Below are 54,349 nucleotides of genomic sequence, written 5' to 3' on the forward strand. Positions count from 1 at the left end.
CGCCGGCGGGACGATCCCGCTCCCTCCGGGCGCCCCTCCGGCGCTCGTCGAGGTCCGCTGGCTCCTGGAGGAGTATCGGGTCAGCGTCTTCGCCCAGCGCCTCGGCACCGCCCAGCCGGTGTCTCCGCAGCGGATCGCCAAGGCGCTGACCGAGCTCCGCCGCTGAGGCACCACCTGCCCGTGCGGAGCACTGCCCGCCCCTTGACGTGGCCCGATCCAGGCTTGGCCAGGTCCAGCCCGGTCCGATCCGGCCCGGTTTGTCGGACCGATGCACTCCTGTCGGCCCAACTCCCGGATCCGAGCCGACAGAGTCGCATCCGTCCGATGTCGGCCGCGTCTCCTCGGTCGCCCGCTGTCGCCGTTTGTCGGGCCCGATGCAGGTCTGTCGGCCAAGATTCGAGATCTGGTCCGACAGACCTGCATCGGGCCGACAGAATTCCTCCTCCCCTCCCTCCCCTGGCCGAGCTTCCCCGCTGACCGGATCCACGACCGCGGCGGAGGCGTAGCCTGGCGGTATGGCTCACGCGATCGTGTACACCTCCATCGGCGCCCCTGAGGTCCTCACGCTCACCGAGATCCCCGAGCCCGAGCCCGCGGCCGGCGAGGCCGTGGTGCGCATCGAGGCGGCCGGGGTCAACCCGATCGACGCGAAGCAGCGCAGCGGCTTCCGGCCGCTGCCCCCGATCACCGCGCCCCGCCGTGTCGGGTACGACGGCGCGGGAGTCGTCACCGCCGTCGGCGCCGGTGTGACCGCTGTCTCCGTCGGCGACCGTGTGGCGATCCGCGACACTCCCGGCACCTACGCCACCGCGCTCTCGGTCCCGGTGGCACACCTCGCGCCGCTGCCCGACGCGGTGGCCTCCGCCGAGGGGGCCGCGCTCGGCATCCCCGCGGGCACCGCCTATCAGTCTCTCCGCTCCCTCGGCGTCACCGACGGAGACGTGCTCCTCGTCCATGCCGGCTCAGGCGCCGTCGGCCAGGCCGTCGTGCAGTTCGCCGTGGCCTGGGGAGCGACCGTCATCGCCACCGGGAGCCCCGCCTCTCATGAGCGGCTGCGGGAGCTCGGCGCCATCCCCGTCGCGTACGGCGACGGCCTGGAGGATCGGGTCCGCGCCGCCGCTCCCCGCCCCGTCACCGTCGCGCTGGACAACGCCGGCACGGACGAGGCGATCGCGACCTCCCTCGCGCTCGTGGCGGACCGTTCGCGAATCGCGACGATCGTGCGCGGCCCGGACGCGGCATCGTTCGGCATCCAGGCCTTCAGCGGCGGAAGCCCGACGCCGCTCAGCGCGCAGGAGCTGGAGTGGCGCGCCGAGGCGCTGCCCGCCACGATCGCCCTCATCGCCTCCGACCGCTTCTCCGTGGAGTTCGGCCCCGAGCTGCCGCTCGCTGAGGCCGCGGAGGCCCACCGTCTCGTCGAGGCGCACGCCGCTCGCGGGAAGATCCTCCTCGTCCCCTGAGTCGCCGCCCACGCCGGACCGGCGTGCGGCTCCCGAGGCCCGTGCGCGTGAACCGTGCGTATCGCGACGGCCGCGTGCAACAGTTCGACACACGCCACGGCGTCTCGCATCGGCGCGCGAGAATCGACCGCATGACCACCGATCCCGCTCGTCCGGCGTCCGAGAGCGCAGCGTCCCCGAGGGACGGGACCGGGTTCGCCACGCGCCAGGTGCAGGCGGCCTACGTGCCGGGTCAAGGGCAGAACACGGCCGTGCCCCCGCTCTACCAGTCCGCCGCCTACGAGTTCGGCTCGCTCGCCGAGGCGCGGGACCTCTTCGCCCTGCGCACGGTCGGCAACATCTACAGCCGCAACGCCAACCCCACTCAGCAGCTCCTGGAGGAACGGGTGGCCGCGCTGGAGGGTGGCGTCTCCGCGGTCGCCGTCGCCTCGGGGCAGGCCGCCGTCGCCGTCACCCTGCTGGCACTGGCCGGTCGCGGCGGGCACGTGGTCGCCGCGACGCAGCTCTACGGCGGTTCCGTCGACCTGCTGCAGGAGACCTTCGCCGACTTCGGGATCGGCGTGACCTTCGTCGACCAGGACGACCCCGACGCGTGGCAGGCCGCGGTGACGCCGAGGACCCGCGCCCTCTTCGCCGAGTCCGTCGCCAACCCCGTGGCGCAGGTGCTCGACATCCGCGGCGTCGCCGAGATCGCGCACGCCGCGGGCGTCCCCCTGGTGATCGACAACACTGTCGGCACGCCCTATCTCCTCCGCCCCGGCGAGCACGGCGCGGACTTCGTCGTGCACTCGGCGACGAAGTTCCTGAGCGGACACGGCACGTCCCTCGGCGGCGTCGTGGTGGACGTCGGCTCCTTCGACTTCGGCGCGGCCCCCGAACGGTGGCCGCAGTTCACCGGCCCCTATGCACGCTTCGGCGATCTCGTGCTGTGGGAGCGCTTCGGTCACGGCCTCGCCTTCGGCGCGCTCGTGAAGTCCAAGTACGTGCACGATCTCGGGCCGTCGATCTCGCCGTTCAACGCGCAGCAGATCCTGCTCGGGATCGAGACGCTCGACCTGCGCGTGGCTCGACAGAGCGCCTCGGCGCAGCGGATCGCAGAGCATCTCGCCGTCCACCCCTTCGTCGCCGCGGTCCATCATCCCGGGCTCGCCGGCAACCGCTGGCACGAGCTCGCCGCGCGCTACCTCCCCCGCGGGGTTCCCTCGGTGTTCTCCTTCGACCTCGTCTCCACCGGCGACGAGCTCCTCGACCTCGACCGCGTCGAAAGAGTCGTCGACGCCCTGCGGGTGGTGCGCCTCGTCGCGAACATCGGGGACGCACGCAGCCTCGTCGCCCACCCGGCTTCGATGACGCACTCGCATCTGAACGCCGCCCAGCGCGCCACCGCCGGGATCGGCGACACGACCATCCGCCTGTCGATCGGCATCGAGGACCCCGCCGACATCCTCGCCGATCTCGACCAGGCGCTCGCGCGGGCCTGAGGCCGCCGCGCTGTCCGCCCGTCGAGCCGAGTCCGGGGAGTCCACGAAGCTAGAATCGGAAGGTCATGCCCTCCGCCTCGAACTACGCCACGCCGCGCCTCGACTCCCGTCCGGTCGAGACCTTCTCCTCGACCCTCGGCGACCTCGCCGCACACGTCGGGGCGCCGGCTCCGGAACAGACGGAGATCGCCTACACCGGCATCGCGATGTCGACCGCGACCGTCCGCCCCGGCGACCTGTTCGTCGCTGCGCGAGGGGCCAACGCGCATGGCGCCCGGTTCGCGGCGAAGGCCAGGGAGGCCGGTGCGGCCGCGGTCCTCACCGACCCCGACGGCGCAGCTCACCTGCCCGACGACCTCCCGACGCTCGTCGTCGACGACCCGCGGCGTGCCGTCGGCCCCGCGTCGGTGCAGCTCTACCGCGACCCCGCGTCCTCCCTCACCACCATCGGCATCACGGGCACCCAGGGCAAGACGACCACCGCCTTCTACGTCGCCGCCGCCGCGGGCATGGACTCCTCCGGCACGATCGGCTCGATCGGCACCACGGTCGGCGACGTCCTCTTCCCGCCCGAGCTCACCACTCCCGAGGCGCCGGAGCTGCACGCCTTCTTCGCCGTCATGCGGGAGCAGGGGATCCGGACGGTCGCCGTCGAGGCCTCCAGCCACGCCCTCGTCCAGGGGCGGGTCGACGGGTTCGCGTTCGACGCCGGGATCTTCCTGAACCTCGGCCACGACCACCGCGACTACCACCCGACCCAGGCCGAGTACTTCGCGGCGAAGGCCCTGCTGCTCACCCCCGGTCATTCCCGGGTCGGCATCGTCGACGTCGACACGCACTGGGGCAGGACGCTCGCGGCGCAGGCGACGATCCCGGTCCGCACGACCTCCGCCTCCGGCGGCGACGCCGACTGGCGCGCCGAGGACGTGGAGCTGCGCGCCGACGGGTCCTCCTTCCTCGTCCGCTCGCCGCAGGGCGAGGCCGTCCGGTTCACCACCCGGCTGACCGGGGCCTTCAACGTCAACAACATCCTCGCCGCCGTCGCTGGTCTCGCCGAGCAGGGACGCTCCCTCGAGGAGATGGCCGTCGGCGTCGCCGCCCTCCCGAGCGTCGAGGGCCGCCTCCAGCGCTTCGACTTCGGACAGCCCTTCACCGCGATCGTGGACTCGGCTCACAAGCCCGAGGCGATCAACGCCGCCCTTCGCGCCATCCGGACCACGGCGCCGGACGGTCGCCTCATCGCGGTCCTCGGCGCGAATGGCAAGAGGGACACCTCCAAGCGCCGCATGATGGGACGCTTCGCCGCGATGTTCGCCGACGTGCTGATCGTTACCGACGACAACCCCTACGACGACGACCCGGCGGAGATCCGCGCAGCGCTCATCGACGGCGCCCGCTCCTCCGCAGCAGAGATCGTCGAGATCGGCGACCGCCGCGAGGCCATGTCCGCCGCGGTCCGGATGGCCGGCCCCGGCGACACGGTCGTGATCCTGGGCAAGGGCCACGAGCGGTACCACGCCCTGGCCGGAGGCGACATCCCCTGGTACGACCCGGACGTCCTCCGCGAGGTCATCGAGGCGCTCTGAGCTGAGGCACGCGTCGAGCGAGAGCGCGTCGGCGGGGCGACCGCGCGGACGGCGGGTCAGCCCAGACCGTCGTCCGTGGACGCAGGTCCTGTCGCGATCGGAAGGCCCGGCGTGTTCGACCACGCGCTCCACGACCCGGGGTAGAGGATCACCTCGCGCCCGACGAGCGTCCCGGCGAGCGCGAGCTGAGCCGCCGTCACCCCTGATCCGCAGTACGCCACGGCGGGGACGTTCTGCCCTGCGCCGGCGGCCTCGAAGGCCGCCGCGATCTCGGTCGGCGGGAGAAACCGCCCGTCCGCGGTGAGCACCTCGGCGATCGGCAGGTTCCGCGCGCCGGGGATGTGTCCTGCGACCGGATCGATCGGCTCGCTCTCTCCCCGAAACCGCTCGGCGGCACGCGCGTCGAGAAGAACGCCCGTCCACTCCGCCACCTGCGCGGTGTCGAGCACGTCCGCGGTCCCTGGCACCCTGAGCCGGACGTCGCCCGGCTCAGGGATGACCTCGCCGATCTCGATCGCGCCGCCGGACGACCGCCAGGCCGACAGGCCGCCGTCGAGCACGCGCACCTCCGACAGCCCAGCGCGGCGCAGAGCCCACCAGACACGCGAGGCGGGCAACGAGCGCGAGTCGTCGTACACCACGACCTGCTGCCCCTCCGAGATCCCCCAGCGGCGGACGGCGGCGGCGAGATCGTCGTCCGAGGGCAGCGGGTGGCGCCCCTCGCTCGGATCCCCCGGACGGGAGAGCTCGCGCTCGAGGTCCACGAAGACCGCGCCGGGAAGGTGTCCCGCCAGATAGTTCTCGTGCCCGTCGTCGAAGCCGAGCCGGTAGCGGGCGTCGAGGAGACGGACGGGCACGCCCTCGGCGAGCGCGTCGGCCAGCTCGGTGGCGGAGATCAGCGGGGAGACGGTCATGCCCCATTATCTCAACGAGGCGATCGTTCGACGAGGCGACCACAGCATCTACGCTGGGGACATGACCGGTCTTCGCTGGGGCATCCTCGCCACGGGCGGCATCGCCGCCGCTTTCGCCGCCGACCTGCGCACCGCAGGCCTCGACCTCGTCGCCGTCGGATCGCGATCCCAGGAGTCCGCGGACGCGTTCGCCGCGCGCTTCGGGATCCCCCGTGCCCACGGCTCCTACGAGGCGCTCGCCGCCGACCCCGAGGTCGACATCGTCTACGTCGCGACGCCTCATCCGATGCACGCCGCCGACGCCCGTCTCGCGCTCTCGCACGGGAAGCACGCGCTCGTGGAGAAGGCGTTCACGCTGAACGCCGCCGAGGCCGAGGGCCTGCGCACGCTCGCGGCGGAGAAGGGCCTCCTCGTCATGGAGGCGATGTGGACGCGGTACCTGCCGCACATGGCGCGCATCCGCGAGATCATCGCCGACGGAGCGCTGGGCGAGATCCGCGCGGTGTCGGCGGACCACACGCAGCTGCTTCCCACGGACCCGGCTCACCGCCTGAACGCGCTCGCGCTCGGCGGCGGAGCGCTCCTGGACCTCGGGATCTACCCGATCTCGTTCGTCTGGGACGTGCTCGGGGCGCCGACCGAGGTCCGCGCGCTCGGGCGGCTCGGCGAGACCGGCGCCGACACCGAGGTCGCCACCGTGATGACCCACGCCGGCGGCGCGGTGTCGACGACCCTCTCCTCCTCGCGGGGCGCGGGGGCGGACACGGCGACGATTGTCGGGACGAAGGCCCGGATCGAGATCGACCGGGTCTGGTACACGCCCACCTCGTTCCGCCTGATCGCCTCGGACGGCACGGTCCTGGAGGAGTACGTCTCCCGGGTCGAGGGTCGCGGCATGGAGTACCAGGCCAGGGCCGCCGAGCGCTTCGTCGCGGAGGGCACGCTCGACAGCGACCTGCTGCCCGTCGCCGAGAGCGTCGCCATCATGGCCTGCCTCGACGAGATCCGCTCTCAGATCGGCGTCCGCTACCCGGGAGAGAACGATGCCTGAGCCGCAGGACACGCGCGTCGCGGTCTATCTCGACTTCGACAACATCGTCATCTCCTGGTACGACCGAGTGCACGGCCGCAGCGCCTACAGCAAGGACCGGCAGCGGATCCTCGACGACCCGCATGACCCCGAGGTCGCCGAACGCCTCTCCCGGGCGATGGTCGACGTGCCGGCGATCATCGACTACGCCTCGTCGTTCGGCACCCTCGTGCTCACCCGGGCCTACGCCGACTGGTCGTCCCCGGTCAACGCCGAATACCGGTCGCAGCTCGTGGGCCGGGCGGTCGACCTGGTCCAGCTCTTCCCCGCGGCGGCGTATGCGAAGAACGGCGCCGACATCCGCCTCGCCGTCGACACGGTCGAGGACATGTTCCGGCTGCCCGACCTCACCCACGTGGTGATCGTCGCGGGCGACTCGGACTACGTGCCCCTCGCCCAACGCTGCAAGCGTCTCGGACGGTACGTGATCGGCGTGGGGGTCGCGGGCTCCACCGCCAAGTCGCTCGCCGCCGCCTGCGACGAGTTCGAGTCCTACGACTCGCTCCCCGGGGTCGAGCGCCCTGCCGCCGAGCCGCCGCGCAAGGCCAAGGCGAAGGGCGCCGCGAAGGAGCCGGCCAAGGAGCCGGCGAAGGGCGGCGCCCGTGCCAGGCAGGCACCGGCCGCCGACCAGGGCGCAGATGCCACCACCGCGTCCGCCGCCTCGCGCAGCGGGACGATCGAGCCTGACCCGGTGGTCGACGATCAGGACCAGGCGACCAAGACCCTCGTCCGCGCGCTGCGTCTCGGCCACGACAAGGCAGAGGCCGACGAGTGGCTGCACAGCTCGGCCGTGAAGACGCAGATGCGTCGCATCGACCCGTCCTTCCGCGAGAAGGCGCTGGGCTATCGCTCCTTCTCCGACTTCCTGAAGTCCCGAGACGACGTCGCCGAGCTCTCGGAAGAGGGCCACGAGCGCCTCGTCCGCCTGAAGGAGTCCTGACCAGGGGCACCGAATGGATCCCTCCGCATCGTCCCCGTACCTCCGCGCGCTCGGTGAGCGCGCGGAGGCGCTCCATCCGGAGCTTCGCGCCTATTTCGGCGCTCTCCCGCCCGACGCCGTCGGCGTCGGCGAGGGCGTGTTCTCCCACGCCGGGACGCCGCGGCGTGCCCTCCGCCCTCTCCTGCGCCTGTTCGAGCGTCGCGGGGTCGCCTTCGGCGGGTGGGCGCAGGACGTGCCGTTCACCGTCCGCAATCGCGGGGTCGCCGGACGGGTGGTCGCCGAACGAGACTTCCGCCTTCCCACCGGAACCTGGACGATGCGCGACGCCGTCTCCTTGCGGGCTCCCGGACGGGTGGTCGACCGGTTGGGGGCCCCTGAGACCGTGGCGGCCCTGTTCGACGTGGACGTGGTCCACGGGGCGCTGACCCTGCGCAGCGTCGCGGTCGGGATCCGCTGGGGACGCCTGCGGCTGCGCCTGCCGCGGCCGCTCGCGCCCCGCATCCGGCTCACCGAGAGCTACGACGCCGCCGCGGTCAGGCAGCGCGTGGAGCTCACGATCGACGTCCCGGTGCTCGGCCGGATCTACGAGTACTCCGGGACCTTCACCTACCGGATCGAGGAGGCGGCATGACCGCAGACGCGGGCGTCGGCGGAAGGGTCGTCATCGGCGGCTCGACCGGGTTCATCGGGCGCCGCCTGCAGGAGGAGCATCGGCGGGCAGGGCGCGAGGTCATCACGATCTCGCGGACCGGGGCCGACCTTCGCTGGGACGACCAGGACGGGATCGACGCCGCGGTCGACGGCGCGGCCCTGGTCGTAGGCCTGGCCGGGAAGAGCGTCAACTGCCGGTACACGCCGGAGAACCGAGCCGAGATCTTCCGCTCCCGGCTCACGACGACGGCGGCGCTGAGCGGAGCGATCGCGCGTGCCGACGCACCGCCGCCGCTCTGGGTGAACTCGTCCACCGCGACCATCTACCGGCATGCCGAGGACCGACCGCAGACCGAGTCCGCCGGAGAGCTCGGCACGGGCTTCTCGGTCGAGGTCGCGAAGGCCTGGGAACGAGCGCTCTTCGCCGACCCCCTCCCCGGCACCCGCCGGGTCGCCCTGCGGACAGCGATCGTGCTCGGCGACGGCGGAGTGATGGGGCCGCTGCGCACGCTCGCCCGCGTCGGGCTGGGCGGCACGCAGCTCGACGGCCGTTGGCCGGTCTCCCCACGGCGACGCGAGGCGGGGACGGGGCATGTCCTCGGAGCCCGCGGCGGGCGGCAACGGTTCAGCTGGATACACCTCGACGACGTCGTCGGGATCATCGATTTCCTCGAGCGCGCTCCCGAGCTCCAGGGTCCGGTGAACGCCACCGCGCCCCGCCCGAGCGACAACGCCGGGTTCATGGCGACGATCCGGCGGGCGCTGGGCGCACGGATCGGCGTCCCCCTGCCGCGGTGGATGCTGGAGCTCGGCGCGATCGGGATCAGGACCGAGACCGAGCTGATCCTCAAGAGCCGCTGGGTGCTGCCGGAGAGGCTGATCGCCGCCGGCTACGTCTTCCGGCATCCCGAGCTCGACGAGGCCGTCCGCGATGCGCTCCGGGCGCCAGAGACCCGGTCGCGAGTGCGCTGATCCTTCCGCGCCGACCGCGCGGGGAGGCTGGCGCTCTCGGACGAGCCCGCGCGAAGAGACTACGGCGCGGTGTCGCCTTCCTCCTGCTCGCGCTTGCGCTTCTCGATCTCGGCACGCAGCCGCCACTCCTCGATCTCCCTGTCGAGGTCGGCGATCTGCTGCTCGGTCGTCCTGGTGTCGACCGGCGGCGCAGGCGGCGCGGGAGCCGCCGAGGCCGCCGCACCGCGCTGCATTCGCGGGATCCGCACCCCCCGGTCGCCATAGTCGCGACCGACGAGGAACCAGATGATGCTCCCGGCGAGCGGGACGAGGATCACCAGGATGATCCAGAACACCTTGGGAAGGTGCTTCACCTGGTCGTCGGGACGCGTGATGATGTCGATCAGCGCGCCGATCGTCAACGCCAGGAGCAGCACCGAGAACAGGATGGGCATGCAGACAGCCTAGATGAGCCCTCCCGCACACGGTTAGGTCGCGGAATCTGCCGCCGAACGGCACCGGGCGGGGCCCGTTTCGCGACCGGCGGACGCGCACGGCGGAGAAGCGAGGCGACGGGCGCTGCGGCTAGGGAAGGTGATGTCCGGCCGCGCGGAACAGCGTGTACCACTCGTCGCGGCTGAGCGCGACGTCGGCCCCCGCGGCGGCGTCGCGCACGCGCTGCGGCGTGGTCGAGCCGAGGACGGTCTGGATGCCGGCGGGATGCCGGGCGATCCATGCCGTGGCGATCCCGGTCGGCGTGACGCCGTGCGCGTCGGCGATCCGGTCGATCGCCGCGTTGAGCTCGGCGAACGCCGGGTTGCCCAGGAACGGCCCCGCCGCCGTGCCGGACTGATACGGCGACCATGCCTGGACGGCGATCCCCTCGATGCGGCAGTACTCGATCAGCCCTCCGCCGTCGACCACGGTGCTCTGGGCGAGACCAGCCATGTTCGCCGCCACCGGCTGAGCGATGACCGGGGCGTGGACGAGCGAGAGCTGCACCTGGTTGGCGACGATCGGCTGCCGCACCGCGGTGCGCAACAGGTCGATCTGCCGGGGCGTGTGGTTGGAGACCCCGAAGGAGCGCACCTTGCCCGCCGCCTCGAGGGCGTCGAAGGCCTGCGCCACCTCCCCGGGCTCCACCAGCGCGTCGGGGCGGTGCAGGAGCAGGACGTCGATCCGATCCGTGCCCAACGCCTTGAGCGATCCCTCGACCTGACGCTGGATATGTGCGGCGGAGAAGTCGAAGACGCCCCGGTCAGGGACGATGCCGCACTTGGTCTGCAGCGTGATCTCGTCGCGCTCGGCGGGCGAGAGCCGGAGCGCCGACGCGAACCGCTCCTCGCAGCCGTGCATCCGGCCGCCATAGATGTCGGCGTGGTCGAAGAAGTCGATCCCCGACTTGCGCGCCGTCGCGTAGAGGTCCCTGATCTCGGCGTCGGACCGATCGACGATCCGCATCATGCCCGCGACCACCGCCGGCGCCGTGCCCTTCCCGAAGGCGATCCTCTTCATGCCCGGCTCCTCTCGTGTCGCGCTGCGCGTCACGGTCCCATTCTGCCGTGCTCCAGCCCCGAGGGGCGGGGAGGACCGTGCCCGGCGAAGGGAGAAAACGTGCCCGTCCTCGCCACACGCCGACGCAGAAACACCGATGCGGTCGCCGAGGCCTCATGATCGATCCACACGGAGGACGTGTCAACGGGCGACGCGGGGGGCCTTCGGAGCAACGGCGTCGCCCTTTTCTCGAAAGGCCATGCCATGAACGATCCCCATATCCGCGTCGGCGGAGACCCGGCAGACGCGCTGGAGAACCAGCGTGAGCTCACCGGCGACCGTCTCATGGCGGCGGAGGACTTCTCCAACGAGGAGGCGGGGTATCACAAGACGCTCCGCCCGCGACAGATCCAGATGATCGCGATCGGCGGGGCGATCGGGACGGGGCTGTTCATGGGAGCGGGCGGGCGCCTCGCCTCCAGCGGCCCCGCGCTCATCCTCATCTACGCCCTGTGCGGCTTCTTCGCCTTCCTGATCCTGCGCGCTCTCGGCGAGCTGGTGCTGCACCGGCCCTCCTCGGGCTCGTTCGTGTCCTACGCCAGGGAGTTCTACGGCGAGAAGCTCGCCTTCACCAGCGGGTGGCTGTACTTCCTCAACTGGGCCATGACCTCGATCGTCGACGTCACCGCCGCCGCGCTCTACGTCAAGTTCTGGGCCCAGTACTGGGAGCCGCTCCAGGCGGTGCCGCAGTGGGTGATCGCCCTCGTCGCCCTCGTGGTCGTGCTCTCCCTCAATCTCGTCAGCGTCAAGCTCTTCGGCGAGATGGAGTTCTGGTTCGCGATGATCAAGGTGGCCGCTCTCGTGGCCTTCCTCATCATCGGCACCTGCTTCCTCATCTTCGGAGGAGCCACCGAGGCCGGCGCCACCGGCTTCTCGGTGATCTCGGACAACGGCGGGCTCTTCCCCACGGGCATGGTCGCACCGCTGCTCGCCATCTCGGGCGTGGTCTTCGCCTACGCGTCGATCGAGCTCGTCGGAACCGCGGCAGGCGAGACCGCGAACCCCGAGAAGGTCATGCCGCGCGCGATCAACACCGTCGTCATCCGGATCGCGATCTTCTACGTCGGCTCCATCCTGCTGCTCTCCCTCCTGCTCCCCTTCAGCACCTACAAGGCGGGCGAGTCCCCCTTCGTCACGTTCTTCTCGCACATCGGCTCTCCCGAGACCGGGGTGATCGCCGGCTCGGTGATGAACTTCGTCGTGCTGACCGCGGCGCTGTCCAGCCTCAACGCCGGCCTCTACTCGACCGGCCGAATCCTGCGCTCCATGTCCGTCAACGGCTCGGCCCCCCGCTTCACCGCCGCCATGAGCCGCAACGGCGTCCCCTACGGCGGGATCCTGCTCACCGCCGTCATCACGCTCGTCGGCGTGGGAGTGAACGCGCTCTGGCCCTCGCAGGCGTTCGAGATCGTGCTGGAGGTGTCGGCGATCGGCATCATCGGCGGATGGGCGACGATCATCCTCTGCCAGCTGAAGCTCCACTCGCTCGCGAAGAAGGGCGTGCTCGAACGGCCTTCCTTCCGCATGTTCGGCGCTCCCTACACCGGCTACCTCACCCTTGCCTTCCTCGTCTTCGTGCTCGTCACGATGGGGTTCTCCGAGACTGGGCGGTGGGTGCTCGCCTCCCTCGTCCTCCTCATCCCCGCGCTCATCGTCGGCTGGTTCGCCGTGCGCAGACGCATCCTCGCCGCAGCCCAGGCCCGAGAGGGATACACCGGCACATTCCCGGTGATCGCCGCGCGACAGGCCACGGAGGCGCTGCGCGACGACGACTGAGCCGGCCGGCCCCGGCCATGCATCGGCTGCCGTCGCGCCTCTGCCGGCCCGGTCGCACAGATCGGGCCGGCAGAGGCGCATCCGTCCGGCGCAGGTGACCGTGTGGCTACGGTCTCCCTGCGCCGTGCCGGTTCCTCACCCGGCGACGCTCAGGACCCAGGTGACGCCGAACCGGTCCTGAAGCATGCCGAAGCCGGCGGACCAGGCCGAGGCGGCGAGGTCTTCGATCACCGTCGCTCCAGGGAGCAGGAGCTCCCAGCGACGACGCGCCTCGTCGAGGGTGTCCGCACCGAGCGAGAGGAAGAACGGCTGGTCGGTCAGCGTCAGCCCGTTCTCCCTTCGTGTCTCGCCCCGGACCGGTGGTGTCGCGCCGCCGGGGACGTCGTAGGCCATCATCGAAATCCCTTCGGCCCCGACGAGGCGGCCGAAGACGACCCTGTCGGCGTCGGGAAGCTCTGCGGGCATTCCGAGCTGGGCATAGGTGGTGACGGAGACCTCTCCGCCGAAGACCTCGCGATAGAACGCGAGCGCCTCCCGGGCGCTGCCGTCGGTGAAGTTGAGGTGGGGGGTGAGGGTGATCGACATGGGAGTCTCCTTGCTGTTCGATTGCGGCCGTTCCTCGGCCGTGAGCCCACGTTCTCCCATGAAGAGGTCAGTTCTTGTCCGCTACCGCAGGAAGAATGTCCCCATGATCGAAGGATCCGCTCGGCTTCTCTCCCTCCTCTCCCTCTTCCAGGTGCAGCGGGACTGGTCGGGACCGGCCCTCGCCTACCGGCTGGGCGTGAGCGTGCGGACCGTCCGCCGCGACGTCGAGCGGCTCAGGGCGATGGGATACGACGTCGATACGACGAAAGGCCCTGAGGGCGGGTACCGCCTCGGCGCAGGGAAGGCCGTCCCTCCCTTGCTGTTCGACGACGACCAGGCGATCGCCGTCGCCGTCGCCCTGCAGAGCGCGCCGGCGACGGGGGTGCGCATCGACGAGGCCGCCGAGCGGGCGCTCGCGACGGTGCGTCAGGTGATGCCGCCGCACCTGCGGCATCGGATGGATGCCATCCGGTTCGTCGGCGACCCGCGCGCCGAGCGGGTCGAGCCGGACGTCCTCGATGCCGTCAGCGACGCGACGAGGAACCGGATGACTCTGCGGTTCGGCTACCGGTCAGACCGCGCGAGAGACGAGGAGGGGCACGCCCCGGACGACGCACCGCCCCGCTCACGCTCTCGGCGCGCCGAGCCGCACGCCGTCGTCTCCCGTGAGGGACGGTGGTACATGATCGCCTGGGATCTCGACCGCGAGGGCTGGCGGATCTTCCGCCTCGACCGGGTCTCGCCGCGGCCCCCCTTCGGGCCTCCGTTCCTCCCCCGCACGATCCCCGGCAGAGACGCACGCGCCTACCTGAGCGCGCGTTTCAAGGGGTCTGCCGAGATCGATCGATGGCCGTGCGTCGGCGAGGTCGCCCTTGACGTCCCCGCCGCCGAGGCCGCCCGATGGCTTCCTGAGGCCGAGGTCGAAGAGCTCACGGAGCAGCGCTGCCGGGTCGTCCTCGGGTCATGGTCCTGGTCGGGTGTCCTCTCGCTCGTGCTTCGCTTCGGCGCGCCGTTCTCCGTGCTCTCCCCTCCCCCGCTCCGAGCCGAGGCGGCCGTCATGCGCGCCCGTCTCACCTCCGCCCTGTCGGATGTCGGCGACCCCGCGTAGCCTCTCCCCGACGGGAGACGCTCTCCCGCGCCGAGGAGGGTGCACCATGGACTGGAAGATCGAGCTCATCTTCGTACCGGTCACAGACGTCGACCGCGCGAAGGATTTCTACACGAAGATCGGCTTCAATCCCGATCACGATCAGACGCCGACCGAGGGCCTGCGCTTCGTACAGATGACCCCGCCCGGCTCCGCCTGCTCGATCGCCTTCGGCACCGGCCTCGAGATCGATCTCGAACCCGGCCGCCAGAACACGATCCAGGTCGTCGTCCCTGACGCGGATGAGGCGTTGGCCCACCTCCGGAGGCTCGGCGTCGATGCGCGCGGCGTCGAAGACCTGGGCTGGGGGCGGTTCGTGTTCTTCGACGACCCCGACGGCAACTCCTGGACGCTGCAGCAGCTGCCGGACTACGCCGCTCAAGCCTGAGCGGCGGTGCGTGCGGGGTTCCTGCCCCGCACGCACGCGCGGCTGCCCGTCGCGGGCAGGCGGTCACGCGCCGGGGAGCGCTCGAGCCTCGCGCTCATGTCCTCGTCCTGACGACGAGCGCCCCGAGAGAGGACGATGCCGACCGTGATCGCGCCGAGCACAGGAGTCAGCGCGATGAGCGCGGTCAGGGCCGGAGGTCCGACGCCCTGCAGGACGGAGTTCACATAGACCGAGCCCGTCAACTGCGTCGCGAGCAGCACACCGAGGACGCTGCGACACCACCGCCGTCGTTCCTGGCGCAGCGCAGCCACGAGGGCAATCGGGAGCGCGATCCAGTGATGGATCCAAGTGACGGGCGTTGCCAGACAGGCGACGAGCGAGAGCCAGAGCGCCACGAGCGCGCCCCCGTTCCGCCGGATCCGCAGAGCGACGAGAAGACCGCAGACGACGACCACGGTGCCGACGAGCACGGTCGGAACCGGCATGCCGAGCTGCGCGAGGACCCCGGAGATCCCGGTGTTCTGAAAGGTCGAGGCGTAGCCGAGGACGTCGACGCGTTCGCTGAGGCGAGGGAGTTGACGGAAGAAGTCCGCCGTCGACCGCGGATAGGCGATCGTTCCGACGATGAAGCAGACCGCCGCTGTCGCCGCGGCGACGGCGGCGTCTCGATAGCGGCGGGCGCACAGCAGGAAGAGGATCGCGATCGCAGGAGTGAGCTTGATCGAGGTCGCCACGCCGATGCCAATCCCCCGCGGCAAGGCCCCTCCGCCTCCGCGAGCGCGCGGGGCCAGGTCCACGACGACGAGCAGGAGGAGAAGGGCGTTCAGCTGTCCCATCATCACGTGCGCCGCCGCGATCGTGGAGCAGCACGCGACGACAGCCGCGAAAGCCTGCCATGCGCGACTCCATGAACGTCCTGCCAGCAGCACGACAGCCACCACCGCGATCATGTTGAGGCACGCCCAGAGCACGGTGAAGCCCGGGAAGGGGATCACATCGACCAGTCGGAACAGCGCGGCGGCGAAGGGCGTGTAGGTGAACGGCAGTCCTCCGCTCGGCATGAACGGCTTCTCCACCGTGCCGCGATAGAGGGCGTCGTCGAGCTCGGCGGCGTAGTAGTACACGCCGGCATCGGGCTGCCGCTGGTTCAGGAGGCTGCCGACCTGCATCCAGCCGACTGCGAGGATGCAGGCCATGAGGAGGAGCAGAGGGCGGAAGAGATCACGCCCCTGCAGGATGCCGGGGAGCCCGCGCTCGTTCGCCGTCCGCACAGCCACCCCGATCCCCACCATCGGAGACTATGGACCCGTGCTGCACCGTGGGACGTTTCCGGCAGGATCCGAGCGCGGACAGGGGACTATGAGGAAGACCCGCGGAGATCGGCCGCGCAACCGGATCCGCGACGGAGGCGACGATTCCACAGCCTTGCACGGGGACGCCGACACCCTGCGAACGACCGCGCTCGGAGATCTCCGGGCTCACGCGGCGGGAATGGCCGAGACACAGAGGCAGCCCGTCGTCCCGCGCTCAGCCGCCGGCCTCGCCGAGCAGGCCGAGTGCGGCGTCGGCCGTCCTCGCGACGAGGGCGTCGTCCCAGCTCGCTGTCGGATCGTTGCGCTGGGTCAGGATCGCGACGAAGACCGGATCGCCGCCCGGAGGAGTCACGACCGCGATGTCATTGCGCATCCCGCCCGCCCCTCCTGACTTGTCGGCGACGTTCCAGGCACGAGGCGCACCGGCACGGATGAGCGTGTCGCCCGTCGCATTGCCGCTCATCCATCGCTGGAGCGTCGCACGGCTCTCAGGGGTCAGCGCGTCGCCGGCGACGAGCGAGCGCAGGTCGCCCGCGAGCGCCCGCGGCGTCGACGTGTTGTCGTCAGAGCCCGGGACCAGGTCGTTGAGATACGGCTCCTCCTTCGTGAGCGCGGTCGTCGTGTCGCCGAAGCCGGCGAACGCCGACCGAACCGCCTCGGGTCCGCCGAGCCGCCGGAGGAGGAGGTTCGCGGCCGCGTTGTCGCTGGTCCGCACGGTGGCCTCGGCGAGTTCGTCGAGCGTCATGCCGTCGTCGATGTGCTGGCTGGTCACCGGCGCGTAGCCAGCGCGATCGATGTCCTCCTGCGTCCAGCGGACCCGCTCAGCCCGCTCCTCCGCCGAGAGGGTACGGAGCATGACGGCGGCGATGAGCGCCTTGACCGTCGAGGCGAACCCACGTCGCTCATCCGCACGATGCCCGAGCACCTGCGCTCCGCTGCCATCGATCACGCTGACTCCGACGCGCGCGTCGTAGGCCTGCTCCAGTTCACGGACGGCCGCGGAGAAGCGATCCTGCGGCGTCACCGGGGACGACGTGGGCATCGGTGAGGACGTACCGGTCGTCGGGATCGCGGACACCGGTGCGCATGCGGTCCCGCCCCAGGCCATCGCCGCGGCGATGATCGGAGCGACGATCCGCTTCATCGGGAGCAGAGCCATCCCGCCAGCCTGCACCGGCTTGCTGGGAGCCCGGCCGCAGGACGTGTCTTCGGTCGGGCTATCATCCGACGCCCGCCCCGACGACATCGCCAGGGTGTCAGAGTCCCCTGCGCTCGGCACCCCGACCCCGTTCGGACATATCGAGAACGAGGCCGAGCGCGTATCGTCGACCCCCATGAAATCTCGGCTGCTCGGTCTCGTGATCCTCCCCGTCACCCTCGCGGCTGCCAGCTGCACGACCGTCGTGAGAAGTCCTGACGCAGACACCGCGCTCACTCCCTCGCCGCCGGCGATGGCGGTGAAGGATCTGGGCGTGGGCGTCCGTCAGGACTCCGTCGGGCTGGAGGTCGAAGGCCCCGTCAGCGTGACCTTCCGGGAGATCACGATCCCGCCCGGCGGGAGCACCGGTATGCACTGCCACCACGGCAGCATCGTCGGCCTCGTCAAGAGCGGCACGCTGACGCACTACGCCCCCGTCTACCCGGACGGCGTGCACGTCTATCGGGCCGGCGACGCGATCGAAGAGGGCCCGGGATACGCGCACGAGGGCAAGAACCTCGACGACGAGCCGCTCGTGCTCCTGGCGACCTACGTGGTCCCGGAGGGATACCCGCTCGCCGAGACGGATCTCGGCCGCTGCTCTCGCTGAGGCCGCTGCTCGCTCTGCCACCGCTCGCGCCGTACCAGAGAGAGTGCTCCGCCCTCATCGTCGACCACACCCTGCCCCGCATGCAGGACGGGAGGCTTGCCGCCACCCCGTGTGAGGGGTGAGGACCGCCAGGGCGATCCCTCCGAGCGGGAGGGGCGTCGCGGCCCCTCCCGCTCTACGATTGCCCGATGACCCGACCGATCACCAACTGGCACACCGAGCACGCGGAGCAGCTGACCCGAGGACAGCGGGCTGCCGACCGCCTCCGCAACGGCATGGGGTCGTGGATGTTCATCGCGATCTTCGTCCTCTTCATGCTGGCCTGGGCGGTGATCAACCTCACCGAAGCCGCATGGGACCCCTACCCCTACATCCTCCTCAACCTGTTCCTCAGCATGCTCGCCGGCCTCCAGGGCGCGATCCTGCTGATCGCCGCGAAGCGACAGGACGCGATCGCCGCCGCTCTGGCTCAGCACGACTACGAGACGAACCTCGCGGCGAAGCACGAGATCGAGGAGCTCATGGAGATCAACCGGCTGCAGCTCGCGCTACTGCGCGAGCTGCACGCTTCGGCTCGGCCCGCCTCGTCCGATGGCGCGACGACATGACGGTTTGTCGGCGGCCTCGGACGAGGCACGCATGCGACAAGGTGAACGGTCAGCCGTTGGGATCCTCGGTGAGCTGACGTCCATGCAGGGGCTGGACGGGCCGATGGTTTTCCGGGTACACGGCGGTGAACGCAGAGAGCTCCTTCGCGGACACCGTCACCGGGTTCAGGAAGATCTCCCACTGCACGCCCTCCGTGCACGGTGGCGTTGTCAGCGATCCGGTGTACTGGACCCGCGGGGTTCCCGTGGGGATCACATGCGCAAGGTCGATCGGCGTCGACAGGGTCGTCGTCGGCGTCTCCGACACCTCGACGGGGATCCGCGAGAACAGCTCTGCAAGCTCCTGATTGCTCGCGCCCGCGTTCAGGAACACGCCGAGGACCAGTGTCTTCCCGTCCTTGCTCTTGTGCACGAGGTGGAGCTCGGCGTCGAAGCCTGCGCCGTCGACAAGATGCTCGCTGCTCGCATGGAAATGGAACTGCTGCAGGTCGTACGACACGCCACCCACAGTGACCGAGTTCGCGGTCAGGTCCTCAGGGACCGCCTCGATGGTGTGCCCGTTGTTCTCCACGGCGAAGACGGTCGGCTTGTACGAGACGTCCATGGTCGCACTCGGGTCAACGACAAGGGCGTCCCGGCGGATGTCGATCGGCGACTCGACGGAGTCGGGACGATCAGCGCAGAGCGGGTAGCGCGTGCTCCAGTCCTCACCCTCCGCGTAGGACGAGGGTGAGGGCGACGGGCTCGGAGAGCCTGCCGACGCCGTCGACGGCGCAGGTGAGGAACAGCCGGCGAGCAGCAGCAGTGCCGCTCCCGCAAGCGGCAGAAGACGAGTCTTCGAAAGGGTCATTCCGGTGATGTTAGGCCTCCTCCGCCCGTTCCGGCGCTCCCTGTCGGATTGCTCTGGAGAACAGCGTCGCATTCGAATCCCCGGCCTCTTTCCTGACCCGGAAGGGCCCTTTTCCTGCTCAGCGCACCAGCCCTTCGGTGCAGGTCATGCACTCACCCCTGCATCCTCACCGCCCCGCGCGGCGACAGCGTGTATTCCGGTTCGGTGCGGACGAAGACGGGCCGCCCGACCGCCACGACGCCACCCGCGACAGAGGTACGCGAGACCCCCGCACCCTCCGGGGAGGGTGCGGGGGTCTCGTTCTGACCATCTATTCCCTCGGCGGCTCCTTCGGCTGGGAGGGGATGAACACCGCCGCCACGAACAACACAACGAGGACGATTTTCAACCACGTGTACTCGTTGCCGAGCGCCATCGACGTCACGGAGACTGCCAGCCCGAAAAGGGCGAGGAAAATCCGGTGACTTACTGACATGACTCGCGCTCCAAACGGGTTACTGCCACTCCTGCCCCAGAACGTGCCGAAGGGGGCCATCGGCGTGAAGATGGGGCTCCAGTTGAAGAAGATTCCGCCTGGCGTGAGCCCGGCGTAGGCGAAGCCAAACGCCGCCACGATCTTTGAGATGAGCGGTTCGGGGATGAATCTGCCTCCGATACCGACGCCGGTACCGACGGCCTGGAGAGTCCATTTCATATTAGGCAACGGCAACGGCAACGGCAACGGCAACGGCAACGGCAACGGCAACGGCAACGGCAACGAGGAGCCTGGTATGGCTGCCGGCGCTCCCGTCAAGGCGCGAGCGGACATCCTCGTGGAGAAGATGCGGAGAAAAGACAGAAGGCCCCGCCGCGTTGCCGGTAGCCGGCTTTACCGCAGCGGGGCCTTACTCGTCAGGTGACTTTGCTCTGAGCGACCTCTCTCAGAAGTCCCAGTCGTCGTCCTCGGTCGCGACGGCCTTGCCGATGACGTAGGAGGAGCCCGAGCCGCTGAAGAAGTCGTGATTCTCGTCGGAGTTCGGCGAGAGCGCGGACAGGATCGCGGGGTTCACGTTCGTGACCGTGGAGGGGAACATCGCCTCGTAACCGAGGTTCATCAACGCCTTGTTGGCGTTGTAGTGCAGGAACTTCTTGACGTCCTCGGTCAGGCCGACGCCGTCGTAGAGGTCCTGCGTGTACTGCACCTCGTTGTCGTAGAGCTCGTAGAGCAGCGAGAACGTGTAGTCCTTGAGCTCGTCGCGTGTGGCCTGGTCGACCTTCTCCAGGCCCTTCTGGAACTTGTAGCCGATGTAGTACCCGTGCACGGCCTCGTCGCGGATGATGAGGCGGATGAGGTCGGCCGTGTTGGTGAGCTTCGCCCTGCTCGACCAGTGCATCGGCAGGTAGAAGCCCGAGTAGAAGAGGAACGACTCCAGCAGCGTGGAGGCGATCTTGCGCTTGAGCGGCTCGTCTCCGCGGTAGTCGTGGAGGACGATCTGCGCCTTCTTCTGCAGGTTCTGGTTCTCCACCGACCAACGGAACGCCTCGTCGATCTCCTTCGTCGAGCACAGCGTGGAGAAGATCGACGAATAGCTCTTGGCGTGCACCGACTCCATGAACGCGATGTTGGTGTACACCGCCTCCTCATGCGGGGTGAGCGCGTCCGGCAGGAGCGAGACCGCGCCGACGGTGCCCTGGATCGTGTCCAGGAGCGTCAGCCCCGTGAAGACGCGCATGGTGAGGGTCTGCTCCTCGGAGGTGAGCGTGTTCCACGACTGGATGTCGTTCGACAGCGGCACCTTCTCGGGCAGCCAGAAGTTGTTCACCAGACGGTTCCAGACCTCGAGGTCCTTCTCGTCCTGGATGCGGTTCCAGTTGATCGCCTGCACCTGCGTCGCACGCTTGATCTGCTCGGGGGTCATTTCTTCCTTCTCACGGATTCCGGTCAGCGGCTCAGAGCATGCACGAGACGCACTCGGTCATGTCGGTGCCCTCGAGCGCCAGCTGGCGCAGCCGGATGTAGTAGATCGTCTTGATGCCCTTGCGCCAGGCGTAGATCTGAGCCTTGTTGATGTCGCGCGTGGAAGCGGTGTCCTTGAAGAACAGCGTCAGCGACAGCCCCTGGTCGACGTGCTGGGTCGCGGCGGCGTAGGTGTCGATGACCTTCTCGTAGCCGATCTCGTACGCGTCCTGGTAGTACTCCAGGTTGTCGTTCGTCATGAACGGCGCCGGGTAGTACACACGACCGAGCTTGCCCTCCTTGCGGATCTCGATCTTCGACGCGATCGGGTGGATCGAGGACGTCGAATTGTTGATGTACGAGATCGAGCCGGTCGGCGGGACCGCCTGCAGGTTCTGGTTGTAGATGCCGTGCTTCTGGATGGACTCCTTGAGCAGTGCCCAATCCTGCTGCGTGGGGATGTGCTTGCCCGCGAACAGCTCCTTGACCTTCTCGGTCGCCGGAGCCCACGCCTGCTCGATGTACTTGTCGAAGAAGGTGCCCGACGCGTAGGTGGAGTCCTCGAAGCCGTCGAAAGCCTGGCCACGCTCGATCGCCAAGGCGTTCGAGGCGCGCAGCGCGTGGTAGAGGACGGTGTAGAAGTAGATGTTCGTGAAGTCGATGCCCTCTTCCGAGCCGTAGAAGACGCGCTCGCGGGCAAGGTAGCCGTGCAGGTTCATCTGACCGAGGCCGATCGCGTGCGAACGGTCGTTGCCGTCCTCGATCGAGCGCACGGATCCGATGTGGCTCTGGGTGCTCACGGCGGTGAGCGCGCGGATCGCGGTCTCGACCGTCTGGCCGAGGTCGTCGGCGTCCATCGCGAGGGCGATGTTCATCGATCCCAGGTTGCACGAGATGTCCTTGCCGATCTCCTTGTACGAGAGGTCCTCGTTGTAGGAGGTGGGCGTGTTCACCTGCAGGATCTCGCTGCAGAGGTTGGACATGTTGATCCGGCCCTTGATGGGGTTGGCCTTGTTCACCGTGTCCTCGAACATGATGTACGGGTAGCCCGACTCGAACTGGATCTCGGCGAGGGTCTGGAAGAACTCGCGCGCGTTGATCTTCGTCTTCTTGATGCGCGGGTCGTCGACCATCTCGCGGTACTTCTCGGTCACCGAGATGTCGCCGAAGGGCACGCCGTAGACACGCTCGACGTCGTACGGCGAGAAGAGGTACATGTCCTCGTCGTTCTTGGCGAGCTCGAAGGTGATGTCAGGGACCACGACGCCGAGCGACAGCGTCTTGATCCGAATCTTCTCGTCGGCGTTCTCGCGCTTGGTGTCGAGGAACCGCATGATGTCGGGATGGTGCGCCGAGAGGTACACCGCGCCTGCGCCCTGTCGCGCGCCCAGCTGGTTGGCGTAGCTGAAGCTGTCCTCGAGGAGCTTCATGACCGGGATGATGCCGGAGGACTGGTTCTCGATCTGCTTGATCGGAGCACCGGACTCACGGATGTTGGAGAGCAGCAGGGCCACGCCGCCGCCGCGCTTGGAGAGCTGCAGCGCAGAGTTGATGCCGCGCGCGATCGACTCCATGTTGTCCTCGATGCGCAGCAGGAAGCAGCTGACCAGCTCGCCGCGCTGCGCCTTGCCCGCGTTGAGGAAGGTCGGGGTGGCCGGCTGGAACCGACCGGAGATGATCTCCTCCACCAGGCTCACCGCGAGCTTCTCGTCGCCCTCGGCCAGCGCGAGGGCGGTCATCACCACGCGGTCCTCGAAGCGCTCCAGATAGCGCTTGCCGTCGAAGGTCTTCAGCGTGTAGCTCGTGTAGTACTTGAAGGCGCCGAGGAAGGTCTCGAAGCGGAACTTCTTCGAGTAGGCGAGGTCGTTGAGCTTCTGGACGAACTCGAACGAGTACTGGTCGATGACCGCACCCTCGTAGTACTCCTTCTCCACGAGGTAGTCCAGGCGCTCCTTGAGCGAGTGGAAGAACACGGTGTTCTGGTTCACGTGCTGCAGGAAGTACTCCCGCGCGGCGCGCTTGTCTGCGTCGAACTGGATCTTCCCGTTCGCGTCGTAGAGGTTCAGCATGGCGTTGAGGGCGTGGTAGTCGAGCCCCTCGTACGCCGGGTTGACCTTGAATGCGACCTGCTCGGTCACTGCGTCATGCTCTGCATGCTCAACTGTGATGCCCACCATCGTTCCAATCCGTCGGTCACCCGATCGACGTCGTCCTGTGTGCCGAAGAGTTCGAGCCGGTACAAGTGGGGCACATGGCACTTGCGGCTGATGATGTCGCCGGCGAGGCAGAAGGCGTCGCCGAAGTTCGTGTTGCCCGCCGAGATGACTCCGCGGATGTGGCGCCGGTTCCGCTCGTCGTTGAGGAACCGGACGACCTGCTTGGGGACGGCGCCCTTCTCCTCGCCGCGCCCCTGGCCGCCGCCATAGGTCGGCGTGACGAGCACGAAGGGCTCGTGGACGACCAGAGGCTCATCCGTGCGATACAGCGGGATGCGCCGGGCCGGAAGGCCGAGCTTGTCGACGAACCGTGCCGTGTTGCCGGAGATGCTCGAGAAGTAGACCAGGAGCGGCGCCGACGTGGCCAACGCAGTCATCTCATCCCCCTCTTCCTCGCGATCCGTCCGTCCCGCCGTCGCCGAGTCCCGCGTCAGGCGAGGCGGGTGGCGAGCGCGTCGATCTTGTCGGGACGGAAGCCCGACCAGTGGTCCTCGTCGGTGACGACGACCGGAGCCTGCATGTAGCCCAGCGCCTTGACCTGCTCCAGCGCGGCCGGGTCCTCCGACAGGTCGTGGATCTCGTACTCGATCCCCTTCGCGTCGAGCGCGCGGTAGGTCGCGTTGCACTGCACGCAGGCCGGCTTGGTGTAGACCGTGATCGACATTCTTGAGCCCCTTCTTCCCCTCGGAATCCTGATTTCCCCGGTAGACCTCCGCCGGGACTTCAATACTACATATGGGGATGGACATCGGGGCCAACCACAAGGGGTAGTAGTTACATCCGTGTAGTTTTCCACCGTTCTCCACGGGGACGCCACAGGGTTGTCCACCGATCCATCCACACCCCGCTGGCTGAGGAACGAGCTCGCGAGGCGCGGATTCCCGCGGTTCGATGAAGCGCGGGAAGAATCCATCCACAGGCCGGACGCTACGCCGGGCCGCCGACATCCCACAGGGTGTGGAAATCGCCCTCCGGCGTGTCGTCGGCGTGTCGTGCTCCGCCCCCTTCCGGGGCCTCTCGGAGCGCTCGCGCACCGGTAACGTGGACAGGTGGCCGCATCCGGATATCGCGAACTCCTGCGCACGCCCGGCGTCGCGCGCATGATCGCCGCTCAGCTGACGGCGCGCTTCCCCAACGGGATGTCGAGCCTGGCGATCCTGCTCCACGTCGAGCACATGACCGGCTCCTACGGCGCCGCGGGGCTGGCCCTCGCCGCGACCTCGGTGGGGCAGGCGGTCGCCGGCCCGATCACCAGCCGTTGGATGGGCGTCTGGGGCATGCGGCGGGTGCTCTCGCTCACCCTCTCCGTCTGCGTCCTCGCCTTCCTGGGCCTTGCACTGCTCCCGCTCGACATCGCGGGGTACATGGCGCTCGGGCTCGTCGCCGGCCTCTCGACCCCGCCCGTGCAGGCCGCGGTGCGCACCATCTACCCCAAGCTCGTCAACTCCTCGCAGCTGACCCCGCTCTTCTCTCTGGACGCCTCGCTGCAGGAGATCATCTGGATCCTCGCTCCCGTGGCGATCACCTTCGTCTCCACCCAGCTCGGCACCGTGACCGGCCTGCTGCTCGTCGCCGCGATCCTCGTCCTCGGCGGCAGCTGGTTCATCCTCTCCCCCGAGGTCGGCCGGGTGCGGATCCCGCGCAGCCGTCGCGGCTTCGGCGCGGTGGTGCTGAAGCCGCCCGTGCTGCTGGCGACGGTCATCGGCTTCCTCCTTATCGGCGCCTGCGCCGCGGTCGAGGTGGGCGTCGTCGCCACCTTCGATCACGGCGGTCTCGAGGCCGGCCTCGTGCTCGCCGTGTTCTCGGTGGGCAGTCTCGTCGGCGGCCTCGCGAGCGGAACGGTGCCGATCGGTCCGTGGGCGATGGCGCGGCGGCTCGCGATCGTCACGGTCGGACTCGCGCTCACGATGGTCTCGCTCAACGTCTTCTGGCTCGGGGGGACCCTGTTCGTCGCCGGGCTCGGCATCGCGCCCGCGCTCGCGGTGCTGTTCGCGATCACCACCGCGAGCGTGAAGTTCAGCGAGACCGCCGAGGCCTTCGGCTGGGCGGGGACCGGGCAGCTCATCGGTGCGGCGGCCGGGTCCGCGATCGCCGGGTTCCTCATCGACCAGACCGGCACCGCGCAGGGCGCCTATCTCGCCGCCACCCTCTTCGCCGGGGTCGGCCTCCTCGTCGCCGTCCTCTTCGTCCGTTCCTTCCCCGATCTCCGCCACCGCGACCCCAGCCCGATCCCCGACACAGAACCGGTATCCCTCCCGCCATCATGACGAACCCCGCCTCTTCCCCCTCCTCCGTCTCCGCGGCCTCCCCCGCCCTCGTGTGCGTCGGCGAGAGCATGATCCTGGTGACCCCGGCCGACGGCCCGCTCGCCTCGTCCTCCGCGGCGACCCTCGGAATCGCCGGTGCCGAGTCGAACGTGGCCGCGCAGGTCGCCGCCGCCGGCCATCGGGTGGCCTGGGCGTCACGGCTGGGCGACGACCCGTTCGCCGAGCGCATCCTCGACGAGCTCCGCCCGCGCGGCATCGACCTGTGGGTCGAGCGCGACGTCGAGGCGCCGACGGGTGTGATGTTCAAGGACCCGGGCGCGGCGTCGTCGTCGGTCTACTACTACCGGCGCGGATCGGCCGCCGCCCGCATGCGCGCGGGCTTCCTCGGGCCCGAGCGATTGGCGGGCGTGCGGATCGTGCACACGACGGGCATCACGCCGGCTCTCTCCCCCGACTGCGCCGCGATGGTGGACCGCCTGTACGCGGATGCCAGGGAGGCGGGGGCGCTGGTCTCGTTCGACGTCAACGACCGTCGTGCGCTGTGGGGCATCGACGAGGCCGCCGCCGTGCTCGCCCGGCTCGCCGACGCCGCTGATATCGCCTTCGTCGGACGGGACGAGGCCGAACGTCTCTGGGGAACCGCGACGCCGGCCGAGATCCGCGCCAGGATCCCCGGGGCCGGTGTGCTCGTGGTGAAGGACGGCGACGTGGGCGCGACGGCGTTCGTCACCGGGGCGGAACCGGTGTTCGTGCCCGCGCCCGTGGTCGACGTCGTGGAGCCGGTGGGGGCGGGCGACGCCTATGCGGCCGGCTTCCTCTCCGCCACACTCGACGACGCTCCCCTGGCCGCACGGCTCGCCGCCGGCCACGCGTCCGCCGAGCGCGTGCTCACGATCCCGCACGACCTTCCTCCGCTCGGGGCCTGACCTCTCGCACCCGGGCAGGGCAGCGCTCACCGGGGCAGGACCACGCGAACTAGGCTCGGGGCATGGTGTTCGATCCCGCCGTGTATCTCCCCGACGACCTCCTCGAGCGGATCCGCGAACGCGCGCCGATCCACGACCGGGAGAACACGTTCCCGCAGCAGGATCTCGACGAGCTCCGCGACGCCGGCTACCTCTCGATCCTCGTTCCTTCGGATCGGGGCGGCGCCGGTCTCGGGCTCGCCGAGGCGGCCGTGCTGCAGCAACGCCTCGCGGCGGCAGCCCCTGCCACCGCGCTCGCGATCAACATGCACCTCGTGTGGACCGGTGTCGCCAAGGTCTTCTCCGATCGCGGAGTACCGGGGCTAGGGTTCGTGCAGGACGGGGCCGTTGCCGGCGAGGTCTTCGCCTTCGGCATCAGCGAGGGCGGCAACGACCTCGTGCTCTTCGACAGCGACACCCAGGCCGTGCCACGGGAGGACGGCTCCTACGCCTTCACCGGCACGAAGATCTTCACCTCCCTCGCCCCGGTCTGGACCCGCCTGGGCCTGCACGGCCTGGACACCACGAGCCCCGACGCCCCGAAGCTCGTCTTCGCCTTCGTCGAGCGCACGGACGCCGTCACGACGAGCGACGACTGGGACACGCTCGGCATGCGCGGCACCCAGAGCCGGACGACACGGCTGGACGGCGCGGTGGCCGATGCCGCGCATGTCGTCCGCCGCATCGACCCCGGCCCGACGCCAGACCCCATCGTCTTCGGCATCTTCTCGGTCTTCGAGCTCCTCCTCGCCTCTGTCTACACGGGCATCGGCCGTCGGGCGCTCGACCTCGCGGTCGAGACCGCGAAGACCCGCCGGTCCAAGAGGAGCGGAAAGACCTACGCTCAGGATCCCGACATCCGGTGGCGCATCGCGGAGATGGCCCTGGCCTACGACGCCTTGCCACCCCAGATCTCTGCCCTCGCCCACGACGTGGACGACCTCGGCGACCACGGGCCACGCTGGTTCACTCTCCTCTCCGGGGTCAAGCACCGTGCGGTCACGATGGCCAAGCACGTCGCCGACGAAGCCATGCTCGTCGCGGGCGGCGGCTCCTACTTCACCCGCAACGAGCTCTCCCGGCTCTATCGCGACGTTCTCGCCGGGCTGTTCCACCCGTCCGACCCGGAGTCCGCCCACGCCACCGCGGCGAGCGCCTGGCTCGGCCCTCTCGAGGACTGATCCGCACCCGAGAGGCGTGCCCCTGACCTTCCGGATCCGCCGGCGCCGGTTGTGCCGCCTCCGTCTCGGATGTCAGGATCGGCACACTCGTGGACATGCGGCGGCAGGCGCGTCGCGGCCTGCGGGAACCGATCTCGGCAAAGGAGCACGATGGGAACCACCGTCTTCGAACGACACCCTCCGAGGACGAGCGTCGTCGACCACGCGCTGGCCGGCACGGCCTTCCGGACGTTCTGGCTCGACGACGTCGAGCGACCCCGGCATCCGCGGCTCTCCGGCGCGCTCCGAGCGGACCTCGCGATCGTCGGCGGCGGGTACACCGGACTGTGGAGCGCCATCCGCGCAAAGGAACGCGACCCGGGACTCCGGATCGTCCTCCTGGAGGCGTCGCAGGTGGCCTGGGCCGCATCCGGTCGAAACGGCGGCTTCTGCGAGGCGAGCATCACGCACGGTCGCGAGAACGGGCTGAACAGGTGGCCGGACGAGATCGGCCTCCTGGACTCCCTCGGCCAGCGCAACCTGGATGAGATCGAGGAGACCGTCGACCGCTACCGGATCGACGCGGACTTCGAGCGCACCGGCGAGCTCAACGTCGCGGTCGAGCCCCATCAGGTCGAGTGGTACCGCGAGGAGGAGGGATTCCTCGACCGGGACGCGATCCGGGCCGAGGTGCGCTCGGACACCTATCTCGGCGGCGTCTGGGACCGGGCCGGCTGCGCGATGCTGCATCCGGCCAAGCTGGCGCTGGAGCTCGCCCGCGTCGCCGTCGAGCTCGGCGTCGAGATCTTCGAGCGCTCGCTGGTGCGGAGCGTGGAGGGCGACGGCTCGGCGGCGATCACCCTCGTGACCTCGCACGGGAGCGTCACCGCCGACCGCATCGTGCTCGGCACGAACGTCTTCCCTTCCCTCCTGCGGCGCAACCGCCTGATGACCGTGCCGGTCTACGACTACGTGCTGATGACCGAGCCGCTCGACGCCGAGCAGCGCGCGTCGATCGGCTGGGCCAACCGCCAGGGCATCGGCGACAGCGCGAACCAGTTCCACTACTACCGGCTGAGCGCCGACGACCGGATCCTCTTCGGCGGCTACGACGCCGTCTACCACTACGGCGGACGGGTGCGTCCTCGATACGAGGACCGCATGGAGAGCCATCGCCGGCTCGCCGCGCACTTCTTCACGACCTTCCCGCAGCTGGAGGGCCTCCGCTTCACGCATCGCTGGGCGGGCCCGATCGACACCTGCAGCCGTTTCTGCGCGTTCTACGGCACAGCGCGCCGCGGCAGAGTCGCGTACGCCACCGGCTTCACCGGCCTCGGCGTCGGCGCCTCGCGCTTCGCGGCCGATGTGATGCTCGACCGTCTGGCCGGGCAGGAGACCGAGCGCACGCAGCTGCGCATGGTCCGCGAGCGGCCGATCCCGTTCCCGCCGGAGCCGGCGGCCTCGATCGGCATCAACCTCACTCGGGCCGCCCTCGATCGCGCCGATCACAGCGAGGGACGGCGAGGCCTGCTCCTGCGCACCCTGGACGCGCTCGGGATGGGGTTCGACTCGTGACGACCGTACTGCGTCCCGGCGTCCCGCTCGACGCCATGACCCTTCCGATCGTCCTGGAGCGGCTCGACGCGTCGGATACCGTCTCCGGAACGCCGCGTGCGGGGGCGGCGGCGCTCGTCGAGGGGCCTGGTGCGGAGGTCGGAGTCTGGGAGATGACGGCGGGCACCGCGCGCGACACCGAGGTCGACGAGGTCTTCGTCGTGCTGTCGGGCAGGGCGTGGATCCGCTTTCTGGAGGTGCCGGGAGGGTCTTCCCCGGCGGACGCCGAGATCGGGGCAGGGTCCGTCGTGCGGCTGACCGCGGGCATGCGCACCGAGTGGACCGTGGCCGAGACGCTGCGGAAGGTCTACGTCGCCCTCGGGTGACCGCCCGTCCGGCATCGACGACCGAGGAAAAGGAAGAATGAAATGACGACATTCACCGACCGCCACGGGGTGACGCGCGAGCTGCCGGCACCGGAGGCGGAGGCGCAGGTGCGTGCGGACGACCGCGGCCACGTGTTCCACTCCTGGAGCGCGCAGGCGCTCATCGACCCGATGCCGGTGGCGACGGGCGAGGGGGCAACGTTCTGGGACTACGAGGGCAACGCCTACCTCGACTTCTCCAGCCAGCTCGTGAACCTCAACCTCGGACACCAGCACCCGGACCTGGTCGCCGCGATCCGACGACAGGCAGGGCGACTGGCGACCGTGCAGCCGGCGGTCGCCAACGACGTGCGCGGTGAGCTCGCCCGCCGGATCGCCTCGGTCGCCCCCGACGGCTTCGAGAAGGTGTTCTTCACCAACGGCGGCGCCGAGGCGAACGAGTACGCCGTGCGGATGGCCCGGCAGGCGACGGGGCGACGCAAGGTGCTGTCGATGTACCGGAGCTACCACGGCTCGACCGCCACCGCGATCTCGCTCACCGGCGATCCTCGCCGTTGGGCGAACGATCCCGGCGATCCCGGCGTCGTGCACTTCTTCGGCCCCTATCTGTACCGCTCCGCCTTCCATGCCGAGACCGAGGAGCAGGAGGCGGAGCGGGCGCTCGAGCACCTGGAGCAGACGATCCTGCTCGAGGGAGCGGAGACGATCGCCGCCGTCATCATCGAGACCGTGGTGGGCACGAACGGGGTGCTCGTCCCTCCTCCCGGCTATCTCGCGGGCGTGCGGGAGCTCTGCGACCGCCACGGCATCCTCTACATCGCCGACGAGGTGATGGTGGGTTTCGGGCGCCTCGGCGAGTGGTTCGGCATCGACGCCTTCGGCGCGCGACCCGATCTCATCACCTTCGCGAAGGGTGTGAACTCCGGCTACGTGCCGCTCGGCGGCGTGGTGATCTCCGATCCGGTGGCCGCGCACTTCGACCGGACGCCGTTCCCCGGCGGGCTCACCTACTCGGGCCATCCGCTCGCCTGCGCTCCCGGCGTCGCGACCTTCGAGGTCTTCGAACGCGACGGGATCCTGGAGCGCGTGCGCGATCTCGGCACGCGTGTGGTCGAGCCGACCCTGCGCGGGTGGGTGGAACGGCACCCGAGCGTCGGCGACGTGCGCGGACGAGGCCTCTTCTGGGCGATAGAGCTGGTGCGGGACCGGGAGACGCGCGAGCCGCTCGTGCCCTTCAACGCGTCGGGGGCCGCCGCCGCGCCCATGACGGCGTTCGCCGCGGCCGCCAAGCGCGCCGGGGTCTGGCCGTTCGTCCACTTCCATCGCACGCATGTCGCGCCTCCTCTCGTGATCTCCGAGGACGACCTCGTCCGGGGCCTGTCCGCGATCGACGAGGCGCTCTCGATCGCCGACGAGCACGTGCGCTCCTGACCCTCCTCCGCGGAGGGGCGGCGATCCCCGCTATCGCGCCTCGGGCGGGAGCCGCCCCGGGTCCGCCAGCACGCCGGCGAAGGCCGCCTCCGCCGCCCCGATCAGCAGGCGATCCGCGGCCAGCATCGCGGGGCTGATGCGCAGCGTGCCGAGGGACGCGGCGAGCGACCGCTCGCACACGGCGGCGGTGAGCCCCTCCCTGTCGTCCTCGAAGAGGTCCGCAAGGAAGCCCCCGAGCACGATCACCGACGGGTTGAGGACGTTGGCCACGTTCGCCAGGGCCGAGGCCAGGAGCTCGCGCTGGCGGGCGACTTCATCCGTGAAGGCGGGAGAGGGAGCCGCGAAGGCCTTGGCCACGTCGTCGTCCGCGCCCAAGCCTCCGGCGGCGAGGAGCCGCGCACGGCTCACCGCGTCCTCCAGCGTGCCGCTCCAGGCCGGGTGCGCAGTGGTCCGGTTCTGCCCCCACTCGCCGGCGAACCCGTCCGCCCCGCCGACGAGGGCGTCGTTGACGATGATCCCTCCGCCGATGCCGCTCGCGCCGCCGTTGAGGTAGACGACGTCGCGGTGCCCCCGCGCAGCACCGAAAAGGTGCTCCGCGACCGCGCCGAGGGAGGCGTCGTTCGCGACCGCGACGGGGAGCCCGCTCGCCTCCGCGAGGAGCGGCCCGAAAGGCTCGTCCCGCCAGCCCAGATGTGGCGCGAGACGGACGAGGCCGTCGTCGGCGCGCACGAGGCCGGGCACGGCGACGCCGATCCCCGCGACGTGCCTGCCGTCGAGGAGGGCGTCGCCGGTCCAACGGCCGATCGTCTCGACGACATGGGCGACCGCATCGGAAGGCTCAGGATGGTCGACGGGGATCCGTTCGCGGACGAGGACACGCCCGCCCAGCGCCGCGAGGCCGAGCTCGATCGCGTCGATCTCGGGGTTGACGACGACGGCGACCATCCGATCGCCTGGCACGACGAGCGGCGACGGGCGGCCCACACGACGGGCGGGCTCGGCCTCGGCCTCGCGGACGGCGCCGAGCTCTGCCAGCTCTCCGATCAACGCGGCGACAGTGGACCTGTTGAGCCCGGTGAGCTCGGTCAGACGTGCGCGCGAGCACGGTCCCTCGCGGTGCACGAGCTGCAGCACACGGCTCAGATTCGCCTTGCGCATACCTTCGGCGCCCAGAACGGATCTCGACATGTGCTCCTCGATGCCGTGCGACGCGCTCCCGGCTCACGGGTGCTCGGGGGCGGCTGGGGTTCAGTGTATCCGCGCCGCGCGCCGGCGCCGGCCTTCTCCGGCCCTCGTGATCATCGCCGGCGCTCCTCCTCGGCGACGCGCGCAGCGCTCTCCCGGTACTGGGCGCGGATCACGGCGCGGGTGTCGCGGTCGAGGACACGCGAGGCCGTGCGCCAGTGCGGCTGCTCGGAGGTGAGGACCCATGAGGCCTGCACGGCGGCGCCGTCCGCGACGTACTCGCCGGGCGAGGGCACCTCGACGGGAACGTCGAACACCTGCGCCGCGACGCGCTGCACAGCCGCGTTCTGGGCCGCCCCGCCGATCAGCAGCACCCGACGCACCCCCACGCCCTGCGCCGCGAGCGCGTCGACGCCGTCCGCGATCCCGCAGAGCATGCCCTCCACCGCCGCCCTGGCGAGGTTCGAAGGCCGGCTCGTCGCGAGCGTGAGGCCGCGGACCTGCGCCTTCGCGGAGGGGAGGTTCGGGGTCCGCTCCCCCTCGAAATACGGCACGAGCACAACGCCCTCCGCTCCTGGCTCGGACTCGAGGGCCAGCGTCGCGAGCTCGGCGTGCGCCACGCCCAGGAGCCGCGCCGCCGCGTCGAGCACCCGGGCGGCGTTGAGCGTGGCGACCAGCGGCAGCGCCCCGCCCGTCGCGTCCGCGAACCCGGCGACGACCCCCGTGGGGTCCGCTGCGGGAGAGTCCGACACCGCGAACGCCGTCCCGCTCGTCCCGATCGATACCACGACGTCGCCCCTCGCGGCGCCCGCGCCCAGCGCCGCCGCCGCGTTGTCGCCCGCGCCGGGCGCGATCAGAGTTCCACCCTCGGTCTGCCCGACGCCCTGGTCTGGTCCTATCACCCGAGGGAGGATCACGCCCGTGCCGGGCGCGCCGGCTTCGCGGCCGGCACGGCCGAAAGCGATGCCGAACAGCTCCAGGTCGTAGGCGTTCGTCGCGGCGCTCCAGTAGGCCGTTCCGCTCGCGTCGGAGCGATCGGTCGTGAGCGCGTCCAGGTCGGGCCCGAGCTCGCTCTCGCCCCGAGGTCCGTATCCTCGCAGCCGCCAGGTGAGCCAGTCGTGAGGGAGCGCGACCGCGGCCACCCTGGCGGCGTTCTCGGGCTCGGCGTCGCGCAGCCATCGGAGCTTCGAGGCCGTGAAGGAGGCGACGGGCACGACCCCGACCCGTCGTGCATAGACGTCGGCGCCGACCTCCGCGGTCAGGTCCACGGCGGCGGCGGCGCTGCGCACGTCGTTCCAGAGCAGCGCGTCACGGATCACCCGTCCGCCCTCGTCCAGTGCGACGAGACCGTGCTGCTGGCCGGCGATCGAGATCGACTCGACGTCGGCGATGCCGCCGGCGGCGGCGAGCGCGGCCTCGAGCGCCTCCCACCAGCGGACCGGAGCGACCTCGGTGCCGTCGGGGTGCGGGGCCCTGCCCGTCCGCACGCACTGGCCGGTGGCGACCTCGCGCACCACCACCTTGCAGCTCTGGGTCGAGGAGTCCACACCCGCGACCAGGGTCATGGCACGCCGTCCTCGCCGCCTCGTGTCCTCATCGCGCGCCGACGAGGTGTTCCGTCGCCAGCTGCTGCAGGCGCACGAACCCATAGCCCGCGCCGTCGAAGTGACGGTCGGCGTCGTAGTCCTCGAACGCCGAGCGGTCGGCGATCAGCTCTTGGTGGGTCTCGCCGGCTCCGAGCGTCGGGACCGCGAGCTCGGGGACCCTCGCGGCGGCGAGCGCCTCTTGCACCTCCGGGTCGGCACGGAACGCGGCCGCACGCTGTCTGAGGAGGAGATAGGTGCGCATGTTCGCGGCCGCGGACTCCCAGACGCCCGTCTCGTCCTCGGTGCGGCTGGGCTTGTAGTCGAAGTGCCGTGGCCCGTCGTAGGACGGGCCGCCACCCGGCCCGCCGTTCTCCAGCAGATCCACCAGCGCGAACGCGTTGTGGAGATCCCCGTGCCCGAAGACGAGGTCCTGGTCGTACTTGATGCCGCGCTGACCGTTGAGGTCGATGTGGAAGAGCTTCCCGTGGAAGAGCGCCTGGGCGATCCCCGCGGTGAAGTTGAGCCCCGCCATCTGCTCGTGCCCCACCTCGGGGTTGATCCCGAAGAGCTCCGGGCGTTCGAGCGAGTCGATGAAGGCCAGCGCGTGTCCCAGAGTGGGCAGGAGGATGTCGCCGCGAGGCTCGTTCGGCTTCGGCTCGATCGCGAAACGGATGTCGTACCCGCGGTCGGAGACGTAGGAGGCGAGCAGGTTCATCGCCTCGCGGTAGCGCTCCAGGGCGAGGCGCACGTCCTTCGCCGCGTCGTACTCCGCCCCCTCGCGCCCGCCCCACATGACGAACGTCCTGGCCCCGAGCTCGGCGGCGAGGTCGAGGTTGCGCAGCGCCTTTCGCAGTGCGAACCGTCGGACCGAGCGGTCGTTCGACGTGAACCCGCCGTCCTTGAACACGGGGGCAGAGAACAGGTTGGTCGTCACCATCGGGACGCACAGTCCGGCACCGGCGAGCGCGCCCTTGAGACGGTCGATCTGCTTCCGGCGCTCGGCATCGGTGGAGCCGAAGGCGAAGAGGTCGTCGTCGTGGAAGGTCAGACCGTACGCGCCGAGCTCGGCCAGCCTCTCGACGACGTGGACCACATCGAGAGGGGCACGGGTCGGACCGCCGAACGGATCGGCGCCGGTGTAGCCGACGGTCCAGAGCCCGAAGGAGAACTTGTCGTCGAGGGTGGGGATGAGCGTCATGAGAGCATTCTCGCCCTATAAGTTGCCTAACGCAACATATAGGGCGAGATCTGTTCCGGAGGCCGCGTCACTTGCCCTGGAAGTCGAAGGCCTTCAGGAGCTCGTCCACCGCCTTCTCGCGCTGCTCGCCGCCCTCGTCGAACATGTGGACCACGTGCGTGCGCAGATGGTTCTCGATGAGGAGACGGTTGAGAGACTCGAGCGAGCGCTGGATCGCCCTGGACTGCGTGATGATGTCCATGCAGTAGTCCTCGTTCTCGATCATCCGCGTGACCCCGCGGAGCTGGCCTTCGAGGATGCTCGCACGGTGGAGAGCGCGCTTCTTGATGTCGTCGATCACGTTCCGAGGCTACCTCGCCGGGCCGGATCGGAGCCCGCGGCGCCGGCGGCGCGTGCGAGGATGGGCGCATGCCGTCCGCATCGATCGCGCTGCTGTCCGACGCCGATCAGGAGCGCCTGCGGGCGCTGCGCCGGATGAAGGCCGTCGCACTGGCCGCGCTGCTCTTCATGGCCGTCGTCTTCGTTATCGCCTTCTGGCTGCAGGGACGCTATCCGTGGCTCGGCTACGTGCGTGCCGCCGCGGAGGGCGGCATGGTCGGAGCGCTCGCGGACTGGTTCGCGGTGACCGCGCTGTTCCGCCGTCCGCTGGGTCTGCCGATCCCGCACACCGCGATCATCCCGAACCGCAAGGACGAGATCGGACGCAGCCTCGGCGAGTTCGTCGAGACCAACTTCCTCTCCGCCGAGGTCGTGCGCACCAAGCTCGGCGAGACGGAGGTCGCCAAGCGCCTGGGCGAATGGCTGCGCCAGCCGGCCCACGCCGAGCGTGTGGCCACCGAGGGCTCGACGATCGCCGCGGCCGTGCTCCGCGCGCTCAGCGACGACGACGTGCGCGACCTCATCACCGACCTCGCCCGCGAGCATCTCGTCGAGCCGGAGTGGGGGACGCCCGCCGGGGCATGGCTGGAACGGATCGTGGAGACCGGCGCCCACCACGGCGCGGTCGACCTCGCCGTCGACAGCATCGCGTCCTGGCTCGACGGCAACGCCGCCGCCTTCCACGGACTCCTCTCCCGTCGCCTGCCGTCCTGGGTCCCCCGGCTCGCCCACCGGTTCGTGGACGAGACGGCGTACAACGAGGCGGTGCGCTTCGTGCGCGCCGTGCAGACGGATCCTCATCATCCCGCCCGCAACGCTATCGACGGGTACCTCGCCCGTCTGGCAGGCAATCTGCAGCACGACCCGTCCACGCGGGAACGCCTGGAGAACGCGAAGGCCACCGTCTTCGACAGCCCCCGCGTGGGCGCCCTCGCCGCGGAGGCGTGGAACACCGCGAAGGCGGGGCTGCTCACCGCGCTCGCCGACCCGGAGAGCGGCCTTCGGCGACGCGCGACCGCGGCGCTCGCCGACATCGGCGAGCGCCTGGCAAGCGACGTCGGCCTCCAGCAGCGGGTGGACGGCTGGGCCACCGACGCCGCCGTCTTCCTCGTCGACCGCTACCGCCACGACATCGCCTCGATCATCACCGACACGGTCGAGCGCTGGGACCCGGCGGAGACGACGGAGAAGATCGAGCTCATGGTGGGCCGCGACCTGCAGTACATCCGCCTCAACGGCACGGTCGTCGGCGCGATCGCCGGCGTGCTGATCTTCACCGTGGCCCATGCGCTGATCCCAGGATCCTGATCAGCCCGCCTCCCTCCCGCTTCCTCGGCCCTCAGACCTCAGCCCTCAGCCCTCAGCCCTCAGCCCTCAGCACGAAACCTCGACAGAACGGAGCACCCGTGGCCCTCTCGCACGATCCCCTCTGGCCGCGCGGCGGCGATTGGCCGGCATTCGACGAGCGGACGGAGGTCGATGCGGTGCTGCTCGGCGTCCCGACCTGGCGCACCTCACTGTCGCCCACCGGAGCCGGGGCGACCCCGGCGGCGATCCGCGAGGCCCTTCGCCGGTACAGCCCGACGCTCATGGGCTCCCCGCTCGCAGGTGCCCCGGCGACCGACCTGGGCGAGGCGCTGCGGATCGCCGACGCGGGGGACGTGCCCGAGCCCGACGGCGACGACGGCGTGGCCCGCGCCGTCGCCCGGGTCGCGGAGCTCGCGGGCGCCTCGCGCCTGGTCGTCGCGCTCGGCGGCGACAACTCCCTTACCTATCCGGTGGCCCGCGGCGCCGGGGCGAGCGGCCTCATCACGATCGACGCGCATTTCGACCTCCGCGACGGCGTGTCCAACGGCTCCCCCGTGCGCCGGCTCGTCGAAGACGCGCCGGCGCAGGAGCGGATCGATCCGCGGCGGATCGTGCAGATCGGGATCGCCGACTTCGCGAACTCGGCCGCCTACGCCCGCCGCGCCGCCGACTGGGGGATCCGCGTGATCCCGATCGACGAGGTCCGCCGTCGCGGGATCGCGGACGTCGCCGCGGAGGCACAGGAGATCGCCGGAGCAGGGCCCGCGCCGCGGATCCATCTCGACGTCGACGTCGACGCCTGCGACCGTGCGGTCACCCCCGGCTGCCCGGCCAGCGTGCCCGGCGGCTTCGCGGCGTGGGAGCTGCGCGCCCTCGTGCGCGCGCTGGCCGCCGACGCCAGGATCGTCTCGGCCGACATCGCCGAGGTGGACGCGACCGCCGACGCCGCGGACGGGCGCACCGTGCGCCTCGCCGCCCTCTGCGTGCTGGAGCTCCTGGCCGCGCTCACCCGGCGCTGAGGCCTCCCGGGCTCGGGCGCCGCTGCCGGGCACCCGAGCGCCCGGCAGCCGACGGATCAGGACGCGGACAGCGCAGCGAAGATCGGGATGTCGCCGTCATTGAAGCGGATCGTCCGGCGGATCGTCGAGTCGTCGCCGAGGGTCTGCGCGATGACGAGGGCGACGTTCGGCCGCGACACTGCTCCCGAGATCGCCGCCGCCGTATCGATGAGGCCGGTCGGCCGCTCGTCGGTCAGCCGGCTGGGCGCCAACACCGTCCAGTCGAGCCCTGTGCAGCGGAGGTGCTCGTCCGCGGCCGCCTTCGCCTCGGCATAGGCGAAGAACGAGTCGGCGGGATCGACGCCATGATCCGGCGCAGAGCCGAAATACGACACCATCACGAAACGGGCCACCCCGGCGTCGGCAGCGGCGTCCATCGCGCGGATCGCCGCGTCCCTGTCGACCGCGTACGTGCGCTCCGTGCTCCCGCCACCGGCGCCGGCCGACCAGACGACCGCGTCGTGCCCGGCGATCAGCGCGGCCAGCGCGTCGCCGTCCTCGCGCTCCACGTCGAACACCACGGGGGCGGCTCCGGTCTCGCGGACGTCATCAGCGTGGGAGGGATCGCGGATCACGGCCGTGACCGTGTCGCCCCGCGCGGTGAGCAGGGGCTCAAGCAGCAACGCGATCTTGCCGTGGCCGCCGATGAGGAGAACTCGTGCCATGTCTCCACGCTAGGCGCTCCGGCCGGGGAGAGGGGCGGATCCAGCGGATCCTCAGGTGGCGAGGGCGTGCCCCGGGAAGGATACGTCCTGCCCCCGCACCCGCGCCACCCCCTGGTCCGATCCGTGTCCCCGGCCGATCCTGGTCCTCCGAGAGATCGAGAGGAGCCGATCATGACCGAGACGCCCGAGAGCGCTCTGAAGGACAAGGACTACGACCTCGTGTGCGTGCTGGAGGCCTCGCTGCGCAACGCCTGGCGGATGGCGACGTTCGCCGAGGACGCCGAGCGCAACGGCGACGAGGAGCTCGCCGAGTGGTTCCGCAGGGTCCAGCACAACAGCCTCAAGGCGGGAGAGCAGGGCAAGCGGTTGCTGCTCGCACGTCTCCAGGCACCCGCAGGAGCGGAGATGCTGGTATGACCGGCCCCGCGGTGACGGGAGCGAGTCCCGCCACGACGACGTCGGCCGTCGCCACCTGCGACGTGTGCGGCAACGCCTACGACAAGACCATGACGATCACCCATCGCGGGGGAACCGGGGTCTACGACAGCTTCGAGTGCGCGATCCAGGACATCGCCCCGGCCTGTGCACACTGCGGCTGCCGCGTCCTGGGTCATGGCGTCGAGTCCGAGGGCGTCGTCTTCTGCTGCGCGCACTGCGCGCGGACGCAGGGCGAACAGGAGCTCGTCGACCGGGTGTGATCCGGCCGCTCAGCCGATGAGGCTGCCGTCCTTCCACACCCCGGCGATGAGCGGTACGCCGGGGCGATAGGCCAGGTGCACGCGCGTCGGGGCGTCGAGCAGGACGAGGTCCGCCCGCATCCCGGGGGCGATCCGACCGATGTCGTCCCGACGCAGCGCCATGGCACCCCCGGCGGTCGCCGCCCATACCGCCTCCGCGACGGTCATCCGCATGTCGCGCACCGCCACGGCGATGCAGAACGGCATCGACGAGGTGAAGCTGGATCCCGGGTTCGTGTCGCACGCGAGCGCGACCGTGACGCCGGCGTCGATCAGCCGCCGGGCGTCGGGGTAGGGCTGGCGGGTGGAGAACTCCACACCGGGGAGAATCGTCAGCACGGTCGAGGACCCCGCGAGCGCCGCCACGTCCTCATCCGAGAGGAAGGTGCCGTGGTCCACCGAGGCGGCGCCGAGCTCGACCGCCATGCGCACGCCGTCGCCGGGTCCGAGCTGCCCCGCGTGCAGACGAGGAAGAAGCCCTCGCGCGATGCCGGCCTCCAGCACGCGACGGGACTGCGCGACAGAGAAGGCGCCGGTCTCGCAGAACGCGTCGATCCACCGCGCGTACGGAGCGCAGGCGTCGAGCATGGGCCCGGTCACGAGGTCGACATAGGCGTCGGGGCGCTCGGCGTACTCGGCGGGGACCACATGAGCGCCGAGGAAGGTGACCTCGGACGTGACCTCGGCGGCCAGGCGCACCAGCCGTTCCTCGGTCGCGACGTCGAGGCCGTAGCCGCTCTTGATCTCGACGGTCGTCGTCCCCTGCGCCCGAAGCTCGTCGACGAAGCCGCGCAACCGCGCGCGCAGCTCGTCGTCCGTCGCGGCGCGGGTCGCGGCGACGGTGGACCGTATACCGCCTGCGGCATACTTCTGCCCCGCCATCCTCGTTTCGAACTCCGCCGCGCGGTCGCCGCCGAAGACGAGATGGCTGTGGCTGTCGACGAAACCGGGAATGACCGCGCGGCCCGCCGCGTCGACCACCTCCGCGGGGCCGGCCGGAGCCTCCGCCGCGGGTCCGACCCACGCGATTCGCCCGTCCTCGACCAGCACGGCCGCGCCGTGCACAGTGCCGCACGGATCACGGTCCTCGCCGCCCGCCGCTCGCGGCAGCGGGAAACCGCCGGCATTGGTGGTCAGCTCGCCGATGTTCGTGATCAAGGTCCTCATCGCGGGGCTCCTCTCCGGACGGTCAGAATCCCATGGGGATCTGGAGGCCCCGCTCCCGGGCGACGTCCTTCGCGTGCTCATAGCCGGCGTCGACGTGCCGCATGACACCCGTGCCGGGGTCGTTGGTCAGCACCCGCTCGAGCTTCTGCGCTGCGAGCTCCGAGCCGTCGGCGACCGTCACCTGCCCGGCGTGGATCGACCGGCCGATGCCGACGCCCCCGCCGTGGTGCAGCGAGACCCAGGACGCCCCGGACGCGGTGTTCAGGAGCGCGTTCAGCAGCGGCCAGTCGGCGATCGCGTCGGAGCCGTCCTGCATGCCCTCGGTCTCGCGGTACGGCGAGGCGACCGATCCGGAGTCCAGGTGGTCGCGGCCGATCACGATCGGGGCTGCGAGCTCGCCCGAGGCGACCATCTCGTTGAACCTCAGCCCCGCGAGGTGGCGCTCCTTGTAGCCCAGCCAGCAGATGCGCGCGGGCAGACCCTCGAACCGGACCTTCTCCCCCGCCTTCTCCAGCCACCGGTGCAGCGCCTTGTCCTCGGGGAAGAGCGCGGCGATCGCGCGATCGGTCTTGCGGATGTCCTCGGGATCCCCCGACAGCGCCGCCCAGCGGAACGGACCGCGACCCTCCTCGAACTGGGGGCGGATGTAGGCGGGGACGAAGCCGGGGAAGGCGAAGGCGCGGCCGAAGCCGCCGAGCTGCGCCTCGGCGCGGATCGAGTTGCCGTAGTCGAACACCGCAGCGCCCGCGTCCTGGAAGCCGACCATCGCGGCGACGTGTGCCGCCATCGACTCCCTGGCGCGACGGGTGAACCCCTCGGGGTCGCGTTCGGCCTCGGGCTTCCACTCCGCGACGGAGATCCCGATCGGCAGATACGCGAGCGGGTCGTGGGCGCTGGTCTGATCGGTCACCACGTCGATCGGCACGCCGCGGCGAAGGAGCTCGGGGAAAACCTCGGCCGCGTTCCCCACGAGGCCGACCGACAGCGCCTCGCCGGCCTTCTTGGCGGCGACCGCGCGGGCCACCGCCGTGTCGATATCGGCGTGGTACTCGTCGAGGTAGCCGTGCTCGACCCGGCGGGCGAGGCGCGACTCGTCGACGTCGACGATGAGCACCGCGCCCTCGTTGAGCGTGACGGCCAGCGGCTGCGCACCGCCCATGCCGCCGGCGCCGCCGGTGAGCGACAGCGTCCCCTTCAGCGAGTCGCGACCGAGCGACCGCGCGACGGCCGCGAACGTCTCGTAGGTCCCCTGGAGGATCCCCTGCGAGCCGATGTAGATCCAAGAGCCCGCGGTCATCTGGCCGTACATCGTGAGCCCCAGTGCCTCGAGCCGCCGGAACTCCGGCCACGTCGCCCAGTCGCCGACGAGGTTCGAGTTGGCGATGAGCACACGCGGCGCCCACTCGTGCGTCCGGAACACGCCGACCGGCTTGCCCGACTGCACGAGCAGCGTCTCATCCGGCTCCAGCTCATCGAGCGTGCGCACGATCGCATCGAACGCCTCCCAGCTGCGTGCGGCACGACCGGTGCCCCCGTACACCACGAGATCCTCGGGGTGCTCGGCCACCTCCGGGTCGAGGTTGTTCATCAGCATCCGCTTGGCGGCCTCGGCGCCCCAGCTCTTCGCGGTGCGCTCGTTGCCCCGGGGAGCGCGCACCGTGCGCGCCCCTTCCACGGCCTCGGACGGGTGGCGGTCAGACATTCGCATGCTCCTTTGCGGTGCGGGCGACCACGCCGGAGCGGACGAGCTCCGTGACGGCCTCCATGTCAGGGGAGAGGAAGTGGTCGGGTCCCGGTCCTGCGGCCACGGTGCGGACGAGATCGCGGACGGCCCCGGTGGCCGGCCCTGCCGACAGTGGCGCGCGCAGGTCGAGCGCACGGGCGCCGGTGAGGATCTCGATCGCGAGGACACGGGCGAGGCCGTCCACGGCTCGCCGCAGCTTCCGCGCGGCCGCCCACCCCATCGAGACGTGGTCCTCCTGCATCGCCGACGACGGGATCGAGTCGACCGAGGCGGGGACCGCCAGTCGCTTGAGCTCCGACACGATCCCCGCCGCCGCGTACTGGGCGATCATGAGCCCGGAGTCCACACCGACCTCATGCGCGAGGAAGGGCGGGAGCCCGTGGCTGCGGGCCGGGTCGAGCGCGCGATCGGTGCGCCGCTCGGAGACCGAGGCGACGTCGGCGACCGAGATCGCGAGGAAGTCGAGCACCGCGGCGACGGGGGCGCCGTGGAAGTTGCCGTTGGACTCGATCCGCCCGTCCGCGGTCACGACGGGGTTGTCGATCACGCTCGCGAGCTCCCGCTCGGCGATCGCCTCAGCGTGCGCCATGGTGTCGCGGGCGGCTCCGTGCACCTGGGGCGAGCAGCGCAGCGAGTAGGCGTCCTGCACACGTCCGTCGTCCGGGCCCTTGTGGCTGGCGACCATCGGAGAGGAGCCGAGGAGCGCACGGAGGTTCGCCGCCGACGTTCCCTGGCCCTGCTGCGGACGCAGGGCCATGAGGTCGGCGGCGAAGACCGCGTCCGTCCCCAGCTGGGACTCGATCGACATCGCGGCGGCGAGGTCGGCGGTGAGGAGGAGCGTCTCCAGGTCATGCAAGGCCAGGATGAGCATGCCGAGCATGCCGTCGGTGCCGTTGATGAGGGCGAGCCCCTCCTTCTCCACGAGGACGAGCGGATCGATCCCCGCCGCGGCGAGCGCCTCGGCGGCGGGCACGAGCGCCCCCGCGGCGTCGCGGGCCTCGCCCTCCCCCATCGCCGCGAGCGCGATGTGGGCGAGGGGCGCGAGGTCGCCCGAGCAGCCGAGCGACCCATACTCGCGCACCACCGGCGTGATCCCGGCGTTGAGCATCTCGGCGTAGGTCTGCACGACCAGGGGGCGGACCCCGGTGTGGCCGGAAGCGAGGGTCTGCAGGCGGAGCAGCTGCAGCGCGCGCACGACCTCCTCCTCGACCTCGGCGCCGGTGCCGGCCGCATGTGAGCGGATGAGGCTCGCCTGCAGCTGCCGACGGCGTTCGGGGGCGATGAACGTGGTGGCCAGCGCTCCGAAACCGGTCGAGACGCCGTAGTGGGGACTCGGATCGGCGGCCATGCCGTCGATCACGCCGCGGGCGGCGGCGACGCGGTCGAGGGCTGCCGGCTCGACGATGACCTGTGCTCGATGTCGCGCGACGGCGACGACGTCCTGCGGGGTGAGCGGAGCGAGACCGAGAGAGACGGGCGTAGTGCGGGACATGCCTCGATTCCACACCCGCGCAGCTTGCTGCACACCGTCCCTCGCATCGGTTCCATCTGAGATCCCAGACTTTGTGGCGACCCCAGCTCACCTTCCCTCGCGGTCCGGAGACGCGGGTCGCCGTGCATCTGGCCACCACGACGCTGACGCCCTCCGAGGGGGTGACCGAGGGGCTCCCTCGGTCACCCCCTCGTGCGGTCAGTGCTCGTCGTAGTGGTCCCCGTGGAGGACGTGACGGTGCCCATCGTGGACATAGTCGACGTGATCCCCGTGTGGAACCCCCTCGTGCCCGCAGCCCTCCCCGTGGGAGTGCTCCTGGGGACTGTGCTCCGCCATCGAATGCTCCTGGTCGATGTTGCCGGTCATCTTCTCTCTCCAATCATCAGGCGTCTGCCATCTAGTCATACTAGTACATCTACTTGCCCACAAGATCCGTCGTCGAACCCTTCGATCCGCTTCACCTTCCCCTCCGGCCCGTGACGGCATGGGATCCTGGGTCCGTGACCGCGCGTGACCCCGACGAGAGCGACGACGACGGATCCGCGCGCCCCCAGGTGCCCGCGGCCGATCAGACCCTCCGCATTCTCCGGCACCTCGCACGCCGCCCCGCCCCCGTGGCCGCGTCGGCTCTCGCGCGCGACCTCCGCATCCCCCGCTCCACCGTCTACCACCTGCTCGGCACACTCGAGGGCCACGGGTTCGTCGTGCACCTTCCCCAGGAGCGCCGGTGGGGGCTGGGGACCTCGGCGTTCGAGCTCGCGGGCGGCTACGCCAGGCAGGAACCCCTGGCACGACTGGGACGCCCCCTGGTGGCAGGCCTCGCCGACCGCCTCGGCGAGAGCGCGCATCTCGCCGTCATGACCGGCCGCGACGTCCTCTACATCGTGGAAGAACGAGCCGTACGCCGCCCCGCGCTGGTCACAGACGTCGGTGTGCGCCTCCCCGCCCACCTCACCGCGACGGGACGCGCGATGCTCGCCGCTCTCCCCGGAGCACAGGTGCGGGCGCTCTACCCCGATGCATCGGCCTTCACGGATCGGACCGGACGGGGCCCCGTCCGTCCCGCCGAGCTGCGCGAGCTCCTCCGCGAGGTCCGCCGCACCGGCTTCGCGACCGAGGACGGCGAGGTGACCGAAGGGCTCCGCTCGATCGCCACCGTCGTGCGCGACCACGCGGGCTGGCCGGCGGCCGCGATCGCGGTCACCTGGGCCGACGAGTCGGCCCAGCCCGAGACGGTCGCGACCGCCGTGTCCGCCGCCTCCGCCTCCCTGGAACGCCGCCTCGGCGCCTCCTCCTCTCCGGGGTGAGCCTGCCCGGCCCCGCACCTCGATACGCTCTGATCATGCTCGACACCCTCACCGGATTCACCGTGGTGGGCGTGGCGATCGCGATCGGCTACCTCATCGGACGCATCGACCTGCTCGGCCCGCATGCGCGGGAAGTGCTCAGCCGACTCGTCTTCTTCGTCCTGTCGCCCTTCCTGCTCTTCGTCGTCCTGGCCCACGCCGATGCGAAGATGCTGTTCTCCTCGCTGCTCCCGGTCTCGGCGATCGCCGCGGTCGCGATGATCGCCGTGTCCGCACTGGTCTCACGCCTGCTCTGGCACCGACCGCTCGGCGAGACGGTCATCGCGGCTCTCTCGGCGGGCCAGGTCAACTCGAACAACATCGGCATCCCGCTCTCCCTCTACCTGCTCGGGAGCGCCGCATACCCCGCGCCGGTCATCCTCATGCAGCTGCTCGTCTTCACCCCGATATCGCTCTCACTGCTCGACGCGGCCACGAGCGAGCACGTCTCGATCCGGCGCACCCTCATCCGGACCGCGACCAACCCGATCCTCATCGCCTCCACGCTCGGAACGCTCGTCTCGGTCACCGGGCTCCGCCTCCCCGATCTGGTGATGCAGCCCGCCCAGCTGATCGCCGACGCCGCCGTGCCCGTGCTCCTCATCAGCTACGGCATCTCGTTGCACGGCCAGCGCGTGCTCGGCACGCGCGGTCGCCGCAGGGACGTGCTCCTGGCCACCGCTCTGAAGCTCCTCGCGATGCCGGTGCTGGCGTGGGTCGTCGCAGAGTTCGTCTTCGGCCTCTCCCCCGCGGAGGTGCTCGTCGTCGTCGTGCTCGCGGCGCTGCCGACCGCACAGAACGTGTTCAACTACGCGCAGCGCTACGACGTCGGCGAGACGGTCGCGCGCGACACCGTCTTCCTCACGACGCTCGGCTGCGTCCCGGTCCTCGTCCTGATCATCGCGCTGCTGGGCTGACGAGGCGACGCCCCGGCGGCGCGGCGCGCGTCCGCCTGTCAACCCCCTTCTCCATGCCGGGACGCGCCCCTAACGTGAGGGCACAGATCAGCCCGAAGCCGCCGACCGGCGAGCATGGGCGGAAAGGCGGTGCCGATCATGATCTCCCGACCCGAGCGCATCCCCGCGCCCGCTCCCTCTCCGCAGCCGGGAACGACCCATGCCGGCTGGGGCGAGGGGCGACCCCGTCTTCTCGTCTCGCACGACGACGACCGTCTCGTCTTCGACCTGACGGAGGACCACACGGCCATCGGCTCCGCGCCGGACTGCGACCTTCGCCTTCCCAACGCCGAGCCGTTGCATGCCAAGATCGAACACGACGATCGCGACGAGTATGTCCTCACCCTGCACGGCACGGGCGAGATGAACGCGAATCCCCGCACGAACTTCCCGGACGACGGTGGACGCACCGAGACCCTGCGCACCGGCGCGCGGTTCACGGTCGCCGGATGGACCCTCGTCTTCCAGCGTGAGGAGTTCGCAGACCACGGCCGCCCGTACGGAGGCCGCGAGGGCGGCGAGATGTCGGATCAGCCCGCGCAGCCGGCACGTCCCGACTACCGCCATGGCCGGGACGACGAGACCGGCCGAGGCTTCGAGGTGAGGGACGGCTGACCCGTCCCCTCCTCCTGCACGCGAGACAGCGCACGGGTGCCCGCTCACGAGGGGGCGAGCACCCGTGCGCTGTCAGCCCTTGCGGAGCATGCCGATTAGCTCGGTCTTGCGCTTCCCGGAGTAGCCGTGGAGGCCGAGCTCCTTCGCACGATGCCGCAGGTCCTCGACCGTCCAGTCGTCGTACGCCTCGGCCTCGCCTCCTCGGCGCCCGACCTCGGAGCGCCCGTCGCGGGCCGAGGCGTTGGCGATCCGCGCGGCCTTCCTTTCCGAGGCCCCCTCCTCGCGGAGCCGACGGTAGACCTTCTCGTCCTTGATGGAGCTTCTTCTCGAACCGGGCATGGTCCCTCCTCACGATCTCGCGTTGTGTGTGCCCTCACCGTGCATCCGACCGCGTCCGCCCGCAAGGCCCTTGACGTGCTCCGCTCCCCGTGGCACGGCACAGACGAAGGAAGGCGGCGCGGCCGAGTCCGGCTCTAGCAATGTCGCGCTCCCCTCTCAACCCCCTCGGCCACCGGCGCGCCGGCGGCTAGCGTCACGTCCGAGAGATTCCGAGAGGAGACGCCATGATCAGGGAATTCGGAGACGAGGCGGGGACCGATGGGGAACGACGATGAGCCCGCAGCGCGTCACGACGGGAATGATCCTCGTCTTCTGGATCTGGATGACGCTGATCATCGGCGGCCTGGCGGCCATGTTCGCGGTCGTCGTCCTCGCCGGATGATCCGGCGCGCACTGCGCGACAACGGCCTGAGCCTGGCGTTTCTCGCGCTCTTCCTGCTCGCTCTCGCGGGACAGGCGGTGGCCGGATACGCGCAGCATGCCGAGGAGCAGAGTCAGCACGGTCTCCTCGTCCCGTCTTTCGGGGCGTTTCTCGTGTCCGCCGACTTCGCGGTGGATGTCGCGGAGAACTGGCAGTCGGAGTTCCTGCAGTTCCTCCTCTTCATCACCGCGACCGTCTGGCTCGTCCAGCGCGGCTCACCGGAGTCGAAGAGACCGGGAGACGAGGGGCTCGGCGACGAGAAGGACCAGCTGATCGAACACGCGGCGCGCTCGGACTCCCCCCGCTGGGCGCGTGCCGGCGGCTGGCGGACAAGGCTCTACGGCCACTCCCTCGCCCTCACCATGGGCGCGATCTTCGTCCTCTCCTGGCTCGCGCAGTCGCTCGCCGGCGTCGTGGTCCTGAACGACGAGAACGCCGCCCACGGAGGGTCGTCGCTGAGCTGGGCCGAGTACCTGGCGTCGGCCGACTTCTGGAATCGGACCCTGCAGAACTGGCAGTCGGAGCTCCTGGCCGTGGGCGCGATGGTCGCCTTCTCGATCTTCCTGAGGGAGCGTGGCTCGGCCGAGTCGAAGCCCGTCGGCACCCCGCACCATGTGAGCGCCGAGGAGTCGGAATGAGACCGGTGCGCTCGTGAGCCCCTGGCACCGGTTGTCAACCCCGTCGGAGGAACGGGCGTGCGCACGTAACGTCGCAGACGCCAACGAAAGGAGAAGGACATGGCAGACAAGCAGAACCCCGGTCAGTTCGGCAACCGTCCCGACACCGAGGAGCAGGCTCGCAAGGGCGGCCAGGCCAGCAGCGGGCAGTTCGGCGCCGAGAACGGTCCGGACCCCCACGAGGCCGGACGCCGTGGCGCCGAAGAACAGCCCCGCGAGGCCAAGGTGGCCGGTGGCCAGCACAGCCACCAGAACCGCTGACGACACGAGCGAGGGCCCGGCCTGAACGGCCGGGCCCTCGCTCGTGTCGTCAGCGGCGACGGGATCAGGAGTCGCCCAGCAGCGTCCGGACCACGACCACCCCCGACACTCCGGGGTGCCGCTCCTGCAGGAGGTTCTCCACGAGCAGCTGCCTCACCTCCTCCTCTTCCATGGCCTCCGCGCCGGAGACGAGGGCGAGGTAGGCCGCGAGCTCGTAGTGCTCGGTGCCCAATGCCGCCCCGATGACGGCGACGTCACGGATGTCGTCGGAGGTCACGCTCACGAGCGTGCGCCCGTCCTCGGCCAGACCCTTCGTCGTCGGCGACTCGGCCGCGACGACCTCGAGCTCGAGCCGGTCGAAAGCGGTCTCCAGCCTCTCGATCTGTCCCCTGGTCTCCTCCGCATGGTGGGCGAACATCCCCTTGACCTTCTCGCTCCGTGCCGCCTCCTCGAGCTCCTGGAGCATGGCGAGGGAATCGTGCTCCATCGCCATCGCGACGTTCAGTCGGAACGCGAACAGGCTCGTCGGATCGACGATCTTTGCAGCCATCTTCTTCCTCCTCGATGCGATTGAGGGCACGCTACGGGCGCGCTCCCCAGACGGCACGGGGATGGACAGCGCCGCACCCTCGCCGTACGATGCCGCCGGCACGCGACGGCGCTCCCTCCGTCGCGGTGGCGGAGCAAGGATGCGCACATCGGGATGCGGTAGCGTCGAGCGGGCTCAGAGGCGGGCGGGAAGACCACCGACAGGGAGGCAGAAGATGGACGCGCAGCACGCCGTCGACTCATCAGCGCGTCGCGCATCCGGCGACGGCTACGGTCGGATCGGCGCCCTGATCCAACGCACGCCGCTGGGCCGCACCGCCCTGATCCTGGGCGTGCTCTCGGCGGTCGTCGGCTTCCTGGGCTCCTGGATCCCGTCGTACTGGGGCGACGAAGCGGCGAGCATCATGTCGGCCGAACGGAGCTGGCCGAGCCTGTTCCGGCTGCTCAGCAGCATCGACGCCGTGCACGGCGCCTACTACGTGTTCCTGCATCTGTGGATCGACCTGTTCGGGGCGTCCGAGCTCTCCACGCGCGTCCCGAGCACGATCGCCGTCGGTCTCACGGTCGCGGGGACGGTCATGCTCGCCGGACGTCTCGCCGGGCGCCGCGTGGCGCTGGTCGCCGGCATCGTCGCGACCGTGCTCCCCCGCACGATGTACATGGCCACCGAGGCGCGCGCGTACTCGATGAGCGCGGCGATCGCCGTCTGGGCGACCGTCCTGCTCGTCGACCTGCTCCGCAGGGACAAGGCCCGCTGGGGGTGGGTGGGATACGCCGCGGTCATGGCCGTGGGCAACTACGTCTTCCTCTACCTCGGGCTCCTGCTCGCCGTGCACGGCCTCTTCGTCGTCGTCTTCCACCGAGACCGGCTTCTGCGCTGGCTGCTCGCCGCCGTCGGATCCCTGCTGCTCTCGCTGCCGATCATCGTGATCGGCTACCTGGAACGCGGACAGATCGGATTCCTCGCCCGTCGCAACTACGCCACCGCCTGGAACGTGTACTCCACCCAGTGGTTCGATCCGCTGTCGGCGGCGTTCGGATGGGCGCTGATCCTGCTCGCGACAATGGGGATGATCCTCGCCCTGCGCCGCCCCGCCGAGTCCGACCGGCGCCACCTGACCGTGCTCGTGCTGATCTGGCTCGTGCTGCCGACGACGGTGCTGCTGGTCGGCAACGCGCTCGTGTCGCCGATGTACAACATCCGCTACCTGTCCTTCTGCGTCCCGGCCGCCGCTGTTCTCATCGCGCTGGGGATCAGGACGCTCGTCCGCGCGCTGCCCTCGCGCGGCCGCCTCCTGGCGGGGATCCTCGCGACCGTGGTCATCGTGGGGGTGACGGTTCCGAGCTACGTCGTGCAGCGCGGCCCCTACGCCAAGGACAACGGCAGCGACTGGCGCGACGTCGCCGCGTACGTCGGCGAGAACGCCGCGCCGGGCGACGCCATCGTGTTCGACCAGAAGACCAAGCCGTCGCGGAACCCACGGCTCATGGTCTCGCTGTATCCGGAGCAGTTCGAGGGCCTGGACGACGCCGCCCTCGTCGCGCCATTCGAGACCCAGTCGCACCTGTGGGACAAGGTCGTCCCGAACGACACTCTGACCGCCGAGGACCTCGGTCCCGTCGTCTGGGCGGTCGAGCTCACCTGGGACGACGAGAAGGTCCCCGCCGACATCGCCTATCTGCAGAGCCTGGGCTACGAGGTGGTCTCCTCGACCCTCATCAGCCGCGATCGCGTGTACCGGCTCGAGCTTCGCTGACCCGCGAAAGGCAGGCACGGTCGCATCCTCTCGGTGCAACCGTGCCTGCCTTCCCTCTGGCCTCGCGCCGCGAGAGCGCACGCACCCTCAGCTCAGGCGGCGTGCTTCTCGAAGACCGGCTCCTTCGTGTCCTTCTCCCCTTCGGAGCCGACAGGGCTCTTCGGCTGGTACTGCTGGATCGCGCGGACGAGGTCAGCGTCGTTCTCGTCGTAAGAGAGGTATACCCAGCTCCCCTTCTCGAAGAGGTCGGCCTGGAAGCCCAGGGCGCGGAGGTGGTCGCGGAGTGCGGAGCCCTCCGTGTGGTTCTTCAGGTAGTCGACGTCGTTCCACACGGTCTTGGCGCCGTGCGCACCGGCCGAGGCGCTCACGCCCTGGCCCTCCACGGGAGCGGCCATCGCGGGGGTCATCGCCGCGAGCGGAACAGCCACCGCGAACACGGCGGCGGTGGTGACGAGACCCTTCTTGAAAGCGTTCATCTTTTTCTTCCCTTTCATCGGTCGGCCGATAGTGGAATTACTAACTGACCTAGTATGTCTAGTTTACTTAGTGAAGGCCTCACTCACTGGGGAGAAGCTGGCAGCACAATGCGAAACAGCCGGGTATCCGCCAGCGCGCATGCCGAAGACGAGCGCACGGAACGGTCCGGCAGCGAGCCTTGAGGGGACAGCGGGTCAGCGATCGGTCAGGCCGTTGCGGAACGCGTAGACGACCGCCTGCACCCGATCCCTCATCCCGAGCTTCGCCAGTACCCGACCGACGTGTGTCTTCACCGTCGACTCGGACAGCCACAGACGTTCGGCGATCTCGCTGTTCGAGAACCCCTCGACCATGGCGTCGAACACATCGCGTTCCCGATCGGTGAGCACCTGCAGACGCCCCAGCGCCGTCGTCGCCGCCTCATCCCGCGCCTGACGCTCCTCGGCCTCCGCCTCACGCGAGAGCGCTCCGAAGCGGCGCAGGAGCTCGGAGGTCACCCGGGGCGCGAGCACCGCATCCCCTGCCGCGACCGCCCGAATGGCAGCGACGATGTCGTCGGCATCGGAGTCCTTCAGCAGGAACCCGCTGGCCCCCGCGTCGATCGCGCCGAACGCATAGGCGTCGAGATCGAAAGTAGTGAACACCAGCACCCGCCCGTGACCGTCGTTCGCGGTGATCTGCCTCGTCGCCTCGATCCCGTCCAGCCGGGGCATCTGCACATCCATCAGCACGACGTCTGGACGGTGCACAGCGGCGAGCGCGACGGCCTCGATGCCATCGGCCGCCTCGCCCACGACCTCGATCCCCGGCGCCGCGCCCAGCACCATCACGAGCCCGGTCCGGATAAGGGCCTGGTCGTCGACGATCAGCACACGCACCGCGCTCATCCCGCGCCTCCCGGCAGTGCCAGACGCACACGCCAGCCCCGCCCCGCTGCTCTCGTCCCTGCCACGGGCCCCGCTTCCAGGGTGCCGCCGTAGAGGGCGGCGCGCTCGCGCATGCCCACGAGCCCCCGCCCGATCGGCACGTCCTCGCCCCTCGTCGTCGCCCGCTCGCCGTCGTCCTGGATCTCGGCGTGCACGTCGTCCTCGGTCACCCGCACCGTCACCCGCACGAGGGTGGGCGCGCTCGCGTGCCGCAGCGCGTTGGTGAGCGCCTCCTGGACCACGCGGAACACCGTCATCTGCACGCCGGCGGGGACCTCGCGCTCGTCGTCCACGGTGTACGCGAGCTCCACCGGCAGCCCGATGCCGCGATACACCTCGACCAGTCGGGGGAGGTCTTCGAGGCCGGTGTTGCTACGTGGCGGAGCGTCGCCGGAGGGACGCTCCAGCACGCCGATCGTCCGGCGCATCTCGTCGAGCGACGACCGGGCGACCCCGCCGATCTGGGCCACAGCCTCCCTCGCACGGTCGGGGTCGGCGTCGATCACGGCACGCGTGCCGTCGGCGAGACGGACGATGACCGACAGCGAGTGCGAGACGATGTCGTGCACGTCACGCGCGATCCGCGAGCGCTCGGCGAGAGCGGCAAGCTGCGCCTCCTGGTCCCGCTCGTGCTCGAGCACCCTGGCGCGCTCGAGCAGGGCGTCGACGTAGCGGCGACGGTTACCGGCGTTGACGCCCCAGAGCAGTGCGACGAGAAACAGGAGCAGACCGAAGACGAGGGAGGACACGGCCGTCGCCACCGGGTTGCCATCGCGCGTGACGGGGGTGAGGCCGAGCCCGGTGATGAGGAACACCGCGCACTGCACGATCGCGAGCCCGTAGGCGATGCCGGCGGCGATCCATGCCCGGCGCACCGAGTCGTACACGGCGATCGCGAAGATCCCGTAGGCCGCTCCCAGACCGCTCAGGTCGAACCCGAACGGCAGCAGCCCCGCCGAGGCGACCATGGCGACGACGAAGACGAGCACCGGGCGACGGCGGCGGAACAGAGCCAGCGTGACGGCGACGATCGCGACGACGACGCCGAGGAGGACGGAGGCGAGCACGCTCCCACGGACGATGTCCGTCGTGGGTCCCGCGAGTGCGGGCACGGCGGCGAGGACCGCCCAGCTCAGCGCGACGAACGCATCGACCAGCCGAGGGTGCCGTTGCCAGCGCCCGACGGCTCGATCGCGCGCACGCGCGGAGGCATCGGTCACGTCGCCAGTCTCCCATGACCCGACTCGGCGGGACCGGACGGGCCCTGCGGCATCTCGCCGGCCCCCGTCTCGGCTTCGATGCGATCCAGCGCCTCCTCGCCAGCGTCGCCCACGGCGTCCGTTCCGTCGACGCCCTCCCTGGCCGCACGACGAGTGGCACGACGCTCGCGGCGGGCCCTGCGACGGTCGCCGCGCCGCTCGTAGAGCACGAAGAGCGCGGGAAGGAGCAACAGTGTCAAGGCGGTGGACGAGACGAGGCCGCCGATCACGACGATCGCGAGGGACTTCGAGATGAACGCACCGCCACCGGTCACCCCGAGCGCCATCGGGATCAGCGCGAAGATCGTCGCGCACGCGGTCATGATGATCGGCCTGAGCCGCAGCCGCGCCCCGTGAACGACCGCGTCGTCCAGCGCGGCTCCCTCCCTCCGGTACTCGTTGATGAGGTCGATGAGCACGATCGCGTTCGTCACGACGATCCCGATCAGCATCAGCATGCCGATGAGCGCGGGGATCCCCAGCGGGGTGCCGGTGAGGAGCAGCCCGCCGATCGCCCCCGTGGCCGCGAGCGGCACGGACACGAGCAGCAGCAGAGGCTGCATGAGCGAGCGGAACGTCGCCACGAGCACGATGTACACGAGCGCGATCGCCGCGAGCATGGCGACGCCCAGCTCGCCGAAGGACTGCGCCTGCTCGGCCGCCGCGCCGCCCTCGTCGAGGGTGACGCCGGCGGGGAGGTCGAGCGCGGCGAGCGCCTGCTGCACACCGAGGGAGGCGGCGCCCAGGTCCTCGCCTGCGGGCGTCGCCGAGACCGTCACCGCACGGGCGCCGTCGATCCGCGCGATCGTCGCCGGAGCGGTCACGACCTCGACCTTCGCGATGTCTCCGACGCGGATCGGCGTCGCACGTACCTTCTCCAGATCGCGCTGCGCCTGGGCGAGCCGGTCGGTCTCGGCCTGCTGCGCGGCCCCGTCGGCGATCGCCGTGCGTGCGCTGCGGATCTGCTCGTCGAGCTGCTCGATGCCCCCTTCCGCCGCGGCGACCCCCTGGGTGAGCTGCTGCACCGCCTTCTGGTACTCGAGAGCCGCGATCGCTCCCTGCGGGGCAGGGTTCGGGTCGAACGGCGGCGGCGAGGCGAGAAGGGAGCTCAGCTGCTCGCGGAGGGCGGCCAGGTCGCCGACGCTCTTGTCGCGGGCCGCGATCAGCTCCGAGACCTGGTCCTGTGCCTTGACCTCGGCCTCGGCCCTGGCGTCCGCGGACATCCGCTCCT

56 protein-coding genes (2 of these 56 running past the window's edge) are annotated in these 54,349 nt (G+C 70.4%); 29 read left to right on the forward strand and 27 right to left on the reverse strand.

Annotation, left to right across the window (positions count from 1 at the left end):
* The 4 genes from hrpA to ACP15J_RS04815 all read left to right on the forward strand — a co-directional run.
* Window positions 1-166 carry the end of an ATP-dependent RNA helicase HrpA gene (hrpA, locus tag ACP15J_RS04800; RefSeq protein ID WP_424937496.1) on the forward strand. It extends 3,863 nt beyond the left edge of the window, so 166 of the gene's 4,029 nt are visible here — the last part of the coding sequence; its start codon lies off the left edge, out of view; the stop codon is at window positions 164-166.
* 349 nt (window positions 167-515) lie between these two features.
* Window positions 516-1,460: a quinone oxidoreductase family protein gene (locus ACP15J_RS04805; RefSeq protein ID WP_424937495.1), complete on the forward strand. Its 945-nt coding sequence runs from the start codon at window positions 516-518 to the stop codon at window positions 1,458-1,460.
* Between the two features lie 131 nt (window positions 1,461-1,591).
* Window positions 1,592-2,941 carry an O-acetylhomoserine aminocarboxypropyltransferase/cysteine synthase family protein gene (locus ACP15J_RS04810; protein WP_424937494.1) on the forward strand — a complete coding sequence of 450 codons (1,350 nt, stop codon included), beginning with the start codon at window positions 1,592-1,594 and terminating at the stop codon, window positions 2,939-2,941.
* A 65-nt stretch (window positions 2,942-3,006) separates the two neighbouring features.
* On the forward strand, window positions 3,007-4,527 hold the full coding sequence (locus ACP15J_RS04815; protein WP_424937493.1) for a UDP-N-acetylmuramoyl-L-alanyl-D-glutamate--2,6-diaminopimelate ligase: 1,521 nt from the start codon (window positions 3,007-3,009) through the stop codon (window positions 4,525-4,527).
* Between the two features lie 56 nt (window positions 4,528-4,583).
* Here ACP15J_RS04815 and ACP15J_RS04820 read toward each other — a convergent pair whose 3' ends face one another.
* The gene (locus ACP15J_RS04820) at window positions 4,584-5,441 is read right to left on the reverse strand and encodes a sulfurtransferase (RefSeq protein WP_424937492.1); all 858 of its coding nucleotides are present in this window, start codon (window positions 5,439-5,441) and stop codon (window positions 4,584-4,586) included.
* A gap of 61 nt (window positions 5,442-5,502) precedes the next feature.
* Between ACP15J_RS04820 and ACP15J_RS04825 the strand changes: the two genes are divergently transcribed.
* The 4 genes from ACP15J_RS04825 to ACP15J_RS04840 are packed head-to-tail and all read left to right on the forward strand — an operon-like array spanning window position 5,503 to window position 9,094.
* On the forward strand, window positions 5,503-6,492 hold the full coding sequence (locus ACP15J_RS04825) for a Gfo/Idh/MocA family protein (protein WP_424937491.1): 990 nt from the start codon (window positions 5,503-5,505) through the stop codon (window positions 6,490-6,492).
* Complete coding sequence (locus tag ACP15J_RS04830) at window positions 6,485-7,471, forward strand: NYN domain-containing protein (RefSeq protein ID WP_424937490.1); 987 nt, start codon at window positions 6,485-6,487, stop codon at window positions 7,469-7,471. The genes ACP15J_RS04825 and ACP15J_RS04830 overlap by 8 nt, the downstream gene beginning before the upstream one ends.
* 13 nt (window positions 7,472-7,484) lie before the next feature.
* On the forward strand, window positions 7,485-8,102 hold the full coding sequence (locus ACP15J_RS04835; protein ID WP_424937489.1) for a DUF4166 domain-containing protein: 618 nt from the start codon (window positions 7,485-7,487) through the stop codon (window positions 8,100-8,102).
* Window positions 8,099-9,094, forward strand: coding sequence for an epimerase (locus tag ACP15J_RS04840; RefSeq protein WP_424937488.1), 996 nt, complete (start codon window positions 8,099-8,101; stop codon window positions 9,092-9,094). The genes ACP15J_RS04835 and ACP15J_RS04840 overlap by 4 nt, the downstream gene beginning before the upstream one ends.
* Window positions 9,095-9,153: 59 nt before the next feature.
* Here ACP15J_RS04840 and ACP15J_RS04845 read toward each other — a convergent pair whose 3' ends face one another.
* A complete protein-coding gene (locus ACP15J_RS04845) occupies window positions 9,154-9,528 on the reverse strand; it encodes a PLD nuclease N-terminal domain-containing protein (protein WP_424937487.1) in 375 nt (124 codons plus the stop codon).
* Between the two features lie 130 nt (window positions 9,529-9,658).
* Window positions 9,659-10,588: an aldo/keto reductase gene (locus tag ACP15J_RS04850; RefSeq protein WP_424937486.1), complete on the reverse strand. Its 930-nt coding sequence runs from the start codon at window positions 10,586-10,588 to the stop codon at window positions 9,659-9,661.
* Window positions 10,589-10,912: 324 nt separating this feature from the next.
* Here ACP15J_RS04850 and ACP15J_RS04855 point away from each other — a divergent pair, with 324 nt between their 5' ends.
* A complete protein-coding gene (locus ACP15J_RS04855) occupies window positions 10,913-12,403 on the forward strand; it encodes an amino acid permease (protein ID WP_424980888.1) in 1,491 nt (496 codons plus the stop codon).
* A gap of 135 nt (window positions 12,404-12,538) precedes the next feature.
* On the opposite strand, the gene ACP15J_RS04860 is transcribed toward ACP15J_RS04855, so the two are convergent.
* Window positions 12,539-12,988: a VOC family protein gene (locus tag ACP15J_RS04860; protein WP_424937484.1), complete on the reverse strand. Its 450-nt coding sequence runs from the start codon at window positions 12,986-12,988 to the stop codon at window positions 12,539-12,541.
* A 103-nt stretch (window positions 12,989-13,091) separates the two neighbouring features.
* Between ACP15J_RS04860 and ACP15J_RS04865 the strand changes: the two genes are divergently transcribed.
* Window positions 13,092-14,096: a helix-turn-helix transcriptional regulator gene (locus ACP15J_RS04865; protein WP_424937483.1), complete on the forward strand. Its 1,005-nt coding sequence runs from the start codon at window positions 13,092-13,094 to the stop codon at window positions 14,094-14,096.
* A 46-nt stretch (window positions 14,097-14,142) separates the two neighbouring features.
* The gene (locus tag ACP15J_RS04870; RefSeq protein WP_424937482.1) at window positions 14,143-14,523 is read left to right on the forward strand and encodes a VOC family protein; all 381 of its coding nucleotides are present in this window, start codon (window positions 14,143-14,145) and stop codon (window positions 14,521-14,523) included.
* On the opposite strand, the gene ACP15J_RS04875 is transcribed toward ACP15J_RS04870, so the two are convergent.
* Both ACP15J_RS04875 and bla read right to left on the reverse strand, forming a co-directional pair.
* Complete coding sequence (locus ACP15J_RS04875) at window positions 14,514-15,812, reverse strand: glycosyltransferase family 87 protein (protein ID WP_424937481.1); 1,299 nt, start codon at window positions 15,810-15,812, stop codon at window positions 14,514-14,516. The two genes, ACP15J_RS04870 and ACP15J_RS04875, sit on opposite strands and share 10 nt — an antisense overlap.
* 238 nt (window positions 15,813-16,050) lie before the next feature.
* Window positions 16,051-16,995 (reverse strand): class A beta-lactamase, encoded by a 945-nt coding sequence (gene bla, locus ACP15J_RS04880; RefSeq protein ID WP_424937480.1) that lies wholly within the window; start codon window positions 16,993-16,995, stop codon window positions 16,051-16,053.
* 175 nt (window positions 16,996-17,170) lie between these two features.
* Here bla and ACP15J_RS04885 point away from each other — a divergent pair, with 175 nt between their 5' ends.
* Both ACP15J_RS04885 and ACP15J_RS04890 read left to right on the forward strand, forming a co-directional pair.
* A complete protein-coding gene (locus tag ACP15J_RS04885; RefSeq protein WP_424937479.1) occupies window positions 17,171-17,644 on the forward strand; it encodes a cupin domain-containing protein in 474 nt (157 codons plus the stop codon).
* A 188-nt stretch (window positions 17,645-17,832) separates the two neighbouring features.
* On the forward strand, window positions 17,833-18,252 hold the full coding sequence (locus ACP15J_RS04890) for a DUF1003 domain-containing protein (protein WP_424937478.1): 420 nt from the start codon (window positions 17,833-17,835) through the stop codon (window positions 18,250-18,252).
* A 49-nt stretch (window positions 18,253-18,301) separates the two neighbouring features.
* Here the strand turns inward: ACP15J_RS04890 and ACP15J_RS04895 are convergent, their stop codons facing one another.
* The 6 genes from ACP15J_RS04895 to nrdH all read right to left on the reverse strand — a co-directional run bounded on the left by ACP15J_RS04895 (window position 18,302) and on the right by nrdH (window position 23,918).
* Entirely contained in the window at window positions 18,302-19,102 is an 801-nt protein-coding gene (locus ACP15J_RS04895; RefSeq protein ID WP_424937477.1) for a carbonic anhydrase, read from the reverse strand.
* A gap of 310 nt (window positions 19,103-19,412) precedes the next feature.
* Window positions 19,413-19,796: a hypothetical protein gene (locus tag ACP15J_RS04900; RefSeq protein WP_424937476.1), complete on the reverse strand. Its 384-nt coding sequence runs from the start codon at window positions 19,794-19,796 to the stop codon at window positions 19,413-19,415.
* 226 nt (window positions 19,797-20,022) lie between these two features.
* On the reverse strand, window positions 20,023-21,000 hold the full coding sequence (nrdF, locus tag ACP15J_RS04905) for a class 1b ribonucleoside-diphosphate reductase subunit beta (RefSeq protein ID WP_197220697.1): 978 nt from the start codon (window positions 20,998-21,000) through the stop codon (window positions 20,023-20,025).
* Between the two features lie 31 nt (window positions 21,001-21,031).
* The gene (nrdE, locus tag ACP15J_RS04910) at window positions 21,032-23,176 is read right to left on the reverse strand and encodes a class 1b ribonucleoside-diphosphate reductase subunit alpha (protein WP_424980846.1); all 2,145 of its coding nucleotides are present in this window, start codon (window positions 23,174-23,176) and stop codon (window positions 21,032-21,034) included.
* Window positions 23,173-23,631, reverse strand: a complete 459-nt coding sequence (gene nrdI / locus ACP15J_RS04915) for a class Ib ribonucleoside-diphosphate reductase assembly flavoprotein NrdI (protein WP_424937475.1) — start codon at window positions 23,629-23,631, stop codon at window positions 23,173-23,175. The genes nrdE and nrdI overlap by 4 nt, the downstream gene beginning before the upstream one ends.
* 53 nt (window positions 23,632-23,684) lie before the next feature.
* The gene (gene nrdH / locus ACP15J_RS04920) at window positions 23,685-23,918 is read right to left on the reverse strand and encodes a glutaredoxin-like protein NrdH (protein WP_197220694.1); all 234 of its coding nucleotides are present in this window, start codon (window positions 23,916-23,918) and stop codon (window positions 23,685-23,687) included.
* Window positions 23,919-24,354: 436 nt separating this feature from the next.
* Here nrdH and ACP15J_RS04925 point away from each other — a divergent pair, with 436 nt between their 5' ends.
* From ACP15J_RS04925 to ACP15J_RS04950, 6 genes are all read left to right on the forward strand, one after another.
* Entirely contained in the window at window positions 24,355-25,521 is a 1,167-nt protein-coding gene (locus ACP15J_RS04925; protein ID WP_424980889.1) for an MFS transporter, read from the forward strand.
* The gene (locus tag ACP15J_RS04930) at window positions 25,518-26,447 is read left to right on the forward strand and encodes a sugar kinase (protein WP_424937473.1); all 930 of its coding nucleotides are present in this window, start codon (window positions 25,518-25,520) and stop codon (window positions 26,445-26,447) included. Before ACP15J_RS04925 ends, ACP15J_RS04930 begins: the two co-directional genes overlap by 4 nt.
* A gap of 62 nt (window positions 26,448-26,509) precedes the next feature.
* Entirely contained in the window at window positions 26,510-27,667 is a 1,158-nt protein-coding gene (locus tag ACP15J_RS04935; protein WP_424937472.1) for an acyl-CoA dehydrogenase family protein, read from the forward strand.
* A 150-nt stretch (window positions 27,668-27,817) separates the two neighbouring features.
* Window positions 27,818-29,221 (forward strand): NAD(P)/FAD-dependent oxidoreductase, encoded by a 1,404-nt coding sequence (locus tag ACP15J_RS04940; RefSeq protein WP_424937471.1) that lies wholly within the window; start codon window positions 27,818-27,820, stop codon window positions 29,219-29,221.
* Entirely contained in the window at window positions 29,218-29,586 is a 369-nt protein-coding gene (locus ACP15J_RS04945) for a cupin domain-containing protein (RefSeq protein ID WP_424937470.1), read from the forward strand. The genes ACP15J_RS04940 and ACP15J_RS04945 overlap by 4 nt, the downstream gene beginning before the upstream one ends.
* 42 nt (window positions 29,587-29,628) lie before the next feature.
* Window positions 29,629-31,017 (forward strand): aspartate aminotransferase family protein, encoded by a 1,389-nt coding sequence (locus ACP15J_RS04950; protein WP_424937469.1) that lies wholly within the window; start codon window positions 29,629-29,631, stop codon window positions 31,015-31,017.
* 30 nt (window positions 31,018-31,047) lie between these two features.
* On the opposite strand, the gene ACP15J_RS04955 is transcribed toward ACP15J_RS04950, so the two are convergent.
* From ACP15J_RS04955 to ACP15J_RS04970, 4 genes are all read right to left on the reverse strand, one after another.
* On the reverse strand, window positions 31,048-32,205 hold the full coding sequence (locus ACP15J_RS04955; protein WP_424937468.1) for an ROK family transcriptional regulator: 1,158 nt from the start codon (window positions 32,203-32,205) through the stop codon (window positions 31,048-31,050).
* Between the two features lie 110 nt (window positions 32,206-32,315).
* Window positions 32,316-33,767: an FGGY family carbohydrate kinase gene (locus tag ACP15J_RS04960; RefSeq protein WP_424937467.1), complete on the reverse strand. Its 1,452-nt coding sequence runs from the start codon at window positions 33,765-33,767 to the stop codon at window positions 32,316-32,318.
* Between the two features lie 28 nt (window positions 33,768-33,795).
* Window positions 33,796-34,986 (reverse strand): xylose isomerase, encoded by a 1,191-nt coding sequence (gene xylA / locus ACP15J_RS04965; protein ID WP_424937466.1) that lies wholly within the window; start codon window positions 34,984-34,986, stop codon window positions 33,796-33,798.
* Window positions 34,987-35,053: 67 nt separating this feature from the next.
* The gene (locus ACP15J_RS04970) at window positions 35,054-35,326 is read right to left on the reverse strand and encodes a metal-sensitive transcriptional regulator (protein ID WP_424937465.1); all 273 of its coding nucleotides are present in this window, start codon (window positions 35,324-35,326) and stop codon (window positions 35,054-35,056) included.
* A gap of 68 nt (window positions 35,327-35,394) precedes the next feature.
* On the opposite strand from ACP15J_RS04970, the gene ACP15J_RS04975 reads away from it, so the two are divergent.
* Together ACP15J_RS04975 and ACP15J_RS04980 are read left to right on the forward strand one after the other, a co-directional pair.
* Window positions 35,395-36,672: a DUF445 domain-containing protein gene (locus ACP15J_RS04975; protein WP_424937464.1), complete on the forward strand. Its 1,278-nt coding sequence runs from the start codon at window positions 35,395-35,397 to the stop codon at window positions 36,670-36,672.
* Window positions 36,673-36,770: 98 nt separating this feature from the next.
* Window positions 36,771-37,691: an arginase family protein gene (locus ACP15J_RS04980; RefSeq protein ID WP_424937463.1), complete on the forward strand. Its 921-nt coding sequence runs from the start codon at window positions 36,771-36,773 to the stop codon at window positions 37,689-37,691.
* A gap of 56 nt (window positions 37,692-37,747) precedes the next feature.
* On the opposite strand, the gene ACP15J_RS04985 is transcribed toward ACP15J_RS04980, so the two are convergent.
* Window positions 37,748-38,395: an NAD(P)H-binding protein gene (locus tag ACP15J_RS04985; protein ID WP_424937462.1), complete on the reverse strand. Its 648-nt coding sequence runs from the start codon at window positions 38,393-38,395 to the stop codon at window positions 37,748-37,750.
* 171 nt (window positions 38,396-38,566) lie between these two features.
* On the opposite strand from ACP15J_RS04985, the gene ACP15J_RS04990 reads away from it, so the two are divergent.
* Together ACP15J_RS04990 and ACP15J_RS04995 are read left to right on the forward strand one after the other, a co-directional pair.
* A complete protein-coding gene (locus ACP15J_RS04990; RefSeq protein ID WP_424937461.1) occupies window positions 38,567-38,812 on the forward strand; it encodes a hypothetical protein in 246 nt (81 codons plus the stop codon).
* The gene (locus tag ACP15J_RS04995; protein ID WP_424937460.1) at window positions 38,809-39,093 is read left to right on the forward strand and encodes a hypothetical protein; all 285 of its coding nucleotides are present in this window, start codon (window positions 38,809-38,811) and stop codon (window positions 39,091-39,093) included. Before ACP15J_RS04990 ends, ACP15J_RS04995 begins: the two co-directional genes overlap by 4 nt.
* 9 nt (window positions 39,094-39,102) lie before the next feature.
* Here ACP15J_RS04995 and hutI read toward each other — a convergent pair whose 3' ends face one another.
* From hutI to ACP15J_RS05015, 4 genes are all read right to left on the reverse strand, one after another.
* Window positions 39,103-40,299 (reverse strand): imidazolonepropionase, encoded by a 1,197-nt coding sequence (gene hutI / locus ACP15J_RS05000; protein WP_424937459.1) that lies wholly within the window; start codon window positions 40,297-40,299, stop codon window positions 39,103-39,105.
* Between the two features lie 22 nt (window positions 40,300-40,321).
* Window positions 40,322-42,001, reverse strand: a complete 1,680-nt coding sequence (gene hutU, locus ACP15J_RS05005; RefSeq protein WP_424937458.1) for a urocanate hydratase — start codon at window positions 41,999-42,001, stop codon at window positions 40,322-40,324.
* Window positions 41,994-43,535, reverse strand: a complete 1,542-nt coding sequence (gene hutH / locus ACP15J_RS05010) for a histidine ammonia-lyase (RefSeq protein ID WP_424937457.1) — start codon at window positions 43,533-43,535, stop codon at window positions 41,994-41,996. The genes hutU and hutH overlap by 8 nt, the downstream gene beginning before the upstream one ends.
* 198 nt (window positions 43,536-43,733) lie before the next feature.
* Window positions 43,734-43,901, reverse strand: a complete 168-nt coding sequence (locus ACP15J_RS05015; protein ID WP_424937456.1) for a hypothetical protein — start codon at window positions 43,899-43,901, stop codon at window positions 43,734-43,736.
* A gap of 134 nt (window positions 43,902-44,035) precedes the next feature.
* On the opposite strand from ACP15J_RS05015, the gene ACP15J_RS05020 reads away from it, so the two are divergent.
* The 3 genes from ACP15J_RS05020 (at window position 44,036) to ACP15J_RS05030 (ending at window position 46,452) form a co-directional block, all read left to right on the forward strand.
* A complete protein-coding gene (locus ACP15J_RS05020) occupies window positions 44,036-44,842 on the forward strand; it encodes an IclR family transcriptional regulator (protein WP_424937455.1) in 807 nt (268 codons plus the stop codon).
* 35 nt (window positions 44,843-44,877) lie between these two features.
* Entirely contained in the window at window positions 44,878-45,798 is a 921-nt protein-coding gene (locus tag ACP15J_RS05025) for an AEC family transporter (RefSeq protein ID WP_424937454.1), read from the forward strand.
* A gap of 138 nt (window positions 45,799-45,936) precedes the next feature.
* Window positions 45,937-46,452: a hypothetical protein gene (locus ACP15J_RS05030; RefSeq protein ID WP_424937453.1), complete on the forward strand. Its 516-nt coding sequence runs from the start codon at window positions 45,937-45,939 to the stop codon at window positions 46,450-46,452.
* Between the two features lie 72 nt (window positions 46,453-46,524).
* Here ACP15J_RS05030 and ACP15J_RS05035 read toward each other — a convergent pair whose 3' ends face one another.
* On the reverse strand, window positions 46,525-46,791 hold the full coding sequence (locus tag ACP15J_RS05035) for a DUF7218 family protein (protein WP_424937452.1): 267 nt from the start codon (window positions 46,789-46,791) through the stop codon (window positions 46,525-46,527).
* A gap of 378 nt (window positions 46,792-47,169) precedes the next feature.
* Between ACP15J_RS05035 and ACP15J_RS05040 the strand changes: the two genes are divergently transcribed.
* Both ACP15J_RS05040 and ACP15J_RS05045 read left to right on the forward strand, forming a co-directional pair.
* Window positions 47,170-47,850 (forward strand): DUF6766 family protein, encoded by a 681-nt coding sequence (locus tag ACP15J_RS05040; protein WP_424937451.1) that lies wholly within the window; start codon window positions 47,170-47,172, stop codon window positions 47,848-47,850.
* Window positions 47,851-47,949: 99 nt separating this feature from the next.
* Window positions 47,950-48,150, forward strand: coding sequence for a hypothetical protein (locus tag ACP15J_RS05045; RefSeq protein ID WP_424937450.1), 201 nt, complete (start codon window positions 47,950-47,952; stop codon window positions 48,148-48,150).
* Between the two features lie 64 nt (window positions 48,151-48,214).
* Here the strand turns inward: ACP15J_RS05045 and ACP15J_RS05050 are convergent, their stop codons facing one another.
* Complete coding sequence (locus ACP15J_RS05050; protein ID WP_424980847.1) at window positions 48,215-48,700, reverse strand: ferritin-like domain-containing protein; 486 nt, start codon at window positions 48,698-48,700, stop codon at window positions 48,215-48,217.
* A 214-nt stretch (window positions 48,701-48,914) separates the two neighbouring features.
* On the opposite strand from ACP15J_RS05050, the gene ACP15J_RS05055 reads away from it, so the two are divergent.
* Window positions 48,915-50,456: a glycosyltransferase family 39 protein gene (locus ACP15J_RS05055; protein ID WP_424937448.1), complete on the forward strand. Its 1,542-nt coding sequence runs from the start codon at window positions 48,915-48,917 to the stop codon at window positions 50,454-50,456.
* 92 nt (window positions 50,457-50,548) lie between these two features.
* Here ACP15J_RS05055 and ACP15J_RS05060 read toward each other — a convergent pair whose 3' ends face one another.
* The 4 genes from ACP15J_RS05060 to ACP15J_RS05075 form a co-directional block, all read right to left on the reverse strand.
* Window positions 50,549-50,932: a hypothetical protein gene (locus ACP15J_RS05060; RefSeq protein ID WP_424937447.1), complete on the reverse strand. Its 384-nt coding sequence runs from the start codon at window positions 50,930-50,932 to the stop codon at window positions 50,549-50,551.
* Between the two features lie 195 nt (window positions 50,933-51,127).
* Window positions 51,128-51,820 carry a response regulator gene (locus ACP15J_RS05065; RefSeq protein ID WP_424937446.1) on the reverse strand — a complete coding sequence of 231 codons (693 nt, stop codon included), beginning with the start codon at window positions 51,818-51,820 and terminating at the stop codon, window positions 51,128-51,130.
* Entirely contained in the window at window positions 51,817-53,079 is a 1,263-nt protein-coding gene (locus tag ACP15J_RS05070) for a sensor histidine kinase (protein WP_424937445.1), read from the reverse strand. Before ACP15J_RS05070 ends, ACP15J_RS05065 begins: the two co-directional genes overlap by 4 nt.
* Window positions 53,076-54,349 carry the 3' portion of an efflux RND transporter permease subunit gene (locus ACP15J_RS05075; RefSeq protein ID WP_424937444.1) on the reverse strand. It continues 2,407 nt past the right edge of the window, so 1,274 of the gene's 3,681 nt are visible here — the last part of the coding sequence; its start codon lies beyond the right edge, outside the window — the gene reads right to left on this strand; its stop codon occupies window positions 53,076-53,078. Before ACP15J_RS05075 ends, ACP15J_RS05070 begins: the two co-directional genes overlap by 4 nt.

It is taken from the genome of Microbacterium sp. S308A+ (assembly GCF_049800815.1).
Lineage (GTDB): Bacteria > Actinomycetota > Actinomycetes > Actinomycetales > Microbacteriaceae > Microbacterium.

Excerpts from the sequence above, each read along its gene's own strand:
- ACP15J_RS04805 (WP_424937495.1), top strand. The coding sequence starts at position 516 with ATGGCTCACGCGATCGTGTACACCTCCATCGGCGCCCCTGAGGTCCTC.
- ACP15J_RS04810 (WP_424937494.1), top strand. The coding sequence starts at position 1,592 with ATGACCACCGATCCCGCTCGTCCGGCGTCCGAGAGCGCAGCGTCCCCG.
- ACP15J_RS04815 (WP_424937493.1), top strand. The coding sequence starts at position 3,007 with ATGCCCTCCGCCTCGAACTACGCCACGCCGCGCCTCGACTCCCGTCCG.
- ACP15J_RS04820 (WP_424937492.1), bottom strand. The coding sequence starts at position 5,441 with ATGACCGTCTCCCCGCTGATCTCCGCCACCGAGCTGGCCGACGCGCTC.
- ACP15J_RS04825 (WP_424937491.1), top strand. The coding sequence starts at position 5,503 with ATGACCGGTCTTCGCTGGGGCATCCTCGCCACGGGCGGCATCGCCGCC.
- ACP15J_RS04830 (WP_424937490.1), top strand. The coding sequence starts at position 6,485 with ATGCCTGAGCCGCAGGACACGCGCGTCGCGGTCTATCTCGACTTCGAC.
- ACP15J_RS04835 (WP_424937489.1), top strand. The coding sequence starts at position 7,485 with ATGGATCCCTCCGCATCGTCCCCGTACCTCCGCGCGCTCGGTGAGCGC.
- ACP15J_RS04840 (WP_424937488.1), top strand. The coding sequence starts at position 8,099 with ATGACCGCAGACGCGGGCGTCGGCGGAAGGGTCGTCATCGGCGGCTCG.
- ACP15J_RS04845 (WP_424937487.1), bottom strand. The coding sequence starts at position 9,528 with ATGCCCATCCTGTTCTCGGTGCTGCTCCTGGCGTTGACGATCGGCGCG.
- ACP15J_RS04850 (WP_424937486.1), bottom strand. The coding sequence starts at position 10,588 with ATGAAGAGGATCGCCTTCGGGAAGGGCACGGCGCCGGCGGTGGTCGCG.
- ACP15J_RS04855 (WP_424980888.1), top strand. The coding sequence starts at position 10,913 with ATGGCGGCGGAGGACTTCTCCAACGAGGAGGCGGGGTATCACAAGACG.
- ACP15J_RS04860 (WP_424937484.1), bottom strand. The coding sequence starts at position 12,988 with ATGTCGATCACCCTCACCCCCCACCTCAACTTCACCGACGGCAGCGCC.
- ACP15J_RS04865 (WP_424937483.1), top strand. The coding sequence starts at position 13,092 with ATGATCGAAGGATCCGCTCGGCTTCTCTCCCTCCTCTCCCTCTTCCAG.
- ACP15J_RS04870 (WP_424937482.1), top strand. The coding sequence starts at position 14,143 with ATGGACTGGAAGATCGAGCTCATCTTCGTACCGGTCACAGACGTCGAC.
- bla (WP_424937480.1), bottom strand. The coding sequence starts at position 16,995 with ATGGCTCTGCTCCCGATGAAGCGGATCGTCGCTCCGATCATCGCCGCG.
- ACP15J_RS04885 (WP_424937479.1), top strand. The coding sequence starts at position 17,171 with ATGAAATCTCGGCTGCTCGGTCTCGTGATCCTCCCCGTCACCCTCGCG.
- ACP15J_RS04890 (WP_424937478.1), top strand. The coding sequence starts at position 17,833 with ATGACCCGACCGATCACCAACTGGCACACCGAGCACGCGGAGCAGCTG.
- ACP15J_RS04895 (WP_424937477.1), bottom strand. The coding sequence starts at position 19,102 with ATGACCCTTTCGAAGACTCGTCTTCTGCCGCTTGCGGGAGCGGCACTG.
- ACP15J_RS04900 (WP_424937476.1), bottom strand. The coding sequence starts at position 19,796 with ATGAAATGGACTCTCCAGGCCGTCGGTACCGGCGTCGGTATCGGAGGC.
- nrdF (WP_197220697.1), bottom strand. The coding sequence starts at position 21,000 with ATGACCCCCGAGCAGATCAAGCGTGCGACGCAGGTGCAGGCGATCAAC.
- nrdI (WP_424937475.1), bottom strand. The coding sequence starts at position 23,631 with ATGACTGCGTTGGCCACGTCGGCGCCGCTCCTGGTCTACTTCTCGAGC.
- nrdH (WP_197220694.1), bottom strand. The coding sequence starts at position 23,918 with ATGTCGATCACGGTCTACACCAAGCCGGCCTGCGTGCAGTGCAACGCG.
- ACP15J_RS04925 (WP_424980889.1), top strand. The coding sequence starts at position 24,355 with ATGATCGCCGCTCAGCTGACGGCGCGCTTCCCCAACGGGATGTCGAGC.
- ACP15J_RS04930 (WP_424937473.1), top strand. The coding sequence starts at position 25,518 with ATGACGAACCCCGCCTCTTCCCCCTCCTCCGTCTCCGCGGCCTCCCCC.
- ACP15J_RS04935 (WP_424937472.1), top strand. The coding sequence starts at position 26,510 with ATGGTGTTCGATCCCGCCGTGTATCTCCCCGACGACCTCCTCGAGCGG.
- ACP15J_RS04940 (WP_424937471.1), top strand. The coding sequence starts at position 27,818 with ATGGGAACCACCGTCTTCGAACGACACCCTCCGAGGACGAGCGTCGTC.
- ACP15J_RS04950 (WP_424937469.1), top strand. The coding sequence starts at position 29,629 with ATGACGACATTCACCGACCGCCACGGGGTGACGCGCGAGCTGCCGGCA.
- ACP15J_RS04955 (WP_424937468.1), bottom strand. The coding sequence starts at position 32,205 with ATGTCGAGATCCGTTCTGGGCGCCGAAGGTATGCGCAAGGCGAATCTG.
- ACP15J_RS04960 (WP_424937467.1), bottom strand. The coding sequence starts at position 33,767 with ATGACCCTGGTCGCGGGTGTGGACTCCTCGACCCAGAGCTGCAAGGTG.
- xylA (WP_424937466.1), bottom strand. The coding sequence starts at position 34,986 with ATGACGCTCATCCCCACCCTCGACGACAAGTTCTCCTTCGGGCTCTGG.
- ACP15J_RS04975 (WP_424937464.1), top strand. The coding sequence starts at position 35,395 with ATGCCGTCCGCATCGATCGCGCTGCTGTCCGACGCCGATCAGGAGCGC.
- ACP15J_RS04985 (WP_424937462.1), bottom strand. The coding sequence starts at position 38,395 with ATGGCACGAGTTCTCCTCATCGGCGGCCACGGCAAGATCGCGTTGCTG.
- ACP15J_RS04990 (WP_424937461.1), top strand. The coding sequence starts at position 38,567 with ATGACCGAGACGCCCGAGAGCGCTCTGAAGGACAAGGACTACGACCTC.
- ACP15J_RS04995 (WP_424937460.1), top strand. The coding sequence starts at position 38,809 with ATGACCGGCCCCGCGGTGACGGGAGCGAGTCCCGCCACGACGACGTCG.
- hutI (WP_424937459.1), bottom strand. The coding sequence starts at position 40,299 with ATGAGGACCTTGATCACGAACATCGGCGAGCTGACCACCAATGCCGGC.
- hutU (WP_424937458.1), bottom strand. The coding sequence starts at position 42,001 with ATGTCTGACCGCCACCCGTCCGAGGCCGTGGAAGGGGCGCGCACGGTG.
- hutH (WP_424937457.1), bottom strand. The coding sequence starts at position 43,535 with ATGTCCCGCACTACGCCCGTCTCTCTCGGTCTCGCTCCGCTCACCCCG.
- ACP15J_RS05015 (WP_424937456.1), bottom strand. The coding sequence starts at position 43,901 with ATGACCGGCAACATCGACCAGGAGCATTCGATGGCGGAGCACAGTCCC.
- ACP15J_RS05025 (WP_424937454.1), top strand. The coding sequence starts at position 44,878 with ATGCTCGACACCCTCACCGGATTCACCGTGGTGGGCGTGGCGATCGCG.
- ACP15J_RS05030 (WP_424937453.1), top strand. The coding sequence starts at position 45,937 with ATGATCTCCCGACCCGAGCGCATCCCCGCGCCCGCTCCCTCTCCGCAG.
- ACP15J_RS05035 (WP_424937452.1), bottom strand. The coding sequence starts at position 46,791 with ATGCCCGGTTCGAGAAGAAGCTCCATCAAGGACGAGAAGGTCTACCGT.
- ACP15J_RS05040 (WP_424937451.1), top strand. The coding sequence starts at position 47,170 with ATGATCCGGCGCGCACTGCGCGACAACGGCCTGAGCCTGGCGTTTCTC.
- ACP15J_RS05045 (WP_424937450.1), top strand. The coding sequence starts at position 47,950 with ATGGCAGACAAGCAGAACCCCGGTCAGTTCGGCAACCGTCCCGACACC.
- ACP15J_RS05050 (WP_424980847.1), bottom strand. The coding sequence starts at position 48,700 with ATGGCTGCAAAGATCGTCGATCCGACGAGCCTGTTCGCGTTCCGACTG.
- ACP15J_RS05055 (WP_424937448.1), top strand. The coding sequence starts at position 48,915 with ATGGACGCGCAGCACGCCGTCGACTCATCAGCGCGTCGCGCATCCGGC.
- ACP15J_RS05060 (WP_424937447.1), bottom strand. The coding sequence starts at position 50,932 with ATGAACGCTTTCAAGAAGGGTCTCGTCACCACCGCCGCCGTGTTCGCG.
- ACP15J_RS05065 (WP_424937446.1), bottom strand. The coding sequence starts at position 51,820 with ATGAGCGCGGTGCGTGTGCTGATCGTCGACGACCAGGCCCTTATCCGG.